The 56,190-nt window shown below is 72.6% G+C and carries 53 protein-coding genes (2 of these 53 only partly in view); 32 read left to right on the top strand and 21 right to left on the bottom strand.

All coding sequences use genetic code 11. From position 1 onward, the window contains the following. A protein-coding gene (locus tag AB0D29_RS13665) for a Na+/H+ antiporter (protein ID WP_362854012.1) crosses the window boundary here: on the top strand, positions 1-507 show its 3' portion. Its footprint begins 1,086 nt before the window's first position; the window shows 507 of its 1,593 coding nt (coding positions 1,087-1,593); the start codon falls outside the window, past its left edge; the stop codon is at positions 505-507. On the opposite strand, the gene AB0D29_RS13660 is transcribed toward AB0D29_RS13665, so the two are convergent. Next, positions 504-1,007: an SRPBCC family protein gene (locus AB0D29_RS13660; protein WP_362854011.1), complete on the bottom strand. Its 504-nt coding sequence runs from the start codon at positions 1,005-1,007 to the stop codon at positions 504-506. The genes AB0D29_RS13665 and AB0D29_RS13660 overlap by 4 nt on opposite strands. Positions 1,008-1,069: 62 nt before the next feature. Between AB0D29_RS13660 and AB0D29_RS13655 the strand changes: the two genes are divergently transcribed. Beyond that, positions 1,070-1,648, top strand: a complete 579-nt coding sequence (locus AB0D29_RS13655; RefSeq protein ID WP_362854009.1) for a TetR/AcrR family transcriptional regulator — start codon at positions 1,070-1,072, stop codon at positions 1,646-1,648. On the opposite strand, the gene AB0D29_RS13650 is transcribed toward AB0D29_RS13655, so the two are convergent. Further along, the gene (locus AB0D29_RS13650) at positions 1,645-2,643 is read right to left on the bottom strand and encodes an SDR family NAD(P)-dependent oxidoreductase (RefSeq protein WP_362854007.1); all 999 of its coding nucleotides are present in this window, start codon (positions 2,641-2,643) and stop codon (positions 1,645-1,647) included. The genes AB0D29_RS13655 and AB0D29_RS13650 overlap by 4 nt on opposite strands. Then, positions 2,640-3,830: a UDP-N-acetylglucosamine--N-acetylmuramyl-(pentapeptide) pyrophosphoryl-undecaprenol N-acetylglucosamine transferase gene (locus AB0D29_RS13645; protein ID WP_362854005.1), complete on the bottom strand. Its 1,191-nt coding sequence runs from the start codon at positions 3,828-3,830 to the stop codon at positions 2,640-2,642. The genes AB0D29_RS13650 and AB0D29_RS13645 overlap by 4 nt, the downstream gene beginning before the upstream one ends. Before the next feature lie 73 nt (positions 3,831-3,903). On the opposite strand from AB0D29_RS13645, the gene AB0D29_RS13640 reads away from it, so the two are divergent. Continuing rightward, complete coding sequence (locus AB0D29_RS13640; protein ID WP_351298229.1) at positions 3,904-4,599, top strand: response regulator transcription factor; 696 nt, start codon at positions 3,904-3,906, stop codon at positions 4,597-4,599. Continuing rightward, positions 4,596-5,987: a HAMP domain-containing sensor histidine kinase gene (locus AB0D29_RS13635; protein ID WP_362854004.1), complete on the top strand. Its 1,392-nt coding sequence runs from the start codon at positions 4,596-4,598 to the stop codon at positions 5,985-5,987. Before AB0D29_RS13640 ends, AB0D29_RS13635 begins: the two co-directional genes overlap by 4 nt. 161 nt (positions 5,988-6,148) lie before the next feature. Here the strand turns inward: AB0D29_RS13635 and AB0D29_RS13630 are convergent, their stop codons facing one another. Next, positions 6,149-7,210, bottom strand: a complete 1,062-nt coding sequence (locus AB0D29_RS13630; protein WP_362854040.1) for a mechanosensitive ion channel domain-containing protein — start codon at positions 7,208-7,210, stop codon at positions 6,149-6,151. Positions 7,211-7,280: 70 nt separating this feature from the next. Here AB0D29_RS13630 and AB0D29_RS13625 point away from each other — a divergent pair, with 70 nt between their 5' ends. Then, on the top strand, positions 7,281-7,850 hold the full coding sequence (locus AB0D29_RS13625; protein ID WP_362854002.1) for a dienelactone hydrolase family protein: 570 nt from the start codon (positions 7,281-7,283) through the stop codon (positions 7,848-7,850). A 60-nt stretch (positions 7,851-7,910) separates the two neighbouring features. Here AB0D29_RS13625 and AB0D29_RS13620 read toward each other — a convergent pair whose 3' ends face one another. The 5 genes from AB0D29_RS13620 to AB0D29_RS13600 all read right to left on the bottom strand — a co-directional run bounded on the left by AB0D29_RS13620 (position 7,911) and on the right by AB0D29_RS13600 (position 13,858). Beyond that, positions 7,911-8,861, bottom strand: coding sequence for a zinc metalloprotease (locus AB0D29_RS13620; protein ID WP_362854039.1), 951 nt, complete (start codon positions 8,859-8,861; stop codon positions 7,911-7,913). Positions 8,862-9,104: 243 nt separating this feature from the next. Beyond that, positions 9,105-10,769 carry an alkaline phosphatase D family protein gene (locus AB0D29_RS13615; protein ID WP_362854001.1) on the bottom strand — a complete coding sequence of 555 codons (1,665 nt, stop codon included), beginning with the start codon at positions 10,767-10,769 and terminating at the stop codon, positions 9,105-9,107. Positions 10,770-10,899: 130 nt separating this feature from the next. Beyond that, complete coding sequence (locus AB0D29_RS13610; protein ID WP_362854000.1) at positions 10,900-11,694, bottom strand: DsbA family protein; 795 nt, start codon at positions 11,692-11,694, stop codon at positions 10,900-10,902. Between the two features lie 86 nt (positions 11,695-11,780). Further along, positions 11,781-12,470, bottom strand: a complete 690-nt coding sequence (locus AB0D29_RS13605; protein WP_362853998.1) for a hypothetical protein — start codon at positions 12,468-12,470, stop codon at positions 11,781-11,783. A gap of 62 nt (positions 12,471-12,532) precedes the next feature. Then, positions 12,533-13,858 (bottom strand): DUF2252 domain-containing protein, encoded by a 1,326-nt coding sequence (locus tag AB0D29_RS13600; protein WP_362853997.1) that lies wholly within the window; start codon positions 13,856-13,858, stop codon positions 12,533-12,535. Positions 13,859-14,025: 167 nt separating this feature from the next. Between AB0D29_RS13600 and dnaE the strand changes: the two genes are divergently transcribed. Then, positions 14,026-17,568, top strand: coding sequence for a DNA polymerase III subunit alpha (dnaE, locus tag AB0D29_RS13595; RefSeq protein ID WP_362853995.1), 3,543 nt, complete (start codon positions 14,026-14,028; stop codon positions 17,566-17,568). Between the two features lie 86 nt (positions 17,569-17,654). On the opposite strand, the gene AB0D29_RS13590 is transcribed toward dnaE, so the two are convergent. After that, positions 17,655-17,822 carry a hypothetical protein gene (locus AB0D29_RS13590; protein WP_362853994.1) on the bottom strand — a complete coding sequence of 56 codons (168 nt, stop codon included), beginning with the start codon at positions 17,820-17,822 and terminating at the stop codon, positions 17,655-17,657. A 219-nt stretch (positions 17,823-18,041) separates the two neighbouring features. Between AB0D29_RS13590 and AB0D29_RS13585 the strand changes: the two genes are divergently transcribed. The 5 genes from AB0D29_RS13585 (at position 18,042) to AB0D29_RS13565 (ending at position 22,851) form a co-directional block, all read left to right on the top strand. Next, the gene (locus AB0D29_RS13585) at positions 18,042-19,349 is read left to right on the top strand and encodes an NYN domain-containing protein (protein ID WP_362853993.1); all 1,308 of its coding nucleotides are present in this window, start codon (positions 18,042-18,044) and stop codon (positions 19,347-19,349) included. Between the two features lie 91 nt (positions 19,350-19,440). Beyond that, positions 19,441-20,412: an ABC transporter ATP-binding protein gene (locus tag AB0D29_RS13580; protein ID WP_362854038.1), complete on the top strand. Its 972-nt coding sequence runs from the start codon at positions 19,441-19,443 to the stop codon at positions 20,410-20,412. Positions 20,413-20,435: 23 nt separating this feature from the next. Further along, positions 20,436-21,230 carry an ABC transporter permease gene (locus AB0D29_RS13575; RefSeq protein WP_362854036.1) on the top strand — a complete coding sequence of 265 codons (795 nt, stop codon included), beginning with the start codon at positions 20,436-20,438 and terminating at the stop codon, positions 21,228-21,230. Positions 21,231-21,277: 47 nt separating this feature from the next. Continuing rightward, positions 21,278-21,916, top strand: a complete 639-nt coding sequence (locus AB0D29_RS13570; protein ID WP_362853991.1) for a hypothetical protein — start codon at positions 21,278-21,280, stop codon at positions 21,914-21,916. A gap of 98 nt (positions 21,917-22,014) precedes the next feature. After that, positions 22,015-22,851, top strand: a complete 837-nt coding sequence (locus tag AB0D29_RS13565; RefSeq protein WP_362853990.1) for a hypothetical protein — start codon at positions 22,015-22,017, stop codon at positions 22,849-22,851. Here AB0D29_RS13565 and ybaK read toward each other — a convergent pair. Genes ybaK through AB0D29_RS13550 form a run of 3 tightly spaced genes read right to left on the bottom strand, consistent with a single transcriptional unit; the run spans position 22,848 to position 25,723 of the window. After that, complete coding sequence (gene ybaK, locus AB0D29_RS13560; RefSeq protein ID WP_362853989.1) at positions 22,848-23,342, bottom strand: Cys-tRNA(Pro) deacylase; 495 nt, start codon at positions 23,340-23,342, stop codon at positions 22,848-22,850. The two genes, AB0D29_RS13565 and ybaK, sit on opposite strands and share 4 nt — an antisense overlap. 10 nt (positions 23,343-23,352) lie before the next feature. Next, positions 23,353-24,090 carry an LON peptidase substrate-binding domain-containing protein gene (locus AB0D29_RS13555; protein WP_362806800.1) on the bottom strand — a complete coding sequence of 246 codons (738 nt, stop codon included), beginning with the start codon at positions 24,088-24,090 and terminating at the stop codon, positions 23,353-23,355. 34 nt (positions 24,091-24,124) lie between these two features. Then, positions 24,125-25,723 (bottom strand): oxidoreductase, encoded by a 1,599-nt coding sequence (locus tag AB0D29_RS13550; RefSeq protein ID WP_362853987.1) that lies wholly within the window; start codon positions 25,721-25,723, stop codon positions 24,125-24,127. 125 nt (positions 25,724-25,848) lie between these two features. Here AB0D29_RS13550 and hisD point away from each other — a divergent pair, with 125 nt between their 5' ends. Genes hisD through hisF form a run of 8 tightly spaced genes read left to right on the top strand, consistent with a single transcriptional unit; the run spans position 25,849 to position 31,547 of the window. Then, positions 25,849-27,171, top strand: coding sequence for a histidinol dehydrogenase (hisD, locus tag AB0D29_RS13545; protein WP_362853985.1), 1,323 nt, complete (start codon positions 25,849-25,851; stop codon positions 27,169-27,171). Continuing rightward, positions 27,168-28,274 (top strand): histidinol-phosphate transaminase, encoded by a 1,107-nt coding sequence (locus AB0D29_RS13540; protein WP_362853983.1) that lies wholly within the window; start codon positions 27,168-27,170, stop codon positions 28,272-28,274. The genes hisD and AB0D29_RS13540 overlap by 4 nt, the downstream gene beginning before the upstream one ends. Further along, complete coding sequence (hisB, locus tag AB0D29_RS13535; protein WP_030707279.1) at positions 28,271-28,864, top strand: imidazoleglycerol-phosphate dehydratase HisB; 594 nt, start codon at positions 28,271-28,273, stop codon at positions 28,862-28,864. The genes AB0D29_RS13540 and hisB overlap by 4 nt, the downstream gene beginning before the upstream one ends. Positions 28,865-28,866: 2 nt before the next feature. Continuing rightward, entirely contained in the window at positions 28,867-29,034 is a 168-nt protein-coding gene (locus AB0D29_RS13530) for a hypothetical protein (protein ID WP_030707277.1), read from the top strand. Beyond that, complete coding sequence (hisH, locus tag AB0D29_RS13525) at positions 29,031-29,681, top strand: imidazole glycerol phosphate synthase subunit HisH (protein WP_351292061.1); 651 nt, start codon at positions 29,031-29,033, stop codon at positions 29,679-29,681. The genes AB0D29_RS13530 and hisH overlap by 4 nt, the downstream gene beginning before the upstream one ends. Next, entirely contained in the window at positions 29,681-30,418 is a 738-nt protein-coding gene (gene priA, locus AB0D29_RS13520) for a bifunctional 1-(5-phosphoribosyl)-5-((5-phosphoribosylamino)methylideneamino)imidazole-4-carboxamide isomerase/phosphoribosylanthranilate isomerase PriA (RefSeq protein ID WP_326591419.1), read from the top strand. The genes hisH and priA overlap by 1 nt, the downstream gene beginning before the upstream one ends. Further along, a complete protein-coding gene (locus AB0D29_RS13515) occupies positions 30,415-30,795 on the top strand; it encodes a RidA family protein (RefSeq protein WP_266597653.1) in 381 nt (126 codons plus the stop codon). The genes priA and AB0D29_RS13515 overlap by 4 nt, the downstream gene beginning before the upstream one ends. Continuing rightward, positions 30,792-31,547 (top strand): imidazole glycerol phosphate synthase subunit HisF, encoded by a 756-nt coding sequence (gene hisF / locus AB0D29_RS13510; RefSeq protein WP_351292055.1) that lies wholly within the window; start codon positions 30,792-30,794, stop codon positions 31,545-31,547. The genes AB0D29_RS13515 and hisF overlap by 4 nt, the downstream gene beginning before the upstream one ends. Positions 31,548-31,645: 98 nt before the next feature. On the opposite strand, the gene AB0D29_RS13505 is transcribed toward hisF, so the two are convergent. After that, on the bottom strand, positions 31,646-32,278 hold the full coding sequence (locus AB0D29_RS13505; protein ID WP_351598545.1) for a TIGR03085 family metal-binding protein: 633 nt from the start codon (positions 32,276-32,278) through the stop codon (positions 31,646-31,648). Positions 32,279-32,369: 91 nt separating this feature from the next. Between AB0D29_RS13505 and hisI the strand changes: the two genes are divergently transcribed. The 11 genes from hisI to lgt all read left to right on the top strand — a co-directional run bounded on the left by hisI (position 32,370) and on the right by lgt (position 41,613). Then, the gene (gene hisI, locus AB0D29_RS13500; protein WP_319721786.1) at positions 32,370-32,738 is read left to right on the top strand and encodes a phosphoribosyl-AMP cyclohydrolase; all 369 of its coding nucleotides are present in this window, start codon (positions 32,370-32,372) and stop codon (positions 32,736-32,738) included. Positions 32,739-32,754: 16 nt separating this feature from the next. Beyond that, entirely contained in the window at positions 32,755-34,245 is a 1,491-nt protein-coding gene (locus tag AB0D29_RS13495; RefSeq protein WP_362853979.1) for an anthranilate synthase component I, read from the top strand. Between the two features lie 14 nt (positions 34,246-34,259). After that, positions 34,260-34,943 (top strand): TIGR02234 family membrane protein, encoded by a 684-nt coding sequence (locus AB0D29_RS13490; RefSeq protein WP_362853977.1) that lies wholly within the window; start codon positions 34,260-34,262, stop codon positions 34,941-34,943. A gap of 112 nt (positions 34,944-35,055) precedes the next feature. Next, on the top strand, positions 35,056-35,307 hold the full coding sequence (locus tag AB0D29_RS13485; protein ID WP_362853976.1) for an HGxxPAAW family protein: 252 nt from the start codon (positions 35,056-35,058) through the stop codon (positions 35,305-35,307). Positions 35,308-35,381: 74 nt separating this feature from the next. After that, the gene (locus tag AB0D29_RS13480; protein ID WP_362853974.1) at positions 35,382-35,894 is read left to right on the top strand and encodes a DUF2752 domain-containing protein; all 513 of its coding nucleotides are present in this window, start codon (positions 35,382-35,384) and stop codon (positions 35,892-35,894) included. Positions 35,895-36,076: 182 nt separating this feature from the next. Then, the gene (trpC, locus tag AB0D29_RS13475) at positions 36,077-36,886 is read left to right on the top strand and encodes an indole-3-glycerol phosphate synthase TrpC (protein ID WP_214932893.1); all 810 of its coding nucleotides are present in this window, start codon (positions 36,077-36,079) and stop codon (positions 36,884-36,886) included. A gap of 9 nt (positions 36,887-36,895) precedes the next feature. After that, complete coding sequence (locus tag AB0D29_RS13470; protein ID WP_362853973.1) at positions 36,896-37,120, top strand: tryptophan synthase subunit(beta); 225 nt, start codon at positions 36,896-36,898, stop codon at positions 37,118-37,120. Positions 37,121-37,324: 204 nt separating this feature from the next. After that, on the top strand, positions 37,325-38,596 hold the full coding sequence (gene trpB / locus AB0D29_RS13465; protein WP_362853972.1) for a tryptophan synthase subunit beta: 1,272 nt from the start codon (positions 37,325-37,327) through the stop codon (positions 38,594-38,596). Then, positions 38,593-39,420, top strand: coding sequence for a tryptophan synthase subunit alpha (gene trpA / locus AB0D29_RS13460; protein WP_362853970.1), 828 nt, complete (start codon positions 38,593-38,595; stop codon positions 39,418-39,420). The genes trpB and trpA overlap by 4 nt, the downstream gene beginning before the upstream one ends. Before the next feature lie 111 nt (positions 39,421-39,531). After that, complete coding sequence (locus AB0D29_RS13455) at positions 39,532-40,530, top strand: thioredoxin domain-containing protein (RefSeq protein ID WP_362853968.1); 999 nt, start codon at positions 39,532-39,534, stop codon at positions 40,528-40,530. Between the two features lie 99 nt (positions 40,531-40,629). After that, positions 40,630-41,613, top strand: a complete 984-nt coding sequence (gene lgt, locus AB0D29_RS13450) for a prolipoprotein diacylglyceryl transferase (RefSeq protein WP_362853967.1) — start codon at positions 40,630-40,632, stop codon at positions 41,611-41,613. 207 nt (positions 41,614-41,820) lie between these two features. Here the strand turns inward: lgt and AB0D29_RS13445 are convergent, their stop codons facing one another. The 7 genes from AB0D29_RS13445 to AB0D29_RS13415 form a co-directional block, all read right to left on the bottom strand. After that, the gene (locus AB0D29_RS13445; protein ID WP_362853966.1) at positions 41,821-42,636 is read right to left on the bottom strand and encodes a CoA ester lyase; all 816 of its coding nucleotides are present in this window, start codon (positions 42,634-42,636) and stop codon (positions 41,821-41,823) included. Further along, a complete protein-coding gene (locus AB0D29_RS13440) occupies positions 42,633-43,808 on the bottom strand; it encodes a CoA transferase (RefSeq protein ID WP_362854035.1) in 1,176 nt (391 codons plus the stop codon). The genes AB0D29_RS13445 and AB0D29_RS13440 overlap by 4 nt, the downstream gene beginning before the upstream one ends. A gap of 440 nt (positions 43,809-44,248) precedes the next feature. Beyond that, the gene (gene rbsK / locus AB0D29_RS13435; RefSeq protein ID WP_362853964.1) at positions 44,249-45,268 is read right to left on the bottom strand and encodes a ribokinase; all 1,020 of its coding nucleotides are present in this window, start codon (positions 45,266-45,268) and stop codon (positions 44,249-44,251) included. Then, a complete protein-coding gene (locus AB0D29_RS13430) occupies positions 45,265-46,782 on the bottom strand; it encodes an ADP-ribosylglycohydrolase family protein (protein ID WP_362853963.1) in 1,518 nt (505 codons plus the stop codon). Before AB0D29_RS13430 ends, rbsK begins: the two co-directional genes overlap by 4 nt. Next, a complete protein-coding gene (locus AB0D29_RS13425; protein ID WP_362853961.1) occupies positions 46,779-47,924 on the bottom strand; it encodes an ADP-ribosylglycohydrolase family protein in 1,146 nt (381 codons plus the stop codon). The genes AB0D29_RS13430 and AB0D29_RS13425 overlap by 4 nt, the downstream gene beginning before the upstream one ends. Beyond that, positions 47,921-49,087, bottom strand: coding sequence for an ADP-ribosylglycohydrolase family protein (locus AB0D29_RS13420; protein ID WP_362853959.1), 1,167 nt, complete (start codon positions 49,085-49,087; stop codon positions 47,921-47,923). Before AB0D29_RS13420 ends, AB0D29_RS13425 begins: the two co-directional genes overlap by 4 nt. Positions 49,088-49,923: 836 nt before the next feature. Next, positions 49,924-50,919, bottom strand: a complete 996-nt coding sequence (locus AB0D29_RS13415; protein WP_351593706.1) for an ADP-ribosylglycohydrolase family protein — start codon at positions 50,917-50,919, stop codon at positions 49,924-49,926. Between the two features lie 251 nt (positions 50,920-51,170). On the opposite strand from AB0D29_RS13415, the gene AB0D29_RS13410 reads away from it, so the two are divergent. Then, the gene (locus tag AB0D29_RS13410; protein ID WP_362853958.1) at positions 51,171-51,902 is read left to right on the top strand and encodes a VIT1/CCC1 transporter family protein; all 732 of its coding nucleotides are present in this window, start codon (positions 51,171-51,173) and stop codon (positions 51,900-51,902) included. 384 nt (positions 51,903-52,286) lie between these two features. After that, positions 52,287-56,190, top strand: partial view of a glutamate synthase large subunit gene (gene gltB / locus AB0D29_RS13405; protein WP_362854034.1) — the 5' portion only. 635 nt of this gene lie beyond the right edge of the window; 3,904 of the gene's 4,539 nt are visible here — the first part of the coding sequence; it begins with the start codon at positions 52,287-52,289; its stop codon lies off the right edge, out of view.

Genomic DNA, 56,190 nt, shown 5'->3' with positions numbered 1-56,190 from the left:
CTGGCCATCCCGCTGAAGACGGACTCGGGCGAGCCCTTCCCGGCGCGGGACGAGATCATCTTCATCGCGTTCGCGGTGATCATGGCGACCCTGGTGTGCCAGGGGCTGACCCTGCCGTGGCTGGTGCGGCGGCTGGGCGTGGAGGCCGACACGGACGTGCGGCGGGACGCCGAGCGGCAGCTGGCGATCCGCGCCGCGAAGGCGGCGAAGCGGCGGCTGAAGGAGATCGACGAGGCCGAGGAGCTGCCGGAGGACCTGGTCGAGCAGCTGACCCGGCGCGCGTACGACGTGGGGGCGAGGATCAGCCCGGACATGGTGGACGAGGAACGGCGCGAGGCGTACGCGCAGCGGGTGCAGCGGCTCCGCGACATCCAGCGGATCCAGCGGGAGATGATGTCGGCCGCCCGCCACGAGGTGCTGGCCGCCCGCAGCGAACCCGGCTCCGACCCGGAGGTCGTCGACCGGGTGCTGCGGCACCTGGACGTACGCAGCCTGCGCGCCCCCTAGGCCGGCCGGGGCACCAGCCGTTCCAGCCCGCGGAGGAAGCGGACGTACGGGGACCAGCGGGCCGGGCGGGCGATGGTGCCCGTGCAGGCCAGTTCGGCGCGGTCGAGGCTGTCCTCCAGGAAGGCGTCGTGCAGCGGCCGGAAGGCGAGCGGCCAGGTGATGCGGGAGATGCCGCTGACCGACATCGCGATGGTGTGCCGCAGCGCCGTCCGCTCGGCATCGACGGCCAGCGCGGTGAACTCGTGGAAGCCGTGGAACCCGCGGGGCCCGGTGAAGGCGAAGCGCACCCAGGTCCCCGGCACGTACGCGGTCACCGTGTAGCGCACCGGCCCGTGTCCGCCCGCCGCCCCGACGCCCAGGGGGCGGTCGAGCTCCATCTCCTCCCACAGGCGGCCGGGCCACAGTCGGTCGTCCTCCCCGCCGGCCAGCGTGTCGATGAGCGCGCCGACCTCGCTCTGCTCGGCCCCCAGCAGGCGTTCGTGCACGTTGTAGACGCCCATGCGTCCTCCCCTCAGATTATTAGAGAGGTGTCTCTAATAATCTGGAGGGTACTCTCTGATTCATGGCGAGACCACCCCGCTTCGACACCGACCAGATCCTCGACGCCGCCGTCCGGCTGGCGGCCACCGCCGGACCGGGCGGCGTGACCATGTCCGCCGTCGCCCAGGCGGTCGGCGCACCGAGCGGCTCCATGTACCACCGCTTCACCGGGCGTCCGGCCCTGCTCGCCGAGGTGTGGCTGCGCAGCGTCGAGCGGTTCCAGGAGGGCTGGTTCGCCACCCTCCACAGCGATCCCGACCCCCGCCGGGCCGCCCGCGCGGCCGCCCGGCACGTCGTGGCGTGGAGCCGTGCCCACCAGGAGGAGGCCGCCCTCCTGCTGTACGGACCCCAGGAGTTCGGCCGCGCCGACTGGTCCGAGGAGCACACCCGGCGGGCCGACTCCGGCAACCAGCGCGTGTACGCGGCCCTCGCCGCCCTCGCCGCCGCCCTCGGCGCGACCGACCCCCAGGGCCGGGACCGCGTCACCCTCGCCCTGATCGACCTGCCGCTCTCGGTCGTACGCCGGCACCTGCGCGCCGGGGGTCCGCTGCCGCCGCACGCCGAGGACCTCGCCGAGCAGAGCGCGGCCGCCCTGCTCTAGACCTGGTAGCGGTCCGGGGCGAAGAGGTGCGGGTTCGCCGCGATCCAGTCCGAGGTGCGGCGCAGCCCCTCGGCCAGGGAGACCTCGGGCTTCCAGCCCGCCCAGTCGCGGGCGCGGGAGTTGTCCGAGAGGAGCCGGTGGACCTCGCTGCCGGAGGGGCGCAGGCGGGAGGGGTCCACCACCACCTCCGCGTCCCGGCCGGAGGCGGTGATCAGCGCCCGGGCCAGGTCGCCGACGGAGATCTCCTCGCCCGTACCGAGGTTGACCACCTCGCCCAGCGCCCGGTCGCACTCCGCCACCGCGAGGAAGCCCGCGGCCGTGTCCGTCACGTACGTGAAGTCGCGGGTGGGGGAGAGGGAGCCGAGCCGTATCTCCCGCGAGCCCGCGTGGAGCTGCGCCAGGATCGTCGGAATCACGGCGCGGGCCGACTGGCGCGGGCCGTACGTGTTGAAGGGGCGCACCACCGTCACCGGCAGCTCGAACGCGTGGTGGAAGGAGAGCGCCATCATGTCCGCGCCGATCTTCGACGCCGAGTAGGGGGACTGCGGCTGGAGCGGGTGGCTCTCGGCGATCGGGGCCGTCAGGGCCGTGCCGTAGACCTCGCTGGTGGAGGTGTGGACCAGGCGGCGCACGCCGTGGCGGCGGCAGGCCTCCGCCATGTTCTCCGTACCGGTCACGTTCGTCTGCACGTACGCGCCCGGCGAGGCGTAGCTGTACGGGATCCCGATCAGCGCCGCCAGGTGGAAGACGGTGTCGCAGCCGGCCACCGCGTCGCTGACCCGGCCCGCGTCGCGGACGTCGCCCGCCCACATCTCCACCGGGCCGCCGGGGTCCGCGAGGTAGCGCGCCAGGTGGCCCTTCTCGGCGTACGGCTTGTAGTGCACGAAGGCGCGCACCCGGGCGCCGCGGGCCACGAGCAGGTCCACCAGCGTCGAGCCGATGAACCCCTCGGCGCCGGTGACGAGGACGGTGCGGTCGTTCCAGTTCAGGGTCATGCGTGCTCCAGGGTGGGAAGGCGGACGCCGGCGACGCGGAGGACCTCCGCGGCCAGCAGTTCGGCGGCCCGCGCGTGCGGGCCGGGGTCGGCGGCGCCGGCCATCGACGCCAGCCGGAGCGGATCGGCCAGCAGCGGGCCGATGAGGTCGGCGAGCCGTTCGGCGGTGGTCTCCGCGTCGGCCAGCAGCAGCCCGGCGCCCGCCTCGGACAGCACCCGGGCGTTGTGGGTCTGGTGGTCGCCCGGGGCGTGCGGGTACGGGACGAGCACCGCCGGGACGCCGGTCGCCGCCAGCTCCGCCACCGTCGCCGACCCGGCCCGGCACACCACCAGGTCCGCGGCCGCGTACACCAGGTCCATCCGGTCCAGGTACGGCACGGCCCGCGCGATCCGCCGCCCACCGGAGGCCGCGAGGTCGGCGAGGGCGCCGTCCAGCGCCGCCGGACCGGTTTTGACCAGCAGCTGCACGTCGTCGCGCCCCTGCCAGAGCCGGGCCAGCGCGACCGCGGCCCCGGTCAGGCGGACGGCGCCCAGGCTGCCGCCGTTGAAGACCACCAGCCGCCGCCCCGCGGGGACCCGCAGCGCCCGCCGGGCCTCGGCGCGCAGCGCGGCGCGCTCCGGTGCGGCCAGTTCCGCGAGCCCGGCCAGGGCCGCGGAGATCGGCATCCCGGTGGTCAGCGCCCGCTCGCCGCCCGCCAGGTGGGCGCGGCTGCGGTCGAAGGCCACCGCGACGTGCGGGGTGAGCCGGGCCGCGAACCGGTTGGCCCGCCCCGGCACCGCGTTCGACTCGTGGATCACGGCGGGCAGCCCCGCCAGCCGGGCGCCGAGCACGGCCGGCGCGCTCGGATAGCCGCCCATGCCGACGACGGCGTGCGCGCCCTGCGCCCGGATCACGGCACGCGCCTGGTGCGCCGAGCGCAGCAGGGCCGCGGGCAGCAGGTACCGCTGCGCGCCCAGCGCCGGATCGAAGGGGATCATGTCGACGGTGTGCAGGCGGTAGCCGGCGCCCGGGATCAGCTCGGTCTCCAGGCCCCGCTCGGTCCCGATGAACGAGACGACGGCGCCCGGGACGGCCGCGCGCAGCGCCTCGGCGAGGGCGAGCCCCGGGTAGATGTGGCCGCCGGTGCCGCCCGCACCGATCACGACGGACAGGGCCGCGGGTGTGTCTGGTGTGTGTCGAGTGGTCATGGCCGCACACTCCCGGTGCGCCCTAAGAACGTTCTAAGAGGTTCGCGCCGGAGCCTTTGGCAGGCTTTGTGCCATGAGCTCCCTGAACAGTCATCGGATCCTGGTGGTCGACGACGAGCCCGAGGTGCGCGCCGCCGTGGAGGACGGCCTGGCCGTCGAGGGGTACGAGGTGCGCGGAGCGGCGGACGGGCTGGCCGCGCTGTCCGAGGTGGCGGCCTGGGAGCCGGACGCCGTCGTCCTCGACGTGATGATGCCGGTGCTCGACGGGCTCGGCGTGTGCCGGCAGCTGCGCGCGATGGGCGACCGTACACCCGTCCTCGTACTGACCGCGCTCGACTCCGTCAGCGAACGCGTCGACGGGCTGGAGGCCGGGGCCGACGACTACCTCGTCAAACCGTTCGCGCTGGACGAGCTGGTCGCGCGGGTACGGGCACTGCTGCGGCGGGCCGCGCCCGACCCGGCCGGGTCGGGCCCGCTGGCCTTCGACGACCTCGTCCTGGACCCCGGGACGCGGACCGGGCGGCGCGGCGGGCGGCCGCTGGAGTTCAGCCGCACCGAGGCGGCGCTGCTGGAGCTGCTCCTGCGCCACCCCGGCCAGGTGCTGCCGCGCGAGGTGATCCTGGAGCTGGTGTGGGGGCGGGACTTCGGGCCGGACTCCAACTCCCTGGCCGTCTACGTCGGCTACCTGCGGCGGAAGCTGGAGGCCGGGGGCGAGCCCCGGCTGGTCCACACCGTGCACGGGGTCGGCTACCGGCTGGACGCGGCGTGAGCGGATCGGGGCGCCGGGGCCTGGGAGCCGCCTGGAGACGGCGGCGGCCGCTGCGGACCCGGCTGGCGCTGGCCGTCACCGCCGCCGTGGCGTTCGTGGCCGTGGGGGTCTGCGCGGCCGCCTTCCTCGTCGTACGGTCCGCGCTCTACGATCAGCTCGACCTCAGCCTGACCCAGTCCGCCCGGCTCGCCGCGCAGCGCGACCCGGGCGCGGCGCCGGGCACGCTCGCCGGGGAGTGCCGCTTCCTGGCCGCCCCCGCGTGCGCGGAGGTGGTGCCGGCCGACCCGGCCAAGGACCCCGGTACGCCGGGCCTGCTGCCCGTGGACCCGGCCGCGCGGAAGGTCGCCGCCGGCGCGCTGGCCCCGTACTACACGAACATCACGCTGGCCGGACACCCCGCGCGGATGCTCACCACCGACTACGCCAAGGGGCGGGCCCTCCAGGTGGCCCTGCGCGCCGACACGGTGCAGTCCGGCATCGAGGAGGCAGCCGGGTGGCTCGTCCTCACGGCGGCGGCCGGGGTGCTGCTCGCCGCCGTACTGGGCTACTGGGTCTCCCGGACCGGCCTCGCCCCTGTGACCCGGCTCACGGCGACGGCCGAGCGGATCGCGGCGACCCGGGACCCGCGGCACCGGATCGAACTCCCGTCGCGGGGGCCGTCCGGGCGGGAGGACGAGATCACCAGGCTGGCCGGGAGCTTCAACACCATGCTCGGCGAGCTGGAGCAGTCCGTCACCGCCCAGCGGCGCCTGGTCGCGGACGCCTCGCACGAGCTGCGGACCCCGCTGACGGCGCTGCGGACCAACGCGGAACTGCTGGCGAAGGGCGAGCGGCTGACCGTCGCACAGCGCGAGCGGGCGGCGGCCGCGCTGGGGCGGCAGCTGCGGGAGGTGACGGGCCTGGTGAACGACCTGATCGAACTGGCGCGGGACGAGGAGCCGACGCCGCTGGTGGAGCAGGTGCGGCTGGACGCGCTGGTGCGGCACGGGGTGGACGCGGCGCGGGCGCACTGGCCGGCGGTGGAGTTCCGGGTGCGGGTGGTGGAGGGGGCGGTGGTCGTGCCGGGGGTGCCGGCGCGGCTCAGCCGGCTGCTGTCGAACCTGCTGGACAACGCGGCGAAGTTCAGCCCTGCCGGGCTGCCGGTGGAGGTGGAGCTGGCCGTCGTCGGCACGGGGCCGGAGCTGACCGTACGGGACCACGGGCCGGGGATCGCGGAGCAGGACCTGCCGTACGTCTTCGACAGGTTCTACCGGGCGGGGGCCGCGCGGGCCCTGCCGGGGTCGGGGCTGGGGCTGGCCATGGCGCGGCAGATCGCGCGGGCGCACGGGGCCGAGCTCGTGGCCGAGCCTGCCGCGGGTGGGGGCGCGCTGTTCCGGCTGACGTTCTGACCATGGCTGAGCGCCGCTTCCCGGGGCCGCCCCGGACCCCGCGCCTCAAACGCCGGCGAGGCTGAAAGACCGCCTCAAACGCCGGCGGGGCTGAAGGGTCGCCTCAAACGCCGGCGGGGCTGAAGGGTCGCCTCAAACGCCGGCGGGGCTGAAGGGTCGCCTCAAACGCCGGCGGGGCTGGGATCGTCCGGTCCGGGGGCGGCTTCGGCGGTGGTGATGCGGGGGAGGGCGTACGGGTGGTGGGTGACGAGCCAGTTGATCAGGCGTTCGCGGACCGCGCAGCGGAGGGTCCACAGGTCGTCCGAGTCCTTCGCCGTGACCACCGCGCGGACCTGGACGGTGTGCGGTGTGGTGTCCGTCACGGCCAGGCCGCCGCCGCGGCCGTCCCACTCCGGGAGGTCCTTCAGGATCTCCTGGAGCTGCTCGCGCATCAGGTCGAGCGGTGCGCTGTGGTCCAGGTGCCAGAAGACCGTGCCGGTCATCTGCGCGCCGCCGCGCGACCAGTTCTCGTAGGGCTTGCTCGTGAAGTACGAGACCGGCATCGTGATGCGGCGCTCGTCCCAGGTGCGGACGGTGAGGAAGGTCAGGGTGATCTCCTCGACGCGGCCCCACTCCTTGTCGACCACCACCGTGTCGCCGATGCGGACGGTGTCGCCGAAGGCGATCTGCAGGCCGGCGAAGAGGTTGCCGAGCGCGGCCTGCGCGGCGATGCCCGCCACGATGCCGAGGACGCCCGCGGAGGCAAGCATCGAGGCGCCGAACGTACGCATCGGCGGGAAGGTCAGCAGCATCGCCGCCACGGCGACCACGAACACCACCGCCGTCACCACCCGCTGGATCAGCGTGACCTGGGTGCGGACCCGGCGGACCCGGGCGTCGTCCTCGGTCACCGCGGCGTAGCGCGCGTACGTCGAGTCGACGGCGGCCGTCGCGATGCGGACCGCCAGCCAGGCCACGGAGGCGATCAGCACCAGCGTGAGGAAGCGGCCGACGCCGAAGGGGTGGTCGGGGAGGACGCCCGCCCAGCGGTAGGAGCCTCTGAGCAGCGAGGCGCAGAGCACCACCTGGAACGGCGGCCGGCAGCGGCGCAGCAGGCCCCACAGCGGGGTCTCGGTGTGCCGGGCGTCGGCCCGGCGCAGCAGCAGGTCCAGCAGCCAGCCCGCGATCAGGGTGGCGACCAGCGCGCCGCCGATGACGAGGGCGGGGCGAAGGAAGTTCTCCATCTCCATGGGAGGAACGTAGCGGGAAGCGGTCCGCGGGCACCTTCCGTTCGGGGGCTGGCACGATGGAGGCATGAACATCATGCTTTTCCACTCGACGTACGGGCTGCGGCCCGCGGTGCACGCGGCGGCCGACCGGCTGCGCGCGGCCGGGCACGAGGTCCAGGTGCCGGATCTCTTCGGGGGACGCACCTTCGAGACCGTCGAGGAGGGCATGGCCCACCGGGACGAGATCGGCCGTGACGAGCTGCTGAAGCGCGCGGTGCTGGCCTCCGCCCCCCACTCCGACCAGGGCCTGGTCTACGCGGGCTTCTCCTTCGGCGGCTCCGTCGCCCAGCACCTGGCGATGGCCGACGAGAAGGCGCGCGGGCTGCTGCTCCTGCACGGGACGGCGGACCTGGAGGAGGACGCCTCGGTGGACGAGCTGCCGGTGCAGCTGCACATCGCGGACCCGGACCCCTTCGAGCCGCACGACTGGCTGACCGCCTGGTACCTGCGGATGCAGCGGGCCGGGGCGGACGTGGAGGTCCACAGCTACCCGGGTGCCGGGCACCTGTTCACGGACCCGGAGCTGGACGACTACGACGCGCAGGCCGCGGAGCAGCTGTGGAAGGTCGCGATCGGCTTCCTCGACAGCCTGTAGGCGCGGAGGAACGACAGGGGCCCGGCCCGGCGGATGCCGGACCGGGCCCCTGTCGCGGTGTCAGCCCGCCCGGTAGGCGGTCCAGCTGCTCGACATGCGAGCCACCTGGCCGGCGGTGAACTGGTACATGCAGGAGTCGTACGTGTAGTCCATGAAGTTGTGGATCGGGTCCACACCGGACTTGGTGGTGCAGCTGTCGCGGCCGGTCGGGCACTCGAAGGCCGCGGTCTTCTCGGCCGGGGTGTCGGAGACGTAGTCGCCGTTGCCGTTACAGCCGCCCTGGAAGGTGTGGTAGAGACCCATCCAGTGGCCGACCTCGTGGGTCGCGGTGTCGCCCTCGTTGTAGTTGGCGGCGGAACCGCCCGGCAGCGAGGAGTCGAGCACGACCACGCCGTCCATCTTGGGGCTGGAGGCGTAGGAGGTCGGGAAGGTGGCCCAGCCGAGCAGGCCGCCCGAGAGGTTGGCGGTGTAGAAGTTCAGCGCGCCGGGGCCGCCCTTGCGCAGGGTGTTCTTCATGTTCTTCTCGGCCGTGGAGCCGTCGGCCAGGTTGTACCAAGTGGCGTTGTCCGTGTAGTCGGTCCCGGCCAGGGTGAACTGGAAGTTCGTGTTGACGTTGCCGGTGCCCTGGCCGCCGTAGGCCGCGTTGAGGACCGCCAGCTGGTTGTTGATCTGGGTGGACGTCAGCTTTCCGGTGTTCCCCGAGTGGATCACGTGGAAGTACACCGGGATGCTCGTGGCGGCCTCGGCGGCGCGCAGGCTGCGCTGCGGCTGGTTCTTGAGGGCCTTGTCCAGCTTCGCCTTGAGGTCGGCGTCCATGACCTGCGCCTGCGCGTCGGTGACCGCGTTGGGCTCGTCCGCGTGCTCGTCGTGCGCACGGGTCACGCGGGCGTTGGCGGCGCCGGCGGAGGGCTGCTCGGCGCACTGCTCGGCGGGGGTCTTGGCTGCCGCGAGCGTGGTGGGGGCCGCGAGCGGGGTGAAGGCCAAGGTTCCGGCCAGAACCGCCGTGCTCATCAGGCGGCGGCGGAGAAGGGGGGATATGCGGGCAATCGCGCGCACGTGTGCTCCTCGCGGGTGGGGGGTGGTGGGGGGTGATGGCCTGAAGGATCTTCTTCAGCTGGCGGGAAGCTTATGTGTGCATGACATATTCAGGTCAAGTGTCTTGCGTAAAAGATTTGTTGCCAGAAACGCACATGGGGCACCTGGTATGAACCAGGCGCCCCATGTGGCGGGATGATTGACGGTCAATCAGATGAATCAGTGGACGGGCTGGTACGCCCGCTCCACCTTCTGCGTCCCGTTCAGGGTCCGGTACGAGCGGGCCCACGAGGTCGTGGCGTCCTGCCGCCGCTTGTCGGACACCACGTAGTAGTCCATCTGCGAGCGCTCCGCCGTCACGTCCAGCACGCCGTAGCCGTGCGCGTCCATGTCGAGCCACTTCACGTGCCAGTTGGCGGCCTTGATGGCCGTCTCGGCGACCAGCGAGGCGGTGTCCGCGGGCACGTGCAGGATGTCGTCGATGTTGTCGGAGGTCACCGAGGTGACGACGAACTCGGTCGCCGCGGTCCCCGAGCCCGGGTACGTGGCCATGTTCAACGGGACCTCGTTCGCCCACGCCATGTGGATGTCACCGGTCAGGAACACGGTGTTCTTGACGTTCCGGTCCTTGAGGTGGCCCAGCAGCTCCTTGCGGTCGTCGGTGTACCCGTCCCACTGGTCCACGTTGATCGCTATGCCACCCTCGGGCAGGCCGAGCAGCTTCGCCAGCGGCTTCAGCAGGTGCGCGGGCAGCGAGCCGAAGGCCACCGGCGAGATCATCACCGAGGTGCCGACCAGCTTCCAGGTCGCGTTGGAGCCCGTGAGGCCCGACTTGAGCCAGTCCAGCTGGGCGCGCCCGGTGATGGTGCGCTCCGGGTCGTCCACCGTGCCGCTGCCCACCTTGGCCTGCTGCGAACGGAAGGACCGCAGGTCGAGCAGGTGCAGATCGGCGAGGGTGCCGAAGCGCAGCCGCCGGTAGACGGTGCCCGCGATGGAGGCGCGCACGGGCATCCACTCGAAGTACGCCTGCTTGGCGGCGGCCGCGCGGGCCGCCCACTCGCCCTCGGCGCCCGGCGTGTGGTTCTCGGCGCCGCCGGCCCAGGTGTCGTTGGCGAACTCGTGGTCGTCCCAGATGGCGATGACCGGGTGCGCGTGGTGCAGCGCCTGCAGGTCGACATCTGTCTTGTACTTGCCGTGCCGCGTGCGGTAATCGGCCAGCGAGACGATCTCGTGCTTCGGCTCGTGCTGGCGCACGACGTACTTCGCCTCCGGGTACCCCCCGGTCTGGTACTCGTAGATGTAGTCGCCCAGGTGCAGGATCGCGTGCAGATCGGTGCGGGCGGCCAGGTGGCGGTACGCGGAGAAGTAGCCGGCCTCCCAGTTGGAGCAGGAGACCACGCCGAAGCGGACCCCGGAGGTCGTCACGTCGTGGCCCGGCGTGGTCAGCGTGCGCCCGACGGGGGAGACGGTGGTGCCGGCGGTGAACCGGTACCAGTAGGGCGTCTGCGGCTGGAGCCCGCGCACGTCCACCTTGACGGTGTGGTCGCCGGCGGCGCTCGCCGTGACGGTGCCGGAGCCGACGATCCGGGAGAAGGCCTGGTCGGAGGCCACCTCCCAGCCGACCTGAGTGGCCGGGCCGAGGCCGGAGCCGGGCACGGCCTCCGGGGTCGGGGTGACGCGGGTCCACAGCAGGACCCCGTCGGGCAGCGGGTCGCCCGAGGCGACGCCGTGCAGGAAGGCGGGCGCGGCCTGCGTCGCCGCGTGGGCCGCCGAGGCGCCGAGCGAGGTCAGCGGGGCCAGCGCGGCCGTGGCCGCGGCGGCGAGAACGACCGTACGGCGACGGGGAGTCGCCGCGGTCTGAGAGGGGGTGAGATGACTGGTCACGACCGGTCACATTACCGACGGGTACACCTGATGGAACAGACGTCGGAATGCAACGGGCGGGCGAACTCTGGGAGTTCGCCCGCCCGATGGCGCGGCCCTTCCGGGAAGCGTGTCCCGGAATGTCCGGTGATCAGCCCTGCAGGGCCTTGTCGATCGCCGCCGTGAACAGCTCCGCCGTCTGCGGGGTGTCGATCTTCTTGCCGTCCATCTTCAGCGTCGGGGTCCCCGTCACGCCGGACTTGTTGAAGGCCTTCGACATGTCCATGGCCCACCGGTCATAGGTGCCGTCCTCGACGGCCTTCTTGAACTCGGCGTTGCCCTTGAGCGCCGGAACGGTGTCCGCGACCTTCAGCAGGTACTCGTCCTTGGCGAAGCTGTCGACGGTCTCCTCGGGGTGCTGCTCCTTGGAGTACAGCGCGGCCTTGTAGTCGAGGAAGGCCTGCGGGCTGACGTTCAGCGCCGCGCCCAGCGCGCTCAGCGCGTTCTTCGAGCCCTCGCCCTTGACGGCGTTGTCGATGAAGGTGGCGCCGAAGTACTGGAGCTTGTACTTGCCCGCGTCCACGTCCTTCTTGATCTGCTCGCCGGCCGCCTGCTCGAAGCCGGCGCAGGCCGGGCAGCGCGAGTCCTCGTACAGCTCCAGCGTCTTCTTGGCGTCGGGCTTGCCGATGACGACCGTGGTGCCGTCCTCGCCCTCGGTGTTCTTCGGCTTGACCAGCTCGGCCTTGGCGGCCTTCTCCCAGTGGTCGGGCTGGTTGGCCTGCACGACCGCGTAGCTGACGACGCCGATCAGGCCGAGCCCGGCGAGGACGGCGCCCGCCACGATCACCTGGCGGCGCACCTTGTCCTTCTTGGCCTGGGCCTCGCGCTCGGCGCGCAGCCGCTCGCGGGCCGCTGCCTTGTTCGCCTGGCTGTTGCGTGAACTCATCGTGATCTCCGTGGGGTGTGACGTGTCAAAGGGACTGCTCGGGGGACTGCCGCCGGCCATCGCCGGGAGGCGCCCCGGTACGTGCGTCAGGCGCGTGCGAGCGCGCCGAGCACGGGAGGTCCCCGCCGACCCACGGAGTGTGCGGGGAATCGCGTACGGGCCCCCGTGCCCGCGAGGGCCGGCCGCAGCGGGCGCCGCGCCGGACCGGACACGGCCGCCACCGAGGCCGCCACCAACAGCAGCGGCCGGAACGCGAAGGCGGCCACCGCGCGCAGCAGCTGCCCCAGCGCCCGCTCGCCGTGGCGCAGCCACGCGGCGGCGAGCAGCCCGACCGAGATGTGGGCGCCGAGCAGCAGCCAGGGCGTCCACGGCCCGGGCGCCGCCAGCAGCGCGGCCGGATCGGTGACGGGCCCGGCCACCTCGGTCAGCGGCCCGCCCACGGGCGCGCCCCCGCACAGCTCGTCCAGGCCCATCGCGCGCAGCGGACCCGAGACGGGGCCGCCGGCCGGGCCGTAGCAGAGGTGCTGCCCGGCGGTGAAGACGGTGTCGGCGGCCAGCTCCAGCGGAACGAGCAGCCCGGCGATGGGGCCGAAGCCCCGTTCGCGGCCCGCGAGCGCGTAGGCGATCACGAACACGGCGGCGAAGGCCCCGACCACCAGCGCGGGCGGCAGCGGGACGCGGGACATGAGGACGTGCGAGCCGGCCGAGAGCAGCACGACGAGCGCGCTGAACAGCGCGGCCCGCAGCCCTCGAAGCCTCACTCCTGAGATGTCCATCGTCGCGAGTCTGCCATGCGTACCTGTGAAAGCCGCGTCCCGGCCCCGGCCACGGGCACGAACTACGAGGTCAGACGCCCGTTGCGGAAGAGGTCGACGAAAATCTGGTGGTCGGCGCGGGCCCGGGCGCCGTACGCGTGGGCGAAGTCCACGAGCAGCTCCGCGAAGCCCTCCTCGTCGGCCGCGATCGCCGCGTCGATGGCCCGCTCGGTGGAGAACGGGACCAGGGAGTGCCCGCTCTCGGCCTCGTCGGCCGCCGCGTGCATGGTCGCCGTCGCCCGGCCCAGGTCCGCGACCACGGCCGCGATCTCCTCCGGGTCGTCCAGGTCCGACCAGTCCAGGTCCACCGCGTACGGGGAGACCTCGGCCACCAGCTGTCCGGCACCGTCCAGCTCGGTCCAGCCCAGCCACGGGTCGGCGTGGGCCTGCAGGGCGCGCTGGGAGATCACCGTGCGGTGCCCCTCGTGCTGGAAGTACTCCCGCACCGCCCGGTCCGTGATGTGCCGGGACACCGCGGGGGTCTGCGCCTGCTTGAGGTAGATGACGACGTCGTTCTCCAGGGCGTCGCTGTGCCCCTCCAGCAGGATGTTGTAGGAGGGCAGGCCCGCCGAGCCGATCCCGACGCCCCGGCGTCCCACCACGTCCTTGACCCGGTAGGAGTCGGGCCGCACGAGGGACTCGTCGGGGAGGGTCTCCAGGTACCCGTCGAAGGCGGCCAGCACCTTGTAGCGGGTGGCGGCGTCCAGCTCGATGGAGCCCCCGCCGGCGCTGAAGCGGCGCTCGTAGTCCCTTATCTCCGTCATGGAGTCCAGCAGGGAGAAACGGGTGCGGGAGCGGGCCGAGCGCAGCGCGTCCAGCAGCGGGCCCTCGGCGGTGTCCAGGGTGAAGGAGGGCACCTCCTCGTGCTTGGCCCCGGCCGCCAGCCGGTGGATCCGCTCCCGGTAGGCGCCGGCGTACGTCCGCACCAGCGCGCTTATCTGGTCGTCGCTGAGCGCCTTGGTGTAGCCGATCAGGGCGACGGAGGCGGCGAAGCGCTTCAGGTCCCAGGTGAACGGGCCGACGTAGGCCTCGTCGAAGTCGTTGACGTTGAAGATCAGGCGGCCGTTGGAGTCCATGTACGTGCCGAAGTTCTCGGCGTGCAGATCGCCGTGGATCCACACCCGGCCCGTCCGCTCGTCCAGGTACGGGCCGCCGTGCCGGTCCCGCTCCAGGTCGGAGTAGAAGAGGCAGGCCGTGCCCCGGTAGAAGGCGAAGGCGGAGGCCGCCATCTTCCGGAATTTGACCTGGAAGGCAGCGGGGTCGGCGGCGAGGAGCTCACCGAAGGCGGTGTCGAACACGTCGAGGATCTGCTCGGCGCGCTGCTCGTCGGTCGTCTCGGGAACCGCCATGGCGGATGCCTCCTGGTGGTGCGGGGTGGATCGCGTACGGATCGCATTTCGGACAGGTGTCCTTGGTTCTGCAACGCACGACCGTACCCGTCGGTGCCCGTGGATTGTCACCCGGTCGACGTAGGATTCAGAGCTGCCGCCCCTCTCTCCCCTCGGAGGCCCCCACCGTGACCAAGACGCCGTTCACGCACCTGCACGTCCACACCCAGTATTCGCTGCTGGACGGTGCCGCGCGGCTGAAGGACATGTTCAACGCGTGCAACGAGATGGGCATGACGCACATCGCCATGTCCGACCACGGCAACCTGCACGGGGCGTACGACTTCTTCCACTCCGCGAAGAAGGCCGGGGTGACCCCGATCATCGGCATCGAGGCGTACGTCGCCCCCGAGTCCCGGCGCAACAAGCGCAAGATCCAGTGGGGCCAGCCGCACCAGAAGCGGGACGACGTCTCCGGTTCCGGTGGTTACACCCACAAGACGATCTGGGCGGCCAACGCCACCGGACTGCACAACCTCTTCAAGCTCTCCTCCGACGCGTACGCCGAGGGCTGGCTGCAGAAGTGGCCCCGGATGGACAAGGAGACCATCTCCAAGTGGTCGGAGGGGCTCATCGCCTCCACCGGCTGCCCCTCCGGCGAGCTGCAGACCCGGCTCCGCCTCGGCCAGTTCGACGAGGCCCTGAAGGCCGCCTCCGAGTACCAGGACATCTTCGGCAAAGAGCGGTACTTCCTGGAGCTGATGGACCACGGCATCGAGATCGAGCGCCGGGTCCGCGACGGGCTCCTGGAGATCGGCAAGAAGCTCGGCATCCCGCCGCTCGTCACGAACGACTCGCACTACACGTACGCGCACGAGTCGACCGCGCACGACGCCCTGCTGTGCATCCAGACCGGCAAGAACCTCTCCGACCCGGACCGCTTCCGCTTCGACGGCACCGGCTACTACCTCAAGTCCACGGATGAGATGTACGCCATCGACTCCTCGGACGCCTGGCAGGAGGGCTGCCGCAACACCCTCCTGGTCGCCGAGCAGGTCTCGACCGACGGCATGTTCGTCGAGAAGAACCTCATGCCGAAGTTCGACATCCCGGAGGGCTACACCGACGTCACCTGGTTCCGCGAGGAGACCATGCGGGGCATGCACCGCCGCTTCCCCGGGGGCATCCCCGAGGACCGTATGAAGCAGGTCGAGTACGAGATGGACACCATCATCTCGATGGGCTTCCCCGGCTACTTCCTCGTCGTCGCCGACTTCATCATGTGGGCGAAGAGCCAGGGCATCGCCGTGGGCCCCGGCCGAGGCTCCGCGGCCGGGTCGATCGTCGCGTACGCCATGGGCATCACCGACCTCGACCCGATCCCGCACGGACTGATCTTCGAGCGCTTCCTCAACCCCGAGCGCATCTCGATGCCCGATGTCGACATCGACTTCGACGAGCGCCGGCGCGTCGAGGTCATCCGGTACGTGACGGAGAAGTACGGCTCGGACAAGGTCGCCATGATCGGCACCTACGGCAAGATCAAGGCGAAGAACGCCATCAAGGACTCCGCGCGCGTCCTCGGCTACCCCTACGCCATGGGCGACCGGCTCACCAAGGCGATGCCCGCCGACGTCCTCGGCAAGGGCATCGACCTCAACGGCATCACCGACCCCTCGCACCCGCGCTACAGCGAGGCCGGCGAGATCCGCGCGATGTACGAGAACGAACCGGACGTCAAGAAGGTCATCGACACCGCCCGCGGCGTCGAGGGCCTGGTCCGGCAGATGGGCGTGCACGCGGCCGGCGTGATCATGTCCAGCGAGCCGATCGTCGAGCACGCGCCGATCTGGGTGCGGCACACCGACGGCGTGACCATCACGCAGTGGGACTACCCGCAGTGCGAGTCGCTCGGCCTGATCAAGATGGACTTCCTGGGCCTCAGGAACCTCACGATCATGGACGACGCCGTCAAGATGGTGAAGGCCAACAAGGGCATCGAGCTCGACCTCCTCGCCCTGCCGCTGGACGACCCCAAGACGTACGAACTGCTCTGCCGCGGTGACACGCTCGGCGTCTTCCAGTTCGACGGCGGACCCATGCGGTCGCTGCTGCGGCTGATGAAGCCCGACAACTTCGAAGACATCTCCGCCGTCTCGGCCCTGTACCGGCCGGGCCCGATGGGCATGAACTCGCACACGAACTACGCCCTGCGCAAGAACAAGCAGCAGGAGATCACCCCGATCCACCCCGAGCTGGAGAAGCCGCTCGAAGAGGTGCTCGCGGTCACCTACGGCCTGATCGTGTACCAGGAGCAGGTGCAGAAGGCCGCCCAGATCATCGCCGGGTACTCCCTCGGCGAGGCCGACATCCTGCGCCGCGTGATGGGCAAGAAGAAGCCCGACGAGCTGGCGAAGAACTTCGTCATCTTCCAGGAGGGCGCGAAGAAGAACGGCTACACCGACAAGGCGATCCAGGCGCTCTGGGACGTCCTGGTCCCCTTCGCCGGCTACGCCTTCAACAAGGCGCACTCCGCCGCGTACGGCTTGGTTTCCTACTGGACCGCCTACCTCAAGGCGAACTACCCCGCCGAGTACATGGCCGGTCTGCTCACCTCGGTCAAGGACGACAAGGACAAGTCCGCGGTCTACCTCAACGAGTGCCGCCGCATGGGCATCAAGGTCCTCCCGCCGAACGTGAACGAGTCCGAGTCGAACTTCGCCGCCCAGGGCGACGACGTGATCCTCTTCGGCCTCTCCGCCGTGCGGAACGTCGGCACGAACGTCGTCGAGTCGATCATCAAGTCGCGCAAGGCGAAGGGGAAGTACTCGACCTTCCCCGACTTCCTCGACAAGGTCGAGGCCGTCGTCTGCAACAAGCGGACCATCGAGTCGCTGATCAAGGCCGGCGCCTTCGACGAGATGGGCCACACCCGCAAGGGCATGGTCGCCCACCACGAGCCGATGATCGACAACGTGGTCGCGGTGAAGCGCAAGGAGGCCGAGGGACAGTTCGACCTCTTCGGCGGAATGGGTGACGAGAGCGCGGGCGACGAGCCCGGTTTCGGCCTCGACGTGGAGTTCTCCGACGTCGAGTGGGAGAAGTCCTACCTGCTCGCGCAAGAGCGCGAGATGCTCGGCCTCTACGTCTCCGACCACCCGCTCTTCGGCCTGGAGCACGTGCTCTCCGACAAGACGGACGCCGGAATCTCCCAGCTGACCGGAGGCGAGCACTCCGACGGCGCGGTCGTCACCATCGGCGGCATCATCTCGGGCCTCCAGCGCAAGATGACCAAGCAGGGCAACGCCTGGGCCATCGCCACCGTCGAGGACCTGGCCGGCTCCATCGAATGCATGTTCTTCCCCGCGACCTACCAGCTCGTCTCCACCCAGCTGGTCGAGGACACCGTCGTCTTCGTCAAGGGCCGCCTCGACAAGCGCGAGGACGTCCCCCGCCTGGTCGCCATGGAGATGATGGTCCCCGACCTCACCTCGGCCGGCACCAACGCCCCGGTCGTCCTCACCATCCCCACGGTCAAGGTCACGCCGCCGATGGTGACCCGTCTGGGGGAGATCCTGCGCCACCACAAGGGCAACACAGAGGTGAGGATCAAGCTCCAGGGACCGCGGACCACCACCGTGCTGCGCCTCGACAAGCACCGCGTCCAGCCCGACCCGGCGCTCTTCGGAGACCTCAAGGTGCTGCTCGGGCCGTCCTGCCTGGCCGGATAGCAACCCTCGCCAACCGGCGCCGTACGCACGGAAGGGCCCGCCCGGCGATGCCGGGCGGGCCCTTCCGTCACATCACGTCGCGCGCGTCAGTTGTGGCCGAACTTCTTCTGCTTGCTCTTGTGCGCCAGATCCATCGGACTCGGCGACGGGTTCACCGATTCGCTCGGGCTGTCGATCGAGCCCTTCGACGGGTCCTGCGAAGAGCGGGCCTGCTGCTGCTTCGACGGCTGCTTCTGATTCTTGTTCTTGGCCATGGTGGAACCTCCGTGAGGGTCTAGGGGCCAGGACCGCCTTCACACTCACACAGCGCCCGAAACCGCGCATTTTGGATCATTACTGCGCGTAGCCGGGTGTGGTTCCCGGCCCCTCCGTGAGATCCGCCACGCCGATGATCGAGTTCCGGCCTTCAACGCCCTTGAGGTCGGGCAGACTCGGGGCACCCGCCGAAGCACAGAGGACCCCCAGGGAAGAGGGTGGAACGCGTGGACCGCTGCGTCGTCCTGGTGGACGCCGGCTACCTGTTGGGCGCCGCCGCCAGCCTTCTTGCCGGGGAGCCCTCCCGCTCCCGGATCACCGTGGACCATGCCGCCCTCATCCAGGGCCTGCGCGAGCGGGCCGAGGCCGACACCGAGCAGCCCCTGCTGCGCATCTACTGGTTCGACGGCGCACCCGACCGGGTGCCCCAGCCCGAACACCGGCGGCTGCGCGTCATGCCCCGCGTCACCGTCCGCCTCGGCGCCCTGACCCGCAGTGACGGCCGCTGGGCCCAGAAGGGCGTCGACGCCGCCATGCACGCCGAGCTCACGGAGCTCGCCCGCAACCGCGCCTGCTCCGACGTCGTACTCGTCACCGGCGACGGGGACCTGCTGCCCGGCCTGATGTCCGCCAAGGAACACGGGGTCGCCGTCCACCTGTGGGCCGTCCAGGCCGCCGACGGGGACTACAACCAGTCCGAGGACCTCGTCGCCGAGGCCGACGAACGCCGCGTCCTGGACCGGGCCTGGATCACCCGGGCCGTACGCGCCAAGGACCTCACCGGCCTCTGCTCACCGCCGCCCGCGCCGCGCCCCGACATCGCCGCCATCCTCTCGGCCCCGCTGCCCGAGGCGGCGCTCGCCGAGGCCGCCCGCAACGGCGCCGCCGCCAGCGGCGACGACGAAGGCGAGGGGGCACCCGTACCGGCGCCGGCCGCCCCCGGGGGCAAGACCGTGCCCACGCCCAAGGACCTCGCCGGAGCCCTGCGCGCCCCCGGCCCGCAGACCGGCCCGCAGACCGGGGCCACCGGCGGACCGGCCCCCGCCAGTGCCCTGCGCTGGTCCTCCGACAAGGGCTGGATCGACCGCGCCGGACCGCTCGGCGAGCCCGCCGAGACCGCCTCGCTGCCCACCCTCGCCCAGCTCACCAGCGCCGAGCAGCGCTGGGCGGACCGCGAGGAGGACATCACCACCGTCGGCGGGGACCCGTTCGAGGTGGGACAGGTGTTCGCCCGGCGCTGGATGGAACGGCTCCCCGAGACCGTCCACCTGCAGAAGCTGGCCACCATGTACCCGCGCATCCCGCACCGCATCGACGGCGAGCTGCTGCGCTACGCCGCCCGGTTCGGGCTGCTCGCGCACAAGGACGACCAGATCGACGAGCACGACCGCTACGCCATCCGCGCCGGGTTCTGGCGCGAGATCGACGTCCGCGCGGCCGCCGAGCACGTGGCCGCCGTACCGGCCGCCGCGCCCGGATCCGGTACCGGCGAGCTCGGCTCCCCGCTGACCCCGGCGGCCGAGTAGGGGCGGGAACCCCGTAGGCTGCTCCCTCGTGAGTACGGGCACAGCACAAGCGGAAAACGGCACAGCGGCCGCGGGAGCGGCTTCGGACGTGATCTGCGCGGTGCGTGACCTGGTCAAGACGTATCCCGCCGTACGCGGCCGGCGCGGGGCTCCCGCACTCCCCGAGACCCGCGCCAACGACGGCATCTCCCTGGACGTGCGGCGCGGCGAGATCTTCGGCCTGCTCGGCCCCAACGGCGCCGGCAAGTCCACCCTGGTCCGCCAGCTCACCGGCCTGATGCGACCCGACGCGGGCACCGTCACCCTGCTCGGCCACGACCTCGTACGCCACCCCGAGCGGGCCTCGCGCCTGCTCGCCTACCTGGGGCAGGAGTCCACCGCCCTGGACGAGCTCACGGTGGCGCTGGCCGCCGAGACCACCGGGCGGCTGCGCGGGCTCGACGCACGGGCGGCGCGGGCCGCGCGCGACGCCGTACTGGAGGAGCTCGGGCTGACCGGGATCGCCGGACGGCCCCTGAAGAAACTTTCCGGCGGACAGCGCCGTCTCGCCTGCTTCGCCGCCGCACTGGTGGGGGAGCGGCCCGTACTGGTCCTCGACGAGCCCACCACCGGCATGGACCCGGTGGCCCGGCGGGCCGTCTGGTCCGCCGTGGACCGGCGGCGCGCCCAGCACGGCGCGACGGTCCTGCTCGTCACCCACAACGTCATCGAGGCCGAGACCGTCCTCGACCGGGTCGCCGTCATCGACCAGGGCCGGGTCATCGCCTGCGACACCCCGGCCGGGCTGAAGGCCGAGGTCTCCGGCGAGGTCCGGCTGGAGCTCGTATGGCGGGAGACCGCTCCGCTGGACGTCCCCGAGGTCGCGGCGCTGCGCGAGCACGCCGTGGAATCCGGACGGCGCTGGGTCCTGCGGCTCGGGCCGGACGAGGCCCGGGCGGCCGTCGCCTCGGTGACCGGCGGGCCGGCCTTCGCCGCCCTCGACGACTTCACGCTGGCCACGCCGAGCCTCGAGGACGTGTACCTCGCACTCGGCGGAAAGACGAAGGGCCTGGTGAAGTCGTGAGCGACCGTCCGGCGAGCGCCGTCCTGCCGAACCCGACCCCGACCCCGGTGGAGGAGCCGGCCCCCGCGCCGCTGGCCCCGCGGGCACGGTTCCTGCCCGCGCTGGCCGCCGTCTACCGGGCCCAGCTGTCCCGGGCACGGGTGGCGCGGATCCCGCTGCTCTTCGTGGCCACCTTCCAGTCCGTCGGGATCATGATCCTCATGCGGGGCGTGGTGGACGGGGGCTCGGAGGCCCGGGCCGTCGTCGCGGGTTCCTCCGTGCTGGTCGTCGCCTTCGTCGCGCTCAACCTGCTCGCCCAGTACTTCGGGCAGCTGCGGGCGAGCGGCGGGCTCGACCACTACGCCACCCTGCCGGTGCCGCCCGCTTCGGTGGTGCTCGGCGCGGCCGCCGCGTACGCCTCCTTCACGCTGCCGGGGACGCTGGTCACCGCCGTCTTCGGGTGCGTGCTCTTCGGCCTGCCCATGAGCGGGCTGTGGATCCTGGCCGCCGTGGTGCCGCTGGCCGGGGCCGCGCTGGCCGGGCTCGGCGCGGCGCTGGGACTGCTGGCGCCGCGGCAGGAGCTGGCCACGCTCGCCGGGCAGCTCGGGATGTCGGCGGCGCTGCTGCTGGGGGTGCTGCCGCCCGAGCGGATGCCCGACGTGATCGTGTGGGCGCGGGACCTGCTGCCGTCGACGTACGGGGTGGAGGCGTTCGCGCGGACCTTCGCCCCCGAACCCGACTGGGCCGCCGTCGCCTTCGACCTCGGCGTGTGCGGGGCCGTCGGAGTCCTCTCGCTGGCCGTCGCCACCTGGGCGTACCGGCGGGCCGCGGTCCGCTGAAGCGGTCCGGCGACGCCGCCGCCGGACGCACCTGGCACGATGTGGGGGTGACCGAAGCCGTGACCCCGCCGTCTCCTTTCGACCCGCCGTCGCTCCCGCCCGAGAAGCCGGGCGGGACCGCCCGGTCCGTCACCCCGGAGGACGTCCGGGACGCGGCCGTCGTCGCCCTCGCGATCGGCGTGGCCGGCCTTCTCCTCGGCGCGCTGTGGGTGTGGCTGGCGCCGCGCGTGCAGTACGTCGCCAACGGGGAGTCCGTGTTCCTGCGCAACAGCGAGAGCGAGGCGCGGATCGCGTCCGACGGAACCTTCGTCCTGCTGTCGGTGGGGCTGGGCGTGCTGAGCGCCGTCGGCGTGTTCCTGTGGCGCCGGGCCGGCGGCGTGCCGCTGGTGATCGGGCTCGCCGTCGGCTCCTGCTTCGCCGCGCTGGTGGGGTGGCGGTTCGGGCTGTGGCTGGGGCCGACCTCGGACCTGGCGGCCGCCGCCAAGGCGGGGCAGGGGGTGCCGTTCGACGCGCCGCTGCAGTTGCTGGCGCACGGGGCGCTGCTGGCGTGGCCGATGGCCGCGGTCCTCGTCCACCTGGGCCTCACGGCCCTGTGGTCCCCCCGCGAACCGGACTCCGTCCCGGGCTACGGCTGGTCCGGCTATTACCAGGCCCCGCAGGCCGACGCCGAGCCCCCGCGCGGCTGAAAGATTCGGGGCTCCGCCCCGGACCCTCCCCCAGACTCCGTCCGGGGGTACCCCCCCGCCTCACACGCCGGCGGGGCTGGATTGGCTACGCTCGGGCCGTGGGACAGCCCGAGCAGCGTGCCGAAGGTGCGGGACCGTTCACGACCCGGCTCACCTGGCTCCGCCCCGAGGGCGACACGGTGGTGTGGGAGTCGCGGCCCGCGCGCAGGCGCGGGACGCTGGCGGTCCGCGGGCCCGGCGGTGACAGGACCTCGACCGCCGATGCCGAAGCCCTCGGCCGTCTCCGAAGGCTCAACGCCATCGCCTCGGGCGCGTTCGTCATCGGCGGCGCGCTCTTCGCCCTCGGCGCCGGGGTGGCCCAGTTCGGCTCGGGGAACGCACTCGAAAGCGCCGCGATCTACTTCGCGGGCGGCCTGTTCTTCAACACCGGCGGCTACGTCTCGCTCCTGCAGGTGCTGAACGCGCCCCGCCAGTCCCCGCAGGGATCCTCCCTCGTCACGGGCAAGTGGCGGTGGTGGGGCTACGAGCCGATGCACCTGGACTGGCTGAGCACGTTCGTGCTGTTCGTCGGCACGCTCGTGTTCGCCGTCAACCTGCTGGACTCCTTCCGCCAGGGGCTCTCCACCCAGCAGGTCAACCGGCTGATCTGGACCCCCGACGTGATCGGGTGCGCGCTGTTCCTGATCTCGGGGCACCTCTCGTTCGTCGAGATCTGCCACAGACCCTGGCCCTGCCTCCGCTCGCGCAGCCTCGGCTGGTGGGTCGTCGCGGTGAACCAGCTCGGGGCGGTGCTGTTCATGGTCTCGGCGCTGGCCGCCTTCACCCGGCCCGCCACCGGAAGCCTCGTCAACGCCGACATCGCCAACTGGGGGACGCTGGCCGGCGCCCTGTGCTTCTCGGTCGGCGGTGTGCTCCAGGCCTTCGAACGCCCCTAGGGGCGCGCGATCGGGGCCACCGTGGCGTCCGTGAGGGCGGCCAGGTCCGACGGGGCGAGCTCGACCTCCAGTCCGCGGCGGCCCGCCGAGCAGCAGATCGTCGGATGGGCGGAGGCCGACGCGTCGAGCACCGTGCGCAGCCGCTTGCGCTGCCCCAGCGGCGAGATGCCGCCGCGCACGTAGCCCGTGGTGCGCTCCGCCAGCGCGGGATCGGCCATCGCCGCCCGCTTGCCGCCGACCGCCGTCGCCAGCGCCTTCAGGTCCAGGGACCCCGAGACCGGGACCACCGCCACCGTCAGGACCCCGTCCACATCGGCGACGAGGGTCTTGAACACCTGCGCGGGAGAGACGCCGAGCGCCTGCGCCGCCTCCTCGCCGTACGAGGGGTGCGCCGGGTCGTGCTCGTACGCGTGCGTGGTGAACGGGACGCCCGCCGCCGTGAGGGCGACGATCGCCGGGGTGCCGGCCGCCTGCTTCGTCTTCTTCGCCATCGGTGATCCGTCAGTTCGGGCTGGTCGGAGCACGGGTCAGGTCCACCGCCGGCAGGGACGGGAGGTGGCGGATCACCGCCGTCTCCGCACGCAGCAGTTTCAGTTCCTCGGCCAGCCGGGTCGCCGTGTCCGGGGCCTGCAGCAGCCGCTGCTTCGCGGGGATGTCCAGGACCGCCGCCGCTGCCACCAGGTAGGAGACCACGGACGGCTCGTCGGGGAGTTCCGCGCCCGTCAAGGACCGCTCGCGGGCCCCGGCCAGCCGCTTCTGGTAGTTGCGGAACGCCCGCAGCACCCCCTCGGCCAGGACCCCGGCGCCGTCGCCCGAGTCCTCCGGGAGCTCTTCCAGCTCGGCCGTCAGGAAGGGTCCGGACGCGTCGACGGAGAGCAGACGGACCCGCGTCGTGCCGGTCGCCAGGACCTCGAAGCTGCCGTCCTCCCGCTCCCGGATCGTCGCCGCGTCCGCGATGCAGCCCACCCGGTGGAAGGCCTGGATCGGGTCGGAGCCGAAGCCCGCCGCGGGGCCGCGCTCGGGCAGGGCCGTCTGGTCCGGCAGGCCCGGCGCGGTCGGTGCGACCTCACGGCCGTCGCGGATCGCCACGACCGCGAACCGGCGCGGTTCCTCCTCGCCCGTCTTCAGCAGCTCGCGCATCATGGCGCGATAACGCTCCTCGAAGATGTTCAGCGGGAGGACGAGTCCCGGGAACAGCACCGAGTTCAGCGGGAAGAGGGGCAGGCGAACGGTGGTCACGAGGCACAGGGTAATGGCCCGGGCACAGACCCCGTCACCCCCGCCTCAGCAGCCGGGACGCTCCCGCGGCCACCGTCGTGGCCAGGATCCAGCCCATGATGACGAGGCCCGCCGCCCCCCACTGCCAGCCGCCCTCCAGCTTCCACTGGCCCTGCTGGCCGAGGTCGATCACCGGGAGCAGCAGATCCAGCGCGTACAGGGCGGCGCTCCACTGCGGATGCTCGTCCTCCTTGATGGCCGGCGGATCGAGCTGGGAGAACAGCAGCGCGCCCGCGGCCCACAGCACCGCCATCCACAGCGCGGCCCGGCCCGGGCGGTACCCGTAGACCACCGTCCAGTCCTGGAGGTACCCCCACGCCTTCGGGGCGGGCGGCAGCGTGGCCCGGCGCCGCCGCTGCTTGGCCAGCAGCACCTCGCGGGCGTCCTGGTCCTCGCCGCTGGCCCGCAGGACGGCCGCCAGCCGCTCGTACGGCTCCGGCGAGTACTCGGGAGTGGCCGCCGCCACCCACTCCAGGCGCCGGGCCAGCGGGAAATGGCCGCGGGGCGCGAGGTTCTCGTAGACGAATCCCTCGATGGACACCCCGCCCGGGCCCGGCCAGCTCGTGGAGGTGTCGACGAGCTTCACCACTTTGGCCCCGGACACCACGACACGCCCGTGCTCCGGCCGCTCCCCGACGAATCGGAACTCCGGGGTCTGGATCCGGCGCAGGGATATCTCCTGCTCGTCCGTGAGCTCGAACCGCGCGCCGTAGAAGTCGATGGCGTCCCCGAAGCGGCCGTCGTCCAGCCGCAGCCCGCCCCGGCACTCGAAGCGCTGCGCCCGCTGCCCGCGCGTCGGGGTCAGCCCCAGCCCGTACGGGGGAGTGGAGGAGCCGTCCCCGCCCTGCACGTAGCCCAGCGCGATCGAGGTCAGGTACAGGGTCCGCTCGACGGTCAGCTGCGGGGCGTTCAGCGCGTACCGCCCGGACGGGTTGCGCAGCCGGGCGCCGCGCAGGTTCATCGACACGCCGACCTTGGCGCCGCGCAGGCTCACCTCCCCGTACGTCTCCAGCAGCTCGCCCTGGAAGTCCTGCGCGACCGACATCCCGTCGGCGGCGATCGCCCGGCCCTTGCTGTCCCGCTGCACCACGGCCTGGCTGACCAGCAGGTCGGTGCCGATCTGGGCGTCGGTCAGCCGGATCCCGCGCGCCACCCTGCAGCGCGGCAGGTGCAGGTCGCCCTCGGTGTGCAGACGGGCCGCCTCCAGCCGCGGAATCGCGCAGTTGATCAGGCGCAGCGTGCCGACGCGGGCCTCGGACAGCTGGATCTCGCTGTCGAAGCGGCAGGACTGGAGCTCCACGTACGGGGCCACCGTGCCACCGGACAGATCCAGCCGCCCGGCGATCCGCACCCCGCGCAGCTTGAGGGAGGCCACCCGGCCCGGCACCGGCGGCGGCCCGTGGAGCAGCAGCAGGGCCACCACCCGGGCGCGGACGCTGCGCCCGGGACCCCAGACGCGGTCGGCGTGCGGATCGTCCTCGTCCGCGGCGCGGGCGCTGAGGTCGCAGACGCTGCCGGTGCGGAACGCCTCCCACATGCGGTGCTCGGCAGCGGTGAGATCCGCCGGTTCCTCGCCCGCGCGCGCCTCGGTCAAGGCGGCCCCCCTCCGCTGACATGTACGTGTAGATCAAAGTTATCGGGCGCCTGTGACATCCGGGGCGTGTATCAGCCAGTGATACGGGCGAACGGTGGCACGAGGCGGTCTGAGAGAATTGGGAGGTGATCTCTCGTATCGACCTGCGCGGTGACGCCCTCCCCGAGGGTGGCGCCCTGCGCGATCTGCTGCCCCGTGCCGAGTTCGACGTAGAAGCTGCCCTGGACAAGGTGCGGCCCATCTGCGAGGACGTCCATCATCGTGGCACGGCGGCGCTGATCGAGTACGCGCAGAAGTTCGACGGGGTCGAGCTCTCGCAGGTCCGGGTACCCGCGGAGGCCGTCAAGGCCGCCCTGGAGGAGCTGGACCCGGCCGTCCGCGCCGCCCTGGAGGAGTCGATCCGGCGCGCCCGGATCGTGCACCGGGGCCAGCGCCGCACCGAGCACACCACCCAGGTGGTCCCCGGCGGAACCGTGACCGAGAAGTGGGTTCCGGTGGAGCGCGTGGGCCTGTACGCCCCGGGCGGCCGCTCGGTGTACCCCTCCTCCGTCGTCATGAACGTCGTACCGGCCCAGGAGGCGGGCGTCGAGTCGATCGCGCTCGCGTCCCCGCCGCAGAAGGAGTTCGGCGGCCTGCCGCACCCGACGATCCTCGCCGCGTGCGCGCTGCTGGGCGTCGACGAGGTGTACGCGGCCGGCGGGGCCCAGGCCGTCGCGATGTTCGCGTACGGGACCGAAGAGTGCCTGCCCTCCAACATGGTGACCGGCCCCGGCAACATCTGGGTCGCCGCCGCCAAGCGCTACTTCACCGGGAAGATCGGCATCGACACCGAGGCCGGCCCGACCGAGATCGCGGTCCTCGCGGACTCCACGGCCGACCCCGTGCACGTCGCCGCCGACCTGATCAGCCAGGCCGAGCACGACCCGCTGGCCGCCGCCGTCCTCGTCACCGACTCCGCGGAGCTCGCGGACGCCGTCGAGCGGGAGCTGGAGCCGCAGGTCGCCGCGACCAAGCACGTCGAGGACCGCATCAAGCCCGCGCTCGCCGGCAAGCAGTCCGCGATCGTGCTGGTCGACAGCCTGGAGGACGGCCTCAAGGTCGTCGACGCGTACGGCGCCGAGCACCTGGAGATCCAGACCGCCGACGCCGCCGCGTGGGCCGCCCGCGTCCGCAACGCCGGCGCGATCTTCGTCGGCCCCTGGGCCCCGGTCTCGCTCGGCGACTACTGCGCCGGGTCGAACCACGTGCTGCCCACCGGCGGCTGCGCCTGCCACTCCTCCGGCCTGTCCGTGCAGTCCTTCCTGCGCGGCATCCACATCGTCGACTACACGCGGGACGCCCTCGCCGAGGTCACCCACCACGTGGTGACCCTCGCGGAGGCCGAGGACCTGCCGGCGCACGGCGCCGCCCTCAAGGCCCGCTTCGGATGGAAGGTTCCCCAAGCGTGACCGGCATCGACGACCTGCCCATCCGCGACGAGCTGCGCGGCAAGACCCCGTACGGCGCCCCCCAGCTGGACGTGCCCGTCCAGCTCAACACCAACGAGAACCCCTACGAGCTCCCCGCCGAGCTCGTCGCGCGGATCGCCGAGCGGGTGGCCGAGGCCGCCCGCACCCTCAACCGCTACCCCGACCGGGACGCGGTCGAGCTGCGCACCCAGCTGGCCGCCTACCTCACCCGTACGGCCCGGCACCCGGTCGCGCGGGAGAACGTATGGGCCGCCAACGGCTCCAACGAGGTCATCCAGCAGCTGCTGCAGACCTTCGGCGGGCCCGGCCGCACCGCCCTCGGCTTCGAGCCCTCGTACTCGATGCACGCGCTGATCTCCCGCGGCACCGGCACCGGGTGGATCTCCGGCCCGCGCCGGGAGGACTTCACCATCGACGTGGCGGCGGCGGAACAGGCGATCGCCGAGAACGCCCCCGACGTCGTCTTCATCACCTCGCCGAACAACCCCACGGGTACCGCGGTCGAGGCGGAGACCGTCCTCGCCCTCTACGAGGCGGCACAGGCGGCCAAGCCCTCGCTGGTCATCGTGGACGAGGCGTACGTCGAGTTCAGCCACCGCGACTCGCTGCTGCCCCTCATCGAGGGCCGCCCGAACATGGTGGTCTCCCGGACCATGTCCAAGGCCTTCGGCGCGGCCGGCCTGCGCCTGGGCTACCTGGCCGCGCACCCCGCCGTCGTCGACGCCGTCCAGCTGGTGCGCCTGCCGTACCACCTGTCGGCCGTCACCCAGGCCACCGCGCTGGCCGCCCTGGAGCACACCGACACCCTGCTGGGCTACGTCGAGCAGCTCAAGGCCGAACGGGACCGGCTGGTCGTCGAACTGCGGGCCCTCGGCTACGAGGTCACCGACTCCGACGCGAACTTCATCCAGTTCGGGAAGTTCGACGACTCCCACACCGCATGGCAGAAGATCCTCGACCAGGGTGTCCTGGTCCGTGACAACGGAGTACCGGGGTGGCTGCGCGTCACCGCCGGCACCCCGGCAGAGAACGACGCGTTCCTGGAAGCGGTTCGCGCACTGAAGAAGGAGCAGCACGCATGAGCCGCATCGGACGGGTCGAACGGACCACCAAGGAGACCTCGGTCCTCGTCGAGATAAACCTCGACGGCACCGGCAAGGTCGACGTCTCGACCGGCGTGGGCTTCTACGACCACATGCTCGACCAGCTCGGCCGCCACGGCCTCTTCGACCTCACGGTCAAGACGGACGGCGACCTGCACATCGACAGCCACCACACCATCGAGGACACCGCCCTCGCGCTGGGCGCCGCCTTCAAGCAGGCCCTCGGCGACAAGGTCGGCATCTACCGCTTCGGCAACTGCACCGTGCCGCTCGACGAGTCCCTCGCGCAGGTGACCGTCGACCTGTCCGGCCGCCCCTACCTCGTGCACACCGAGCCCGAGAACATGGCGCCGATGATCGGCGAGTACGACACGACGATGACCCGGCACATCCTGGAGTCCTTCGTCGCGCAGGCCCAGATCGCCCTGCACGTCCACGTCCCGTACGGGCGCAACGCCCACCACATCGTGGAGTGCCAGTTCAAGGCCCTCGCCCGGGCCCTGCGCTACGCCGCCGAGTTCGACCCGCGCGCGGCCGGCATCCTGCCCTCCACGAAGGGCGCCCTCTAGCCGTGAACGGCCTCAACACGATCCTGATCGTCCTCGGCCTGTTCCTGGCCGGCGGCGTCTACTCCTTCCACAAGCAGAAGATGCCGATGTCGGTCATCGTCCTGCTCGCCATCGGCTCCGCGATGTGCCTCGCCGCCGGAGTCCTGCGGATCCAAGGAATCTGGGAATGAGCACAGCACGCCCCACCAAGAAGGTCGTCGTCTTCGACTACGGCTTCGGCAACGTCCGCTCCGCCGAGCGCGCCCTCGCCCGCGTCGGCGCCGACGTCGAGATCACCCGTGACTACGACAAGGCCATGGACGCCGACGGACTCCTCGTCCCCGGCGTCGGCGCCTTCTCCGCCTGCATGCAGGGCCTGCGGTCCGCCCGCGGCGACTGGATCATCGGCCGCCGGCTCTCCGGCGGCCGCCCGGTCATGGGCATCTGCGTCGGCATGCAGATCCTCTTCGAGCGCGGCATCGAGCACGGCGTGGAGACCGAGGGCCTCGACGAGTGGCCCGGCACGGTCGGCCCGCTCAAGGCCCCGATCGTCCCCCACATGGGCTGGAACACCGTCGAGGCCCCGGCCGACACCCAGGCCTTCGCCGGCCTGGACGCCGACGCCCGCTTCTACTTCGTGCACTCCTACGCGGCGCGCGAGTGGAGCCTGGAGACCACCAACCCGCTCATCCGCGCCCCCAAGGTCACCTGGGCCACCCACGGCGAGCGCTTCGTCGCGGCGGTGGAGAACGGGGCCCTGTGGGCCACCCAGTTCCACCCCGAGAAGTCCGGAGACGCCGGCGCCCAGCTCCTCACCAACTGGATCGAGACCCTGTGATGACCGTGTCCTCAGCGAAGCTGGAACTCCTCCCCGCGGTCGACGTCCGCGACGGTCAGGCCGTCCGCCTCGTGCACGGGGTGTCCGGCAGCGAGACCTCGTACGGCTCGCCGCTGGAGGCCGCCCTCGCCTGGCAGCGCTCCGGCGCCGAATGGCTGCACCTGGTCGACCTCGACGCGGCCTTCGGCACCGGTGACAACCGCGCCCTGGTCGCCGAGATCACCGGCGCCATGGACATCAAGGTCGAGCTGTCCGGCGGCATCCGCGACGACGCCTCGCTCGCCGCGGCCCTCGCCACCGGCTGCACCCGCGTCAACCTCGGCACCGCCGCCCTGGAGACCCCCGAGTGGGCCGCCAAGGCCATCGCCGAGCACGGCGACCGGATCGCGGTCGGTCTCGACGTGCGCGGCACCACCCTCAAGGGCCGCGGCTGGACCAGCGAGGGCGGCGACCTGTACGAGACCCTCGCGCGCCTGGACTCCGAGGGCTGCGCCCGGTACGTCGTCACCGACATCGGCAAGGACGGCACGCTCACCGGCCCCAACCTGGAGCTGCTGAAGAACGTCTGCGCCGCCACCGACCGCCCCGTCGTCGCCTCCGGCGGCATCTCCTCCCTCGACGACCTGCGGGCCCTGGCCGAGCTGGTGCCGCTGGGCGTCGAAGGCGCGATCGTCGGCAAGGCCCTGTACGCCAAGGCCTTCACCCTGGAAGAAGCCCTGAAGGTGGTCTCCGCATGAGCGACGTACGTCGTATCTCCTCCGGCGGTCCGTACGAGGACGTCATCGGCTACTCCCGCGCCGTGCAGCTGCCGAACGGGCTCGTGCTCGTCTCCGGCTGCACCGCGGCCGACGGCGGCGGCCCGTACGACCAGGCGATCACCGCGTTCGGGGTGGCCTTCAAGGCCCTCGCACAGGCCGGTCTCGGCCCCGAGCACGTGGTGCGCACCCGGATGTACCTCACCCACGCCCGGGACGTGGACGAGGTGGGCCGCGCCCACAAGGAACTGTTCGACGAGGTCCGCCCCGCCGCCTCCATGATCATCGTTTCCGGCTTCGTCGACCCCAGCATGGTCGTCGAGGTGGAGGTCGAGGCGTACAAGGAGGCGTCCGCATGACCCTCGCCGTACGCGTGATCCCCTGCCTGGACGTGGACAACGGCCGGGTCGTCAAGGGCGTCAACTTCCAGAACCTGCGCGACGCCGGTGACCCGGTGGAGATGGCCAAGCTGTACGACGCCGAAGGCGCCGACGAGCTGACCTTCCTCGACATCACCGCCTCCTCGGGCAACCGCGAGACCACGTACGACGTGGTGCGCAGGACCGCCGAGCAGGTCTTCATCCCGCTGACCGTGGGCGGCGGCGTCCGTACCGCGGACGACGTGGACAAGCTGCTGCGGGCCGGAGCGGACAAGGTCGGCGTCAACACCGCCGCGATCGCCCGCCCCGAGCTGATCCAGGAGATCGCGGAGCGCTTCGGCCGTCAGGTCCTCGTGCTGTCGGTCGACGCGCGCCGCACCGAGACGGGCTCCTTCGAGGTCACCACGCACGGCGGCCGCCGGGGCACAGGCCTCGACGCCGTCGAGTGGGCCCACCGGGCGGCCGAGCTGGGCGCCGGGGAGATCCTGCTGAACTCCATGGACGCGGACGGGACGAAGGACGGCTACGACACGGAGATGATCGCGGCCGTACGCAAGCACGTGACCGTCCCGGTGATCGCGTCGGGCGGCGCGGGGGCGCTCGCGCACTTCGCGCCGGCGATCGAGGCCGGTGCGGATGCCGTGCTGGCGGCGTCGGTGTTCCACTTCGGCGACCTGCGGATCTCCGAGGTCAAGTCCGCGCTGAGGGAGGCGGGCCACCCGGTCCGCTAGCGCCGTTTCCCGGGCTCTGCCCGGACCCGCGCCTCAAACGCCGGCGAGGCTGAAAGCAGCCCCGCCGGCGTTTGAGCCCCGGGAGGCGGCCCGCAGCGTCAGATGCCGAGCTTCGCCGTCGTCAACTTCGCCACGGCGTCCTTCTCCCCGTCCAGGGAGACGTCGGCCGAGTCCTGACGGCCGAAGCAGAACAGGGTCAGTTCGCCCGGCTCGCCCGTCACCGTCACCACCGGCGCACCCTTGTGCGCCACCGCGGTCTGGCCGTTCGGGCGGCGCAGGACCAGGCCCACCGGGGAGCGGCGGCCCGTCAGGCGGGCCATCTTCTCCAGGCGGGACCACAGCGAGTCCGAGAACACCGGGTCCAGTTCCCGCGGGGACCAGTCCGGCTGCGCGCGGCGGACGTCCTCCGCGTGGACGAAGAACTCCACCGCGTTCGCCGCCTCGTCGATCTGCTTCAGCGCGTACACCGACATCCGCGGCGGGCCGGTCCGGATCAGCTGGATCAGTTCCTCGTACGGCTTGGCGGCGTACTCCTCCATCGCCTTGTCCAGGCGGGCCTTCAGCACGTTCAGCAGGATCCCGCCCGCCGCGTCCGGCCGCCGCTCCCGGACGACGACGTGCGCGGCCAGTTCCCGGCAGGTCCAGCCGTCGCACAGCGTGGGGGCCTCCGGTCCGGCCGCCTCCAACAGGTCCGCCAGCAACAGGCGTTCACGCTTCGCATGGGTAGACATGCAGGCCAGCCTACGGCCGGAACCCGCCGTCTGCCCGCCCATCAGGCGGACGCGGATCATTACCCCCTCCCCGGCCCGGCACAATGGCCGTATGAGTACGTCCCCCCGCCCCGGCTCCCTCGATCCCGCCATCGCCGCCCGGCTCAAGCGCTCCGCCGACGGACTGGTCCCGGCCATCGCCCAGCAGTACGACACCGGTGAGGTGCTCATGCTGGGCTGGATGGACGACGAGGCCCTGCACCGCACCCTGACCACCGGCCGCTGCACCTACTGGTCCCGCAGCCGCCAGGAGTACTGGGTGAAGGGGGACACCTCCGGCCACTTCCAGCACGTGAAGTCCGTCGCCCTCGACTGCGACGCCGACACCGTGCTCGTCAAGGTCGACCAGGTCGGAGCCGCCTGTCACACCGGTGCCCGCACCTGCTTCGACGACGATGTCCTCCTCCGCGCAGCCGACTAGGTAGGGTCCCCACGCCATGGATCTCGAGACGTTCCGCAAGCTCGCGGCCGACCGCCGCGTCATCCCCGTGAGCCGCAAGCTGCTGGCCGACGGAGACACCCCGGTGGGGCTCTACCGCAAGCTGGCCGCCGAACGCCCCGGCACCTTCCTGCTGGAGTCGGCCGAGAACGGTCGCTCCTGGTCCCGGTACTCCTTCATCGGCGTACGCAGCGACGCCACCCTGACCGCCCGGGACGGCCACGCGCACTGGATCGGCACCCCGCCCGTCGGCGTACCCACCGACGGCGACCCCCTGGACGCCCTGCGCGCCACCGTCGAGGCCCTGCACACCCCCCGCGACCTGGCGGGGGGCATGCCGCCCTTCACCGGCGGCATGGTCGGCTACCTCGGCTACGACATCGTGCGCCGCCTGGAGCGGATCGGCGAGCACACGGCCGACGACCTCGAACTGCCCGAGCTGACCATGCTGCTCACCTCCGACCTGGCGGTCCTGGACCACTGGGACGGCACCGTCCAGCTCATCGCCAACGCGATCAACCACAACGACCTCGACACGGGCGTGGACGAGGCCCACGCCGACGCGGTGGCCCGGCTCGACGCCATGGAGGCCGACCTCGCCCGGCCCGCCCCGTACACCCCGGCCCCGCTGCCCGCCTCCGAGCTGCCGCAGTTCTCGGCGCTGTGGGGCGGCGAGAAGTACCAGGCGGCCGTCGAGGACATCAAGGAGCGCATCCGGGCCGGCGAGGCCTTCCAGGTGGTGCCCTCGCAGCGGTTCGAGACCGCCTGCCGGGCCTCCGCGCTGGACGTCTACCGCGTGCTCCGGGCCACCAACCCGTCGCCGTACATGTACCTCTTCCGCTTCGAGAACGGCTTCGACGTCGTCGGCTCCAGCCCCGAGGCGCTCGTCAAGGTCGAGGACGGGCGGGCCATGGTCCACCCCATCGCCGGCACCCGCCACCGGGGCGCGACCCCGCAGGAGGACCACGAGCTCGCCGAGGAGCTGCTGGCCGACCCCAAGGAGCGCGCCGAGCACCTCATGCTCGTCGACCTGGGCCGCAACGACCTCGGCCGGGTCTGCGAGCCCGGCTCCGTCGAGGTCGTCGACTTCATGAGCGTCGAGCGGTACTCGCACGTCATGCACATCGTCTCGACGGTGACGGGCCGCGTCGCCGAGGGCAAGAGCGCCTTCGACGTGCTCACCGCCTGCTTCCCGGCCGGCACCCTCTCCGGCGCGCCCAAGCCCCGCGCCATGCAGATCATCGAGGAGCTGGAGCCCTCCCGCCGCGGTCTCTACGGCGGCTGCGTGGGCTACCTGGACTTCGCCGGGGACTCCGACACGGCCATCGCCATCCGCACCGCGCTGCTGCGCGACGGCACGGCGTACGTGCAGGCCGGCGCCGGTGTCGTCGCCGACTCGGTGCCCGAGCTGGAGGACAAGGAGTGCCGCAACAAGGCGGCCGCCGTGCTGCGCGCGGTGGCAGCGGCGAACCGCCTCCACGGCTCCTGAGGGCGTAGGGGATAGTGGGGTACGTGAGTGCCGTACCCCCGCCCCGAAACGATGCCGCGTCCGAGCCGTCCGAGCCCGAGGCTCCCGACAGCCGCAGCGCCCGCCGCAGCGTGGCCGCCGCGCTGCTGCTGGGCGCCCTCGGCGCCACCGTTGTCCTGCTCGCCTCCGGCCGGACCTGGGCCCGGGGCACCACCGCCATCGGCGGTGACTCGCTCCAGCTGGCCGCCGACGGCAGGGCCGTCACCGGGCTCCCGGCCGCCCTGGCCATCGTGGGCCTGGCCGCGCTGGTCGCCGTCTTCGCCGTACGCGGCAAGAGCCGTCTGCTGGTGTCGGGCCTGCTGGCCCTCAGCGGCCTGGGCGCGGTGCTGTCCGCGCTCCTCGGCTCGGACGGCCGCCGCGCCCTGGACGCGGAGGCCGCCCGGACGACCGCGGACAGCGCCGCGCACGCGGCGGCGCTGACCCAAACGACGTGGCCGTACGTCACGGCAGCCGGCGCCGTCCTGATCCTGGCCGCCGGCCTGCTGGCGCTGCGCTTCGGCCGGAGCTGGCCCTCGATGGGAGGCCGCTACGAGCGTGACGGCAGCCCCCGTACGCGGACTGTCGCGGCGGTGGATCCGGACCGGCCGGAAGATCTGTGGAAGGCTCTGGACCGCGGCGAGGACCCGACCACCGACCCGGGCGCCGACCGGGCCCACTGACCCCACCCCCCCTGGACGGCCGGGCCGTCCGGTGCGGGACAATGAGCACCGAGCGTTCGACACAGACCGCACGTTCGACACAGCAGCGCGACAGAGCAACGAGGAGCAACTCATGGCGGGCACTAGCCACGGACACACCCCGGCCGCCTGGACCGGTGTCATCATCGCCTTCATCGGTTTCTGCATCTCCGGCGCCTTCATGGTGATCGCGAACCCGCTCGGCTTCTGGGCCGGTCTCGTCGTCGTCGTGCTCGGCGGTGTCGTGGGCATGGCGATGAAGGCCGCGGGCATGGGTGCGCCGAAGGCCGCCCACAAGGACCTCGCCGAGGTCATCGCCGCCAACAAGGTCCCCGCCAAGGTCTGAGCGCGACCGACGAGGTGCGCGACGAGACGCAGCGCAGCCGAAAGGCGTGGCCCCGCCGGGCTGCGCCTTTTGTCATGACCGGAGAGAATCAGCTGGTGGACGCCTCTCGCACCCCCGATGTCCTGCCGCCGGGACCGCCCCCGGCGGACCCGGCGCACCCGGTGCCCGCTCCGCCCGCGCCCCGGCGGTCCCGGGCGCGCAGGCTCGCCGTACCGGCGTCCTACCTGGCCGCTGCCGTCGCCGCCTTCGCCTACGTGGGCACCGTGGACCCCAACGAGCCGGGCCACTACCCGGTCTGCCCGCTGTTCCGGCTGACCGGCGTCCTGTGCCCGGGCTGCGGCGGCCTGCGCAGTGCGCACGCGTTCGCCCACGGCGATCTGGTCACGGCCCTCGGGGCGAATGCCCTCGCCGTCACCGGCTACTTCGTCTTCGCGGGGTTCATGACCCTGTGGCTGGTCCGCGCCGTCCGCGGCGGCCCGGTCCCCAGGATCGTCATGCGGCGGCCGTACTGGTGGGGGCTCGGTGCGCTGGCCCTGGTCTTCGTCGTCGTCCGAAATCTTTCTTTCGGCTCGATGCTGGCCCCCTGACCGCCCCGAGCCCCTTGAGCAGCCCATATGAAGCCCGGGTTCCGGATGTCCAGGTACTGGGACGCCGTCAACCACGTGCGGAGGGCCAGGCCTCCTGCGGATACCATTTGAATTGCTGACCTTGCAGTTGTACGTGTCTGCAAGGCGGCCGACCGTCATCGACCCGGAAGGGGGCCGCTCGCGTGAGTGTGCTCGACGAGATCATCGAAGGGGTCCGCGAAGACCTTGCCGAACGGCAGGCCCGCGTGAGCCTCGACGAGCTCAAGGAGCGTGCCGCCAAGGCGCCCCAGGCCAAGGACGGCGTCGCTGCCCTGCGCGGCGACAGCGTCAAGGTGATCTGCGAGGTCAAGCGCTCCAGCCCCTCCAAGGGTGCGCTGGCCGCGATCGCGGATCCGGCCGGGCTCGCCGCCGACTACGAGGCGGGCGGTGCGGCGGTCATCTCCGTCCTCACCGAGCAGCGTCGTTTCGGCGGCTCGCTGGCCGACCTGGAGGCCGTCCGCGCCCGCGTGGACATCCCGATCCTGCGCAAGGACTTCATCGTCACGGCGTACCAGCTCTGGGAGGCCCGCGCCTACGGCGCCGACCTCGCGCTGCTGATCGTCGCGGCCCTGGAGCAGGAGGCCCTCGTCTCCCTCATCGAGCGGGCCGAGTCCATCGGTCTCACCCCGCTCGTCGAGGTCCACGACGAGGAGGAAGTGGAGCGCGCGGTCGCCGCCGGTGCCAAGATCATCGGTGTCAACGCCCGCAACCTCAAGGACCTCAAGGTCGACCGCTCCACCTTCGAGCGCGTCGTCGGAGAGATCCCGGCCCACATCGTCAAGGTCGCCGAATCCGGCATCCGCGGGCCGCACGACCTGATCGCCTACGCCAACGAGGGCGCCGACGCCGTCCTCGTCGGGGAGTCCCTGGTGACCGGCCGCGACCCGAAGGCGGCCGTGGCCGACCTCGTCGCCGCCGGCGCCCACCCCGCCCTGCGCCACGGGCGGAGCTGACCCGTCCCCATGGCCCACGACCGCCCCACCGTCCGTACGCAGTCCGCGCCGCCGGCCTTCCGCCGCGGCCCGGTCGGCGTGCCGACGGCGCACGCGCCCCTGGCGCGCGGCTGCCGCCCCCGCGGCTGCCGCGCCCCGGCCCGGCGCGTGCACGGGCGGCGGGTCAGGTACGTGATCGGCTCCGAGCCCGGTCAGGTCAACGGCATGCGATGGCGCCGCGGAGGCGCGCTGTAACGAGGGCCGCCGCGGCCCGGTACGCGAGACGTACCGCGCCGCGCGCAGCTCCCGTACGGCCTGCCGTCCGGGCCGCCGGCTCCGGACGCGGGCCGCTCCGCACCGTACGCGCGGCATCCCCCAGCGGGGTGTGCGCGGTACTTGCGGGCGGCGCAATACGGTGAATCCACCCCGCCGCATCTCGCACCCGTAGGAGCACTGGACATGTCCAGCGAGTTCTTCATTCCGGACCCGGAGGGTCACGTCCCGAACGCCGAGGGTTACTTCGGTGACTTCGGCGGCAAGTTCATCCCGGAGGCGCTCGTCGCCGCCGTGGACGAGGTCGCCGTCGAGTACGAGAAGGCCAAGGGCGACCCGGCCTTCGCGGCCGAGCTCAACGACCTGATGGTCAACTACACCGGCCGCCCCAGCGCCCTCACCGAGGTGCCGCGCTTCGCCGAGCACGCCGGCGGCGCACGGATCTTCCTCAAGCGCGAGGACCTCAACCACACCGGCTCGCACAAGATCAACAACGTGCTGGGCCAGGCGCTGCTCACCAAGCGCATGGGCAAGACCCGGGTCATCGCCGAGACCGGCGCCGGCCAGCACGGCGTGGCCACCGCCACCGCCTGCGCCCTCTTCGGCCTCGAATGCACCATCTACATGGGCGAGATCGACACCCAGCGCCAGGCGCTGAACGTCGCCCGCATGCGCATGCTGGGCGCCGAGGTCATCGCCGTGAAGTCCGGCTCCCGGACGCTCAAGGACGCGATCAACGAGGCGTTCCGCGACTGGGTCGCCAACGTGGACCGCACCCACTACCTCTTCGGTACGGTCGCCGGCCCCCACCCCTTCCCGGCCATGGTCCGCGACTTCCACAGGGTCATCGGCGTCGAGGCCCGCCGCCAGATCCTGGAGCGCGCCGGCCGGCTGCCCGACGCCGTCGCGGCCTGCGTCGGCGGCGGCTCGAACGCCATCGGCCTCTTCCACGCCTTCATCCCGGACGCCGACGTCCGCCTGGTCGGCTTCGAGCCCGCCGGGCACGGCGTCGAGACCGGCGAGCACGCGGCCACGCTGACCGCCGGCGAGCCCGGGATCCTGCACGGCTCCCGCTCCTACGTCCTCCAGGACGAGGAGGGCCAGATCACCGAGCCGTACTCCATCTCCGCAGGCCTGGACTACCCCGGCATCGGCCCGGAGCACTCCTACCTCAAGGACTCCGGCCGCGGCGAGTACCGCGCGGTCACCGACGACGCCGCCATGCAGGCCCTGCGCCTGCTGTCGCGCACCGAGGGGATCATCCCGGCGATCGAGTCCGCGCACGCCCTCGCGGGCGCCCTGGACCTCGGCAGGGAGCTGGGCAAGGACGGCCTGATCGTCGTCAACCTGTCCGGCCGCGGCGACAAGGACATGGACACGGCGGCCCGCTACTTCAACCTGTACGACACCGACGGTGAAGTCGCCGACAACGAGTTCTCCGAGGGGGACGACAAGTGAGCTCCACGCACGGACGCGGCAACATCGAGCTGCTGAGCGCCACCCTCGCCAAGGCGAAGTCCGAGGACCGCGCCGCCCTCGTCGCCTACCTCCCCGCGGGCTTCCCGACCGTCGACGGCGGCATCGAGGCGGTCAAGGCCGTCATCGCCGGTGGCGCGGACGTCGTCGAGATCGGCCTGCCCCACAGCGACCCGGTCCTCGACGGGCCGGTCATCCAGACCGCCGACGACATCGCCCTGCGCGGCGGAGTCAAGATCGCCGACGTGATCCGTACGGTCCGCGAGGCGCACGAGGCCACCGGGGCCCCGGTCCTCGTGATGACGTACTGGAACCCCATCGACCGCTACGGCGTCGAGCGCTTCACGGCCGAACTCGCGGCGGCGGGCGGCGCGGGCTGCATCCTGCCCGACCTGCCCGTGCAGGAGTCCGCGCTGTGGCGCGAGCACGCCGAGAAGCACGGTCTGGCGACCGTCTTCGTCGTCGCCCCCAGCAGCAAGGACGAGCGGCTGGCCACCATCACGGCGGCCGGCTCCGGCTTCGTCTACGCCGCCTCGCTCATGGGTGTCACGGGCACCCGCGAGTCCGTCGGCAACCAGGCCGAGGACCTGGTGCGCCGCACCCGCGCCACCAGCGACCTCCCGGTCTGCGTCGGCCTCGGCGTCTCCAACGCCCTCCAGGCCAAGGAGGTCGCGGCCTTCGCCGACGGGGTGATCGTCGGCTCGGCCTTCGTGAAGCTCCTGCTGGACGCCCCGGACCTGCCCGCCGGGCTGGACGCCGTACGGGCGCTCGCGGGCGAGCTCGCGGAAGGCGTACGCAGGAGCTGACGGCGCGCGTTCGATCGAAGGTACGGACCTGTGATCGGGTTCTGTAGCCCGATCGGGTGGAAATGAGGGCAGGGAGGCACGCGAGTGCCTCCCTGCTTCGTTTGGCCGAACGTGAGCGAGAAGAACGACGGTGCCAACCGCGATGCGACGAAACGATCGGCCCGGGAGCGACTCCAGGAGGAGCGCCAGCGGCAGAAGACCCGGGACAAGCGCCGGCGGACCCTCATCGTGGCGTCGGCGGTGGTCGGCGTCCTCTGCCTGGCGACCGTCGTCGGCGTGATCGCGGCCAACACCGGCAAGAGCGGCGCCTCCAAGGCGGGCCCGGTGGTCGCCCCCTCCGGGGCCACCGGCAAGGACGCCCTCGCCATCCAGACGGGCAAGCCGGAGGCGAAGTCCACCCTCACCGTGTGGGAGGACTTCCGCTGCCCCGCCTGCAAGTCCTTCGAGGACAACTACCGGGACACGATCCACGAGCTGGAGGCCAAGGGCCTGCTCAAGGTCGACTACCACCTGGTCACGCTCATCGACGGGAACATGGGCGGCAGCGGTTCGCTGAAGGGGGCGAACGCGGCGGCCTGCGCGCAGGACGCCGGCAAGTTCACCGAGTACCACGACGTCCTCTTCCAGAACCAGCCGCAGGAGGTCGACGACGCCTACGGCAAGAACGCCAAGCTGCTGGAACTGGCGGGCAAGGTCAACGGGCTGGACACCCCCGAGTTCCGCAAGTGCGTCGAGGACGGCACCCACAACAGCTGGGTGGGCAAGTCGCAGGAGGCGTTCATCGCCGGGAAGTTCCGGGGCACGCCCACCGTGCTGCTGGACGGCAAGAACATCTTCGCCGACGAGGCCAATCCGGTGACCCCGCAGAAGCTGAAGGAACAGGTGGAAGCGGCGGCCAAGGGCTCCGGCGGAACCGGGACCGGAACCGGGACCGGGGCCGACAAGGGGGCGGGGAAGGCCTCGCCGTCGACCGGATCCGGGACGAAGGCGGGAGCGAAGGCCTCGCCGTCGGCCACGAGGACGTCGGGAACCGGTTCCGCGAACCGCTCGTCGACCAGCTCGTCCACCAGCTCGTCCACCAGCTCCTCGAACGGTTCCTCGGGGGACTGACGGAGCACCGGTTACCGGCCGGTCCATGTCTGGATTTGGTTTCGTCTTGCCGGGCGGGTTGCCGTCCGCACCGCCCGGCAGGGTAGCGTCATGTCTGCCATGGACATTGCTTACATCCCCAGTCCGTCGACCGGCGTGATCCATCTCGGACCGATCCCGCTCCGCGGCTACGCGTTCTGCATCATCATCGGCGTCTTCGTCGCCGTCTGGCTCGGCAACCGTCGCTGGATCGCGCGCGGCGGCAAGCCGGGCACGGTCGCGGACATCGCCGTGTGGGCGGTGCCCTTCGGCCTCGTGGGCGGTCGCCTCTACCACGTGATCACCGACTACCAGCTGTACTTCGGCGAGGGCCGCAACTGGGTCGACGCCTTCAAGATCTGGGAGGGCGGCCTCGGCATCTGGGGCGCGATCGCGCTGGGCGCGGTGGGTGCCTGGATCGGCTGCCGGCTGCGCGGGATCCCGCTGCCGGCCTGGGCGGACGCCCTGGCCCCCGGCATCGCGCTGGCCCAGGCCTGCGGCCGCTGGGGCAACTGGTTCAACCAGGAGCTGTACGGCCGGGCCACCGACCTGCCGTGGGCGGTGGAGATCACCGCGGGCCCGAACCGTGACGCGGGCACCTATCACCCGACCTTCCTGTACGAGTCGCTGTGGTGCGTCGGCGTCGCGCTGCTGGTCATCTGGGCCGACCGCCGCTTCACGCTCGGCCACGGACGAGCCTTCGCCCTTTACGTCGCCGCGTACTGCGTGGGCCGCGGCTGGATCGAGTACATGCGGGTCGACGAGGCGCACCACATCCTGGGCGTGCGGCTGAACGTCTGGACCTCGATCGTGGTCTTCGTCCTGGCCGTGGTCTACCTGGTGCTGTCGGCGAAGCTGCGGCCGGGCCGGGAGAAGGTGGTCGAACCGGTCACCTCCGGCGGCGAGGGCGACGACGCGGCTCCGGCCGACGCGGACGCCCCGGCCAAGGCCGTCGATGCGGCCAAGGCCCCGGTCCTGACGAAGGACGCCCCGGCCAAGGCCGAGGTCGAGACCAAGGACGAAGCCGTAGCCGAGGCCAAGGCCCCGGAACCGGGCAAGCGCTGACCGAACCGGTCCCGAAGGGGGGTCCCGCGCACGCCGCGGCACCCCCCTTCGTGCTGAGCTGCCCACTCCCAGCCCCGCCGCACCATCCAGCCCCGCCGGCGTTTGAGGCGCGGGGTTCGGGGCGGAGCCCTGAGACGCGGCGCCGCGCGCGATCCCGGCGGGCACCGCGCGGGGTGCGGGCGGAGCCCGGACGGCGGCGGGCAGCGGTCAACGGGCGGCCATGCGCGCGGCGAGCGCAAGGGTGCGGTGCGCGCCCGCCACCACCGCCGGGTCGACGAAGCGCCCGTCCGGCAGGGCCAGCGCCCCCGGCGTGGCCCGGGCCGCGCTCAGCACCTCCACGGCCGCGCTGACCTCCTCCGGCGCCGGGAGGTACGCCCGCTCGATCACCGGCAGCTGCCTCGGGTGGATCGCCGCCCGGCCGAGGAAGCCGAGCGACCGGCCGCGCGCACAGGAGTCGGCCAGCGCCTCCAGGTCCCGGATGTCCGGGAACACCGACTGGGCCGGCGGCGCCAGCCCCGCCGCACGGGCCGCCACCACCACCCGCGACCGGCACCAGTCCAGCCCCGCCTCCGCGCTGACGGCCAGATCGGCCCGCAGGTCCGCCTCGCCGAGCGAGAGCCCGCGCAGGGCGGGGTGCGCGCGGGCGATCTCGTACGCGCGCTCCACGCCCAGCGCCGACTCCAGCAGCGCGTGGAGGCTGACCCCGCCCGTGCGGTCGGCGACGGCACCGATCTGCTCCGGGGCGCTGATCTTGGGCAGCCGCAGCCCCGCGAGCCCGCGCAGGCCGCCGAGCGCGTTGAGATCGGCGCCGCCCCAGGGGGAGTCCAGGGCGTTGACGCGGACGTGCACCGGGACCGGAGGCCGCTCGCCGAGCAGTTCGGCGGTCGCGGCGCGGGCGTACTCCTTGCGGGAGACCGGTACGGCGTCCTCCAAGTCGACGATCACGGCGTCCGCCCCGCAGCCGAGGGCCTTGGCGACCACCGCAGGGCGGTCGCCGGGTGCGTACAGCCAGGTCAGGATCACAGGGCCCCCTCGGTCCGCAGCGCGGCGATCTCGGCCCGGGTCAGCCCGAGCTCGGTCAGGACCTCGTCGGTGTCCGCGCCGTGCGGGCGGCCGGCCCAGCGGATCCCGCCGGGGGTCTCGGACAACCGGAAGAGGATGTTCTGCATCCGCAGCGGGCCCAGCTCCGGGTCCTCGATCTCGGTGACCGTGTCGAGGGCCGCGAACTGGGGGTCGGCCATCACGTCCCGGATGTCGTACACGAGGGCCACGGCCGCCTCGGCGTCCTCGAAGGCGGCGACGACCTCCTCGGCCTTGTGCCGGGCGATCCAGCCGCCGACGGCGTCGTCCAGGACGTCCGCGTGCCGGGCCCGCCCCGCGCCCGTCGCGAACCAGGGCTCCGCGATCAGCTCCGGCCGGCCGACCAGCCGTACGACCCGCTCGGCGATGGACTGCGCGGAGGTGGACACCGCCAGCCAGCGGCCGTCCGCGCTGCGGTAGGTGTTGCGGGGGGCGTTGTTCGCGGAGCGGTTGCCGGTGCGGGGCTGGACGTAGCCGAGCTGGTCGTACCAGAGCGGGTGCGGGCCGAGCACCGTGAGGATCGGCTCGATGATGGCCAGGTCCACGACCTGGCCGTGCCCGGTGCGGTCGCGTCCGGCCAGGGCCGTCATCACGGCGTACGCGGTGGTCAGCGCGGCGATCGAGTCGGCCAGCCCGAAGGGGGGCAGGGTCGGCGGCCCGTCCGGTTCCCCGGTGATCGCGGCGAAACCGCTCATGGCCTCGGCGAGGGTGCCGAAGCCCGGGCGGTGGGCGTACGGGCCCTGCTGGCCGAAGGCCGTCACGCGGGCCAGGACGAGGCGCGGGTTGGCGGCGGACAGCTCGGGCCAGCCGAGGCCCCACTTCTCCAGCGTGCCGGGGCGGAAGTTCTCGATGACCACGTCGGCGGTGGCGGCCAGGCGCAGCAGCGTGTCCCGGCCGCCGGGGGTCGACAGGTCGAGGGTCATCGTCCGCTTGTTCCGGCCGAGCAGCTTCCACCACAGGCCGATGCCGTCCTTGGCGGGGCCGTGGCCGCGGGAGGGGTCGGGGATGCCGGGGTGCTCGACCTTGACGACCTCGGCGCCGAAGTCGCCGAGCAGGGTGGCGGCGAGCGGCCCGGCGAAGAGGGTGGCCAGATCGAGCACGCGCAGCCCCTCCAGGGGTCCGTGCCCTTGCCCTGGCCGGGCGTCGACAGGGGCGGGCCCGCTCCTGGGCCCGTCGGCGGTGGCGGGGGGCCGGGCCCCGTGGCCGGGTCCCGAGGCCCACGCCACCGAGACGGCGCCCGGGCCCCGCCCGGCTCCGGATTCCCCGCCCGTGTCACTCGCGCGGAGCCTCCCACCGAGGTCCGGGGCGTCGGCCCCGAAGGCGGGCCCGGGTTCGGGTCGGGAGCCGGTTGGCGGCTCGCCCCTGTCGCTCGCGCGGGGCCTCCCGCCCGGGTCGGGGATGTCGGCCCCGGCGATGGGCCCGGGTTCGGGTCGGGGGTCGGTTGGCGGCTTGCCCGTGTCGCTTGGGCGGGGGCTTCCGCCCGGGTCGGGGACGTCGGCCCCGGCGATGGGTCGGGGGTCGGTTGGCGGGTGGGGGTTCGGCTGCGGGGCGGGGCTCACGCGGGGGCTCCGGGGGTGGCCTCGGGCTCGTTGCCGCTCGGGCGGGCGGGTTCCGGTTTTCCGGTGGGGCCCGGGGCGACGGGGCCGGGGAGCGGGGTCCGTGCCCCCTCCTGCATCCGCCCGGCCAGGGCATCGGCGGTGTCGGTTTCGGCGCGGGTCGGCATCGAGTCCTGGGCGCCGGGGCGCTGGACGGACAGTGCGGCCGCCGCCGAGGCCCAGCGCAGCGCGTCGGGCATCGGCCGGCCCTCGCCCAGGGCCACGGCCAGGGCGCCGACGAAGGTGTCCCCGGCGGCGGTGGTGTCCACGGCCCGGACCCGGGGCGCGGGCACGGAGAGGGGTTCCCGGCCGCGGGCGGCGTACAGGACTCCGGCCGCGCCGAGGGTGATCACCACCTCGGGCACGTCGTGGAGCAGGGCCGCGGCGGCCCGGCCGGGGTCGGTGAGGCCGGTGAGGGCGGCCGCCTCGTGCTCGTTGGGCACGAGGAGGTCGGTGGCGGCGAGGAGTTCGGCGGGCAGCGGCTGGGCCGGGGCCGGGGTGAGGACCGTACGGACGCCGTGCGCGCGGGCGGCGAGGGCGCCGGCGAGGACGGCGGCGAGGGGGAGTTCGAGCTGGAGGAGGAGGGCGCCGGCGGCGGCGATCCGGGCGTCGTCCCCGGCCTCCAGGCCGGTGACGCGGGCGTTGGCGCTGGGAATGACGATGATGCTGTTGCCGCCCTCGTCGTCCACGGTGATGTGGGCGGTGCCGCTCGCGCCCTCGACGGTCCGCAGGCCCGAGGTGTCGATCCCGTCGGCGGTGAGCGCGGAGCGCAGCCGTACGCCGAACTCGTCCGTCCCGACCGCGCCGATCATCACCACCTCCCCGCCGCAGCGGGCGGCGGCGACGGCCTGGTTGGCGCCCTTGCCGCCGGGGACCGTGCGGAAGGCCCGGCCGGTGACGGTCTCCCCGAGGCGGGGGGCCTTCGGGACGTAGGCGACGAGGTCCATGTTCGTACTGCCGAGCACGGCGATTGCCGTCATGAGCGTGCTGCCTCCTGTGCGGTGAGGTGGGCGAGGGTGTCGAAGCCGATGCCGTCGAAGCCGGGGACGGTGGTGGCGAGACGGTTCTTGAGGGGGGCGGTCCAGCGGTCCGGGAGGGCGTTCGGCGAGCCCGCGACCAGCGCGGCGAGGGCGCCGGCGGTGGCCCCGTTGGAGTCGGTGTCCCAGCCGCCGGACACGGCGCGGCAGACGGAACGGGTGAAGTCCCCGTCTGCGTGGGTGAGGGCGGCGACGATCAGGGCGGTGTTGGGGACGGCGTGCACCCAGTGGTAGTGCCCGTAGCGCGCGTGCAGCCGGTCGACGACGAGGTCGAAGTCCGGTTCGTCCGCGGCCGCCCGGATCCCGAGGCGGACGGCCTCGGCGAGGCGGGAGCGGGGCGGTACGACGGCCAGCCCGGCCCGGAGCGCGGTGTGGACGTCCGCCCGGCCGGTGGCGGCCTCGGCGGTGGCGGCCGCGATGAAGAGGGCGGCGTAGACGCCGTTGCCGGTGTGGGTCAGGGAGGCGTCCCGGTACGCCTGGGCCGCGGCGGCGGCCGGATCGCCCGGGTTGGTCCAGCCGTGGACGTCGGCGCGGATGAGGGCGCCGATCCATTCGCGGAAGGGGTTGTGGTGGGTGGCGGTGGCGGGCGGCTCCAGCCCGAGCAGGAGGTTGCGGTACGCGATGCGCTCGGCGGTGAAGGTCCGCCCGGCGGGCAGTTCGTCGAGCCAGAGGCGGGCGACGTCGGTGGTGGTGAAGCCCTTGCCGTGGCGCTGGAGGAGGACCAGGCCGAGCAGCGGGTAGTTGAGGTCGTCGTCCTCGGGCATGCCGTCGATGTTCTCGGCGAGCGAGGTGGTGGCGGAGCGGCGGTTCCAGGGGTACGCGCCCAGTACCTCCGGCGGTACGCCGCGCTCGCTGAACCAGTCGTTCAGCGGCCAGTTGCCGGTGGCGCGGGCCAGCGCCCGGATCCCCTCCAGGGGGAGCTTCTCGACGGGCTTGCCGAGCAGACAGCCGACGGCCCGCCCCAACCAGGCGGCTTCCAGCCGGGTCGGCAGATCCAGGTCCTGTCCGGTGGCTTCCGGACGGGGACGTGCGTCGTGACAGGGCGGGGCGGAGTCCTGCTCCGCGGCCGGGGCGCCCGCGCACGGGGCCAGGCCGTCCGCGCCGGGTTCCCGGCTCTGTTCGGCGGGGCCGGCGGGTGGGGGCGGGGGCCAGTCCGGGCAGGTGGCGACGATCGCTTTCCAGGACTGGGGTTCGGCGGTGGCCAGGGGGGACTTCTGCGCGGCGAGTTCGTCCAGCAGGCCGACCGCGAGGGCGCGGAGCTCCGGCGGGGCCGGGGGCGAGGAGGCGCCGGCGCGGTCCGGGGCCGGGCTGCCGCCCGCCGCCAGCCAGGCGCGCCGGGCGGGCTCCGGGTTCCGGCCGTCCTCGGCCGCCTGGCGCAGCTCGTGCCCGACGAGGTCCTCGGGCTGGGCCCACGTGAGCCGGACGGAGTCCGGGGCGCAGGCCGCGGGCGCCGTCACCGCGGGGCCGAGATCGCGGTGAAGGCGGACTCGTGGGCCCGGCGGCGGTCCCGGTCGAGGGCGAAGACCTCCCGGGCCACGGCGGCCGTCGCCGCCGCCGGGGCGTGCAGGTCGAGGCGGCTGGCCTCGGCGACCTGCTTGGCCCAGACGGCCGGGACCACGGCCTCGCCGCCCAGGGCCCCGGCGATCGCCCCCGCCATGGTGGCGATGGAGTCGCAGTCGCGGCCGTAGTTGACCGCGCCGAGCACCGAGGCCTCGTACGCGCCGTCCGCGACCAGCAGCATCCCCAGCGCGATCGGGAGTTCCTCGATGGAGTGCAGCCGGGAGGGGCGGCGGGCGTCGAGCGAGGGGGTGCGGTAGTCCGGGCCGACCGAGTCGTACGGGGCCACCGCCGCCCGCAGCGGGGCCAGCGCGGACTCGAAGTCCCGGTGGCCGGCGGCCACTTCGCGGACGGCGGCGATCGCGGCGCGCGTGCCGTCCTTGGCCAGGGACAGGGCCGCGTCCACCACCGAGGCGGCCGTCGCACCGGGCACGCACGCGGCCGCCACCGCCGCCGCGAACACGCCCGCCGCCTCCCGCCCGTACGAGGACTGGTGCGCGCCGGCGATGTCCAGCGCCTCCGCGTACGCGCCCGCCGGGTTGCCCGCGTTGACGAGGCCCACCGGCGCCATGTACATCGCCGCCCCGCAGTTGACGATGTTCCCGCTGCCGGCCTCGCGGGGGTCGACGTGCGCGTAGTGCAGCCGGGTGACGATCCACTTCTCCGCGAGGAAGATCCGCTGCAACGGCAGGGCCTCGGCCTCCAGTTCGGGGATCCAGCGCGGGTTGTTCATGAGGTCGGGGACCAGGTGCTCGGCGATCGCGTGGGAGTCGAGGTGGTCCCGTACGGCCTCGTACACGCGGACCAGCGCGTGCGTCATCAAGGTGTCGTCCGTGACGTGCCCGTCGCCCTTGTGGTACGGGGCGATGGGGCGGGCCGTGCGCCAGTTCTCGTGCCACGGGCCGACGATGCCGTGCACGCGGCCGCCGTGCCGTTCCACGATCTGGTCCGGGGTCCAGCCCTCCACCGGGCCGCCGAGCGCGTCGCCGACGGCGGCTCCGACGAGAGCGCCGCAGGCCCGGTCCTCCAACGTGAGCGTCATGTCCGAATCATCCCCTGAGGTTTGGGTGAGGTGAGTTCCGTGCGCGCGAGGAGCGCGGCGAGTTCCACGAGGTCGGTGCCGGCGAGGCGGGGGAGGGCGCAGCCGGAGAGGGTGCGGCAGGCCTCACGCCAGGCGGCGGGGATCGAATCGCCGCCGCCGAGCACGCCGGTGAGGGCGCCGGCGAGGGCGGGGGCGGAGTCCGCGACGCGGGACAGGCAGGCGGCCGCCGGGACGGCCTCGGTCACCCTGCCGCGGGCGGCGGTCGCGAGGGCGAGGGCCACGGGGACGGTCTCGGCGGCGGCGATCCCGTAGCTGTAGACGTGGTCCACGATCTCGTGTTCGAGGATGGGGACGATGGCGAAGGCGCCGCCGCCGTCCGTGCGGGTACGGGCGAGGTTCACGGCGTGGCGGGCGTTGCGGCCGATCTCGGTGGCCTCGGGGAGCTGGGCGAGGGCGGCCTCGACGGCGGCGTCGACGTCCGCGGTGGTGAGGGCGGTGGCGATGGCGGCGGCCATGGCGCGGGCGCCGTGGACGCCGTCGCCGTCCTGGGTGTAGCGGGCGTCGAACTCGGCGAGGTCGGCGGCGGCCGCGGCGTCTCCCGGGTGGACGACGGCGAGCACGCAGGCGCGGATGCAGGCGGCGTCGTCGAAGTAGTGCGGGTTGTCGTGGCCGGTGGCGGGCGGGCGCAGGCCGGTGGCGAGGTTGCCGAGGCCGGCGCGTACGGAGATCCGGGCGCGGAGGGGGAGGACGGCGGACTCGACCTCGGGCGCGCGGTCCGCTGCCGCGGCGACCTCGGAGGCCAGGGCGTTCCACGCGAGGTCGATCGCGGCGCGCATGCGGCGGGACCGGGAGAGGTCGCTGAGCAGTACGCCGGCGGCGGTGAGCACGGACTCGGCGACGAAGGCGGCCCACTCGGCGTCGTCGGACGGGCCGAGGCGCAGTGGTTCGGGGGGCTGGTTGAGGGCGATGGGGACGGGGAGGGTGGTGGTGGCGTTCTGCTCGGCGAAGGTGTCGAGCTCGCGGGTGAGACGGCGGGTCCACTCGGGCATCCGGCTGGCGCGGTGGCGGGCGGCGGGCCACCCGGCGGCGTCGCCTGCGGCGAGGCCGAGGAGGAGACCCTCGATCCGCCGGGCCCCTGCGGGGGGCTCGGCGGGTGAGGGCATCGGCCCGACGATCCACGGGGCCCCTGCGGGGGGCTTGGCGGGTGGGGCTGGTTCGAGGATCCGCGGGGCCCCTGCGGGCGGCTTGGTGTGTACGGGGGCCGGCTCGACGATCTGCAGGGCCCCTGCGGGGGGCTTGGTGTGTACGGGGGCCGGCTCGACGATCCGCGGGGCCCCTGCGGGGGGCTTGGTGTGTAGGGGGGCTGGTTCGAGGATCCGCTGGGCCCCTGCGGGCGGCTTGGTGTGTAGGGGGGCTGGTTCGAGGATCCGCGGGGCCCCTGCGGGAGGCGCGGTGTGTGTGGGAGCCCGCTCGATGATCCGCTGGGTCCCTGCATCGGGGGGCTCGGTGTGTGCGGGCGCTGGTTCGAGGATCCGCTGCGTCCCTGCGGGCGGCTTGGCGTGTACGGGGGCCGGCTCGATGATCCGCTGGGTCCCTGCATCGGGGGGCTCGGTGTGTGCGGGCGCTGGTTCGAGGATCCGCTGCGTCCCTGCGGGCGGCCCGGCGTGTGCGGGAGCCCGATCGACGACCCGGACCCCGGTGATCCGGAGGCCCGGCCCTCCGCCGACCACCCCGAAGCCCACACCCCCGCCCCACCCGACTGTGACCGCCGCCCCGGCGAGGGCCACGCCTCCGGCGGGGGTTCGGCCCCCGGCCAAGGGCCCGGCCCCGGCCTGGGCACCGCCCCCGGCGAGGGAGCCGGCTCCGGTCCCGGCTCCGGCTCCGGTCTGGGCTTCGGGTTGGGGTGTGGGGGCCACGGGTGTGGGGGCCACGGTTGTGTCGAGGGGGTGGTCCGCCGGGCCGGGCGGGGGGAGGTGTGGGGTGGGGGCCGGCGGGGGCGTCATCGGGGGGCCTCGTATTCGGGGGTGAGGAGGTCCGCGATGTCGAGGACGTGGTAGCCCCGCATCGAGGGGAGGCAGCTGCCGCGGACCGGGCCGATGGCCGAGGACCAGGCGGCGGGGATCGCGGCGGCGCCCGACATCGCGCCGGACAGGGCGCCCGCCACCGCCGCCGTGGTGTCCGCGTCGCGGCCCATGTTGACCGCGGTCAGGACCGAGGAGGGGAAGTCGCCCCGGCAGGCGGCGAAGGCGCCGAAGGCGAGGCCGACGGCTTCGGGGGCCAGGTCCGTCCACGGGTAGCCGCCGATGACCACCGCCGAGCGCACGGCCCGTTCCCCGCGCGGGGCGGCGGTGACCGCCCGGCGCAGGGAGCGGGCCGTCCAGGAGTCGGACGGGATCACGGACAGGGCCGCGGAGACGACGGACGCCGGGCTGCCGCCGGCCATGGCCGCCGCCACGCCCGCCGCCACCGCCTGGCCGCCGTAGATGCCCTCGCCGTCGTGGCTGACCGAGCCGTCGATGGCGACGAGCCGGGCCGCTTCGGCGGGCCGGCCCGCCGCGAAGACGCCGAACGGGGCCGCCCGCATGGCGAGACCGTCCGACCACGCGTGCCGGTGCTGGGCGGAGATGGGGGCCGCGAGCCCCCGGCGCAGGTTCTCCAGCGTGCCGCGCTCCGAGAATCCGGCGCCCCGGAACGGGCCTTCGTCGAGGTCCGCGATCCAGTGGTGCCAGGCCCGCTCCACGTGGGAGACCGTGAGCGCCGAGCCGTGGCGGGCCAGCAGCAGCCCGGAGAAGATCGCGTACTCGGTGTCGTCCGTGCCCGCCGGGTCCTCCGACACGAAGCCCTCGATGCGGCCCCATTTCGCCCGGATCTCCGACGGCTTCATGTTCTCCGCGGGGGCGCCCAGCGCGTCGCCCACCGCGAGCCCGAGAAGAGCGCCCCTGGCCCGTTCGAGGAGGACCTGCGGATTGCATGCAATCAGCTTCACCGGCTCCATGGCGCGCCTCTCCCACATCGGATGGGGCTCATCATGAGCCCTTGGGGGATTTGTGCCATGGCATGTGGTTTGTCGCTCGTCGCAAAACACCCCGCGAACCCCGTCGTCACCCGGTCGCCGACCCATAAAACCGCAGGTAAGTACGGCCTTCCTTGCTGGCGGGCGGCAGAAATCGTGCGTAGTTTCGAGGTGTTCAGGGGGAGCGGGGTGTCTCGCGGCACCCGTTGGCACAAATGGGGAGGTATCTCAACATGTCCATCATCGACATCGAAGCACCGCTGCACACCGCGCACCGGGACAACCACACCCACCGCGATGTGAACGGCGGATGGCTGCGGCCGGCCGTCTTCGGCGCCATGGACGGACTCGTCTCCAACCTCGCCCTGATGACCGGAGTGGCCGGCGGCGCCGTCGCCCCGCAGACCGTCGTCATCACCGGACTGGCCGGCCTCGCCGCCGGCGCCTTCTCGATGGCGGCCGGCGAGTACACCTCCGTCGCCTCGCAGCGCGAACTGGTCCTCGCCGAACTGGACATAGAGCGGCAGCAGCTGCGCAAGCACCCGGTGGACGAGATGGAGGAGCTGGCCGAGCTCTACGTCTCCCGCGGCGTCGAGCCCATGCTGGCCCGCGAGGTCGCCATGCAGCTGTCCCGCGACCCCGAGCAGGCGCTGGAGATCCACGCTCGCGAGGAGCTCGGGATCGACCCCGACGACCTGCCCTCGCCGCTCGTCGCCGCGGTCTCGTCCTTCGGCTCCTTCGCGCTGGGCGCGCTGCTCCCCGTACTGCCGTACCTGCTCGGCGCCACGTCCCTGTGGCCCGCGGTGCTGCTCGCGCTGGTCGGGCTCTTCGCCTGCGGCGCGGTGGTCTCCCGGGTCACCGCCCGGTCCTGGTGGTACAGCGGCATGCGCCAGCTCGTCCTGGGTGGCGCGGCCGCCGGTGTGACGTACATCCTGGGAACCTGGATCGGCGGAGCCATAGGCTGACCGGCCTTGGAGTGAGACACTATGCAGAGCACCACATAAGTAGTCCGTTACCCGGCGGTTTCGATCCCGTGTCCGCCGGGAATCAGACCAGGGCTTCGGGCAACGATGCCCGCCCTGCACCCGGGACCTTCGCCTCGTGCTGCGTCGGTCTGCGTCCGTGGAACGCCGCGAAAGTCCCCCTTTTCTGCTTCGCGCAGTGTCCGCATGCTGGAATGGCGTATCCGCTTCTCGGGATTGTCGTCATCATGTAATCTGCACGAAATTTCGCAGAGGGCCAACGTCGTCCCTCGGCTATGCACATATGCCACGACGACGACGGGAGAGCCGATGCGTTCCGCATCCACGCACTCCGCGACCGGCCTCAGCACCACCGCCTGGTCGCCCATGGACGGTCGCCCCGCCCAGCAGGGCATGTACGACCCGCGCAACGAGAAGGACGCCTGTGGCGTCGGATTCGTGGCGAACCTCACCGGCGAGGCCACCCACACCCTCGTTGAGCAGGCCCTGACCGTATTGCGGAACCTCGAGCACCGCGGCGCGACCGGCTCCGAGCCGGACTCGGGCGACGGCGCCGGAATCCTGAGCCAGGTGCCGGACGCGTTCCTGCGCGAGGTGGCCGGCTTCGAGCTCCCCGAGGCCGGCGCGTACGCCGTCGGCATCGCCTTCCTCCCCGCCGACGGCACCGCACAGGCCGTCGCCGTGGAGCAGATCGAGGCCATCGCCGCCCAGGAGAACCTCACGGTCCTCGGCTGGCGCGAGGTCCCGGTCACCCCGGACCTCCTCGGCAACGGCGCCCGCGCCACCATGCCGGCCTTCTCCCAGCTCTTCGTTTCCAACGGAAGCACCGGCATCGAGCTGGACCGCAAGGCCTTCGTGCTGCGCAAGCGCGCCGAGCGCGAGGCCGGGGTCTACTTCCCGTCGCTGTCCGCGCGCACCATCGTCTACAAGGGCATGCTGACCACCGGCCAGCTGGAGCCCTTCTTCCCCGACCTCTCCGACCGTCGCTTCGCCTCGACGCTCGCCCTGGTCCACTCGCGGTTCTCCACGAACACCTTCCCGTCCTGGCCGCTCGCCCACCCGTACCGCTTCGTCGCGCACAACGGCGAGATCAACACGGTCAAGGGCAACCGGAACTGGATGAAGGCCCGCGAGTCCCAGCTGGCCTCCGAGGCCTTCGGCGACGGCGTGCTGGACCGGATCTTCCCGATCTGCACCCCGGACGCCTCCGACTCGGCCTCCTTCGACGAGGTCCTGGAGCTGCTCCACCTCGGCGGCCGGTCCCTCCCGCACAGCGTGCTGATGATGATCCCGGAGGCGTGGGAGAACCACACCTCCATGGACCCGGCCCGCCGCGCGTTCTACAAGTACCACTCCACGCAGATGGAGCCCTGGGACGGCCCGGCCTGCGTCACCTTCACCGACGGCACCCAGGTCGGCGCGGTCCTCGACCGCAACGGTCTGCGCCCCGGCCGCTACTGGGTCACCGACGACGGCCTCGTCGTCCTCGGCTCCGAGGTCGGCGTGCTCGACATCGACCCGGCCAAGGTCGTCCGCAAGGGCCGCCTGCAGCCCGGCAAGATGTTCCTCGTCGACACCGCCCAGAAGCGGATCATCGAGGACGACGAGATCAAGAACGAGCTGGCCGCCGCCGCCCCGTACGCGGAGTGGCTGGAGACCGGCGAGATCGAGCTGTCGGACCTGCCCGAGCGCGAGCACATCGTGCACACCCACGCCTCGGTCACCCGCCGCCAGCAGACCTTCGGCTACACCGAGGAAGAGCTGCGCGTCATCCTCGCGCCGATGGCCCGTACCGCCGGCGAGCCCCTCGGCTCCATGGGTACGGACTCCCCGATCGCGGCCCTGTCCGAGCGCCCCCGGCTGCTCTTCGACTACTTCACCCAGCTCTTCGCGCAGGTCACCAACCCGCCGCTGGACGCCATCCGCGAGGAGCTCGTCACCTCGCTGCTGTCCTCGCTCGGCCCGCAGGGCAACCTGCTGGAGTCGACCGCCGCGTCCTGCCGCAGCGTCACCCTGCCCTTCCCGGTGATCGACAACGACGAGCTGGCCAAGCTCATCCACATCAACGCCGACGGCGACATGCCGGGCATGAAGGCCGCCACGCTCTCCGGCCTCTACCGGGTCTCCGGCGGCGGCGAGGCACTGGCCGCACGGATCGAGGAGATCCGCGGCGAGGTCGACGCGGCCATCGCGAACGGCGCGCACCTCATCGTCCTCTCGGACCGCCACTCGGACGCCGAGCACGCGCCGATCCCGTCGCTGCTGCTCACCTCCGCCGTGCACCACCACCTCATCGCCACCAAGCAGCGCACCCAGGTGGGCCTGCTGGTCGAGGCCGGTGACGTCCGCGAGGTCCACCACGTCGCGCTGCTGATCGGCTACGGCGCCGCCGCGGTCAACCCGTACCTGGCCATGGAGTCCGTCGAGGACCTCCTGCGCGCCGGTACCTTCCTGACCGGCCTGGAGCCGGAGCAGGCCATCAAGAACCTGATCTACGCGCTCGGCAAGGGCGTCCTGAAGGTCATGTCCAAGATGGGCATCTCCACCGTCGCCTCCTACCGCGGCGCCCAGGTCTTCGAGGCCGTCGGCCTCAACGAGGACTTCGTCGGCACCTACTTCGCGGGCACCGCCACGAAGATCGGCGGCGCCGGCCTGGAGGTCATCGCCAAGGAGGTGGCCGCGCGCCACGCCAAGGCGTACCCCGTCTCCGGCATCGCCGCCACGCACCGCGCGCTGGAGATCGGCGGCGAGTACCAGTGGCGCCGCGAGGGCGAGCCGCACCTGTTCGACCCGGAGACGGTCTTCCGCCTCCAGCACGCCACCCGCAACCGCCGGTACGACATCTTCCGGCAGTACACGGACCGCGTGAACGAGCAGTCCGAGCGCCTGATGACGCTCCGCGGCCTGTTCGGCTTCAAGAGCGACCGCCCGTCGATCTCCATCGACGAGGTCGAGCCGATCTCCGACATCGTCAAGCGCTTCTCCACCGGCGCCATGTCGTACGGCTCCATCTCCAAGGAGGCGCACGAGACCCTCGCCATCGCCATGAACCAGCTGGGCGCCAAGTCCAACACCGGTGAGGGCGGCGAGGACCCGGACCGCCTGTACGACCCGGCGCGGCGCTCGTCGATCAAGCAGGTCGCCTCCGGCCGCTTCGGCGTCACCTCCGAGTACCTGGTCAACGCGGACGACATCCAGATCAAGATGGCGCAGGGCGCCAAGCCCGGCGAGGGCGGCCAGCTGCCCGGCCACAAGGTCTACCCGTGGGTCGCCAAGACCCGGCACTCCACCCCGGGCGTCGGCCTGATCTCCCCGCCGCCGCACCACGACATCTACTCCATCGAGGACCTGGCTCAGCTGATCCACGACCTCAAGAACGCCAACCCGGTCGCCCGCATCCACGTGAAGCTGGTCTCCGAGGTCGGCGTGGGCACGGTCGCCGCGGGCGTCTCCAAGGCGCACGCGGACGTCGTCCTCATCTCCGGCCACGACGGCGGAACGGGCGCCTCCCCGCTCACCTCGCTCAAGCACGCGGGCGGCCCCTGGGAGCTCGGCCTCGCCGAGACCCAGCAGACCCTGCTGCTCAACGGGCTGCGCGACCGCATCGTCGTCCAGACGGACGGCCAGCTCAAGACCGGCCGCGACGTGGTCATCGCCGCGCTGCTCGGCGCCGAGGAGTTCGGTTTCGCGACCGCGCCGCTCGTCGTCTCCGGCTGCGTCATGATGCGCGTCTGCCACCTGGACACCTGCCCGGTGGGCATCGCCACGCAGAACCCCGTCCTGCGCGAGCGCTTCTCCGGCAAGCCCGAGTTCGTCGTCAACTTCTTCGAGTTCATCGCGGAGGAGGTGCGCGAGCTCCTCGCCGAGCTGGGCTTCCGTACGATCGAGGAGGCCGTCGGCCACGCCGAGCTCCTCGACACGACGAAGGCCGTCACGCACTGGAAGGCGCAGGGTCTCGACCTGGAGCCGCTCTTCTACGTGCCGGAGCTCCCCGAGGGCGCGGTCCGCCACGCCCTGATCGAGCAGGACCACGGTCTGGAGAAGGCCCTCGACAACGAGCTCGTCGAGCTCGCCGCCGACGCGCTGAACGCCGAGTCCGCCGAGAGCGCCCAGCCGGTCCGCGCCCAGGTCGCGATCCGCAACATCAACCGGACCGTCGGCACCATGCTCGGCCACCACGTCACCAAGAAGTTCGGTGGCGCGGGCCTGCCCGACAACACCATCGACCTGACCTTCACCGGTTCGGCCGGCCAGTCCTTCGGCGCCTTCG

This window comes from Streptomyces sp. NPDC048424 (genome assembly GCF_040651555.1).
In the GTDB taxonomy this organism is placed as follows: Bacteria; Actinomycetota; Actinomycetes; order Streptomycetales; family Streptomycetaceae; genus Streptomyces.
The sequence above is the reverse complement of the archived record's forward strand: the minus strand, read 5'-3'. Positions and strand labels throughout refer to the sequence as shown.

What these genes read in the sequence shown, in the direction of transcription:
- AB0D29_RS13660 (WP_362854011.1), bottom strand. Translation starts at nt 1,007, where the DNA reads ATGGGCGTCTACAACGTGCACGAACGCCTGCTGGGGGCCGAGCAGAGC.
- AB0D29_RS13655 (WP_362854009.1), top strand. Translation starts at nt 1,070, where the DNA reads ATGGCGAGACCACCCCGCTTCGACACCGACCAGATCCTCGACGCCGCC.
- AB0D29_RS13650 (WP_362854007.1), bottom strand. Translation starts at nt 2,643, where the DNA reads ATGACCCTGAACTGGAACGACCGCACCGTCCTCGTCACCGGCGCCGAG.
- AB0D29_RS13645 (WP_362854005.1), bottom strand. Translation starts at nt 3,830, where the DNA reads ATGACCACTCGACACACACCAGACACACCCGCGGCCCTGTCCGTCGTG.
- AB0D29_RS13640 (WP_351298229.1), top strand. Translation starts at nt 3,904, where the DNA reads ATGAGCTCCCTGAACAGTCATCGGATCCTGGTGGTCGACGACGAGCCC.
- AB0D29_RS13630 (WP_362854040.1), bottom strand. Translation starts at nt 7,210, where the DNA reads ATGGAGAACTTCCTTCGCCCCGCCCTCGTCATCGGCGGCGCGCTGGTC.
- AB0D29_RS13625 (WP_362854002.1), top strand. Translation starts at nt 7,281, where the DNA reads ATGAACATCATGCTTTTCCACTCGACGTACGGGCTGCGGCCCGCGGTG.
- AB0D29_RS13620 (WP_362854039.1), bottom strand. Translation starts at nt 8,861, where the DNA reads ATGAGCACGGCGGTTCTGGCCGGAACCTTGGCCTTCACCCCGCTCGCG.
- AB0D29_RS13610 (WP_362854000.1), bottom strand. Translation starts at nt 11,694, where the DNA reads ATGAGTTCACGCAACAGCCAGGCGAACAAGGCAGCGGCCCGCGAGCGG.
- AB0D29_RS13605 (WP_362853998.1), bottom strand. Translation starts at nt 12,470, where the DNA reads ATGGACATCTCAGGAGTGAGGCTTCGAGGGCTGCGGGCCGCGCTGTTC.
- AB0D29_RS13600 (WP_362853997.1), bottom strand. Translation starts at nt 13,858, where the DNA reads ATGGCGGTTCCCGAGACGACCGACGAGCAGCGCGCCGAGCAGATCCTC.
- AB0D29_RS13590 (WP_362853994.1), bottom strand. Translation starts at nt 17,822, where the DNA reads ATGGCCAAGAACAAGAATCAGAAGCAGCCGTCGAAGCAGCAGCAGGCC.
- ybaK (WP_362853989.1), bottom strand. Translation starts at nt 23,342, where the DNA reads ATGGCGAAGAAGACGAAGCAGGCGGCCGGCACCCCGGCGATCGTCGCC.
- hisB (WP_030707279.1), top strand. Translation starts at nt 28,271, where the DNA reads ATGAGCCGCATCGGACGGGTCGAACGGACCACCAAGGAGACCTCGGTC.
- hisH (WP_351292061.1), top strand. Translation starts at nt 29,031, where the DNA reads ATGAGCACAGCACGCCCCACCAAGAAGGTCGTCGTCTTCGACTACGGC.
- priA (WP_326591419.1), top strand. Translation starts at nt 29,681, where the DNA reads ATGACCGTGTCCTCAGCGAAGCTGGAACTCCTCCCCGCGGTCGACGTC.
- AB0D29_RS13515 (WP_266597653.1), top strand. Translation starts at nt 30,415, where the DNA reads ATGAGCGACGTACGTCGTATCTCCTCCGGCGGTCCGTACGAGGACGTC.
- hisF (WP_351292055.1), top strand. Translation starts at nt 30,792, where the DNA reads ATGACCCTCGCCGTACGCGTGATCCCCTGCCTGGACGTGGACAACGGC.
- AB0D29_RS13505 (WP_351598545.1), bottom strand. Translation starts at nt 32,278, where the DNA reads ATGTCTACCCATGCGAAGCGTGAACGCCTGTTGCTGGCGGACCTGTTG.
- hisI (WP_319721786.1), top strand. Translation starts at nt 32,370, where the DNA reads ATGAGTACGTCCCCCCGCCCCGGCTCCCTCGATCCCGCCATCGCCGCC.
- AB0D29_RS13495 (WP_362853979.1), top strand. Translation starts at nt 32,755, where the DNA reads ATGGATCTCGAGACGTTCCGCAAGCTCGCGGCCGACCGCCGCGTCATC.
- AB0D29_RS13485 (WP_362853976.1), top strand. Translation starts at nt 35,056, where the DNA reads ATGGCGGGCACTAGCCACGGACACACCCCGGCCGCCTGGACCGGTGTC.
- AB0D29_RS13480 (WP_362853974.1), top strand. Translation starts at nt 35,382, where the DNA reads ATGACCGGAGAGAATCAGCTGGTGGACGCCTCTCGCACCCCCGATGTC.
- AB0D29_RS13470 (WP_362853973.1), top strand. Translation starts at nt 36,896, where the DNA reads ATGGCCCACGACCGCCCCACCGTCCGTACGCAGTCCGCGCCGCCGGCC.
- trpB (WP_362853972.1), top strand. Translation starts at nt 37,325, where the DNA reads ATGTCCAGCGAGTTCTTCATTCCGGACCCGGAGGGTCACGTCCCGAAC.
- lgt (WP_362853967.1), top strand. Translation starts at nt 40,630, where the DNA reads ATGGACATTGCTTACATCCCCAGTCCGTCGACCGGCGTGATCCATCTC.
- rbsK (WP_362853964.1), bottom strand. Translation starts at nt 45,268, where the DNA reads ATGACGGCAATCGCCGTGCTCGGCAGTACGAACATGGACCTCGTCGCC.
- AB0D29_RS13425 (WP_362853961.1), bottom strand. Translation starts at nt 47,924, where the DNA reads ATGACGCTCACGTTGGAGGACCGGGCCTGCGGCGCTCTCGTCGGAGCC.
- AB0D29_RS13420 (WP_362853959.1), bottom strand. Translation starts at nt 49,087, where the DNA reads ATGCCCTCACCCGCCGAGCCCCCCGCAGGGGCCCGGCGGATCGAGGGT.
- AB0D29_RS13415 (WP_351593706.1), bottom strand. Translation starts at nt 50,919, where the DNA reads ATGGAGCCGGTGAAGCTGATTGCATGCAATCCGCAGGTCCTCCTCGAA.
- AB0D29_RS13410 (WP_362853958.1), top strand. Translation starts at nt 51,171, where the DNA reads ATGTCCATCATCGACATCGAAGCACCGCTGCACACCGCGCACCGGGAC.